The following is a 45779-nucleotide window of genomic DNA, read 5'->3' as shown; positions in this document are numbered from 1 at the left end:
GAAACGCAAACGGACCGAACCGAGTCCGGTGAATTCGGCGTGGAAGTCGTCGCCGGGGCGGGCGTCGATGGCGCGGGTGCAGGAGCCGGGCAGCACGATGTCACCGGCTTTGAGCCGCACACCGAAGGTCGCGACCTTGCGTGCCAGCCAGGCGACCGCGATCACCGGGTCACCGAGGACCGCGTCGCTGCGGCCTTCGGCGACGACCTCACCGTTGCGGGTGAGGACCGCGTCGATGGCGGTGATGTCGATATCGGCGGGGGCGACGCGTTGTTTGCCGAGGACGAATCCGGCCGAGGAGGCGTTGTCGGAGATGGTGTCGGCCAACCCGATCTTCCAGTCGGTGATCCGTGAGTCGATCAACTCGATCGCGGGTGCGTAGGCGACGGTCGCGGCCAGCACGTCGGCTTCGGTGCAGTCCTCGCCGGGCAGGTCCTTGCCGAGGACGAACCCGACCTCGACCTCGACGCGGGGCAGCAGGTACTGGGCGGTGTCGACGGGGACGTCTTCGAAGACTTCCATCTCGGCGAGCAGGTGTCCGTAGTCGGGTTCGTCGACGCCCATCATCTGCTGCATCGCCTTGGACGACAGCCCGACTTTGTGCCCGACGACCTGGGCGCCGTCGCGGAGCCTGCGCTGGATGTTGAGCAACTGGATCTCGTAGGCGTCGACCACGTCGATGCCGGGGTACCGGTCGACCAGCGGCGGTACGGCCACCCGATTCTGTTCGGCGCGGGCCAATTCGTCCGCGAGCTCGCTGCGCACGGTGGGGCTCAGCATGCTGCCTCCGTCCTAGACATCGTGATCATGCGCCTTATGCTCCTCGGCAGGGGAGCACCCGAACGGTCCGCTTCCCGCTGGCCGGAAAGAAATTCGATGGTCGTCCCGGATCCTGGGAAAGTCACGTCTACAACTGCGCGGTGTCGGCGCGGCGAGGCATGAACACGCAGGCCACGACCATGACCACCGTCATCGCGGCGATGGCGACGAACACGAGATGTATTGCCCCAGCCAGCTTTTCCGGAGCCGGGGACCCCGCGATCCGAGCGTTGACGATCGCGCCGAACACGGCCACACCCACAGCGCTCCCGAGCGAGCGGGCGAACAGTGCGGCCGAGGTGACCACACCCCGCTCCGACCAGGCTGCGCCGGTCTGTGCCGCGATGAGCGTGGGGGTGGCCACCAACCCCATCCCCGCACCGACGACGAAACAGGATGCCGCCACCTGCCACAGCGCCGAGTGTTCGTCGATGAGCAGGGTCGATGCGGCCCCGATCGTCGCGACACAAGCTCCCGACACCGCGCAGGCCCGGAAACCGAAGCGCAGGTACACCTTTCCCGCCTGCGCGGCCGACAGCGGCCAGCCCAGGGTGAGCGCACCGGTGACGAGCCCGGCTACCAGCGCGCCGGTCCCCAAGACCCCTTGGTTGAACATCGGCACATAGGTGGTGAACCCGAACAGCAGCGCACCACCGAGCATCGCCGCCACCGTGCTCGCCAGCACCACCGGCCGGGTGAAGATCCACAACGGCAGAATCGGCTGTGCCGCACGGGTTTCGACCACGACGAAGACTGCCAGCAGCAGTGCGGCTCCGGTGAACACGCCGATTCCGGTCGGCGAATCCCACGCCCAGGCACGACCACCTTCGAGCAGACCGAGGACCAGCGCACTCGCACCGGCGGTGAGCAGGAACGCCCCGGCATAGTCGATGCGGGACTGCCGCCGAGGCACCGTTTCGTGGAAGCCGCGCACCAGCATCCACGCAGCGAGCACGGCCAGCGGCAGGTTGATCAGGAAGATCCAGCGCCAGCCGAGATAGTCGGCGAAGACGCCGCCGAGCAGCGGACCGGTCACCGACGCCACCGCCCACACCCCGGCGAGATAACCCTGGATCGTGGCGCGTTCGGCCAGGGTGTAGAGATCGCTCGCGATCACCATGGTCGTCGGCTGGATCGCGCCCGCACCGAGCCCCTGCACCGCGCGGAACACGATCAGCGCGAGCATGCTGCTCGCCAGCCCGCACAGCAGCGAACCGAGCGCGAAGACCGCGATTCCGAACAGCATCACCGGTTTCCGGCCGAACGTATCGGCCAGCGCGCCGTAGACCGGAACCGTGACAGCTTGGGCGAGTAGGTAACTGGAGAACAACCAGGGGAACAGCGCGAAATCGCCGAGACTGTCGGTGATGGCGAGCACCGCGGTGGCCAGGATCGTCGAATCGAGCGCGACGAGCCCGGTCGCGAGCATCAGCGAGACGAGCACCGGCCCACGCTCGGACCCGAACCCGACCGATTCCCGCGCGGTATCAACAGCCACAGCGCACCTCCCGGATCAGAAGCGGATGCGGACAGTGCCGGTGCGCGGGCGCGCCTGACAAGCGAGGATGTAGCCGGCGGCGATGTCGTCGTCGTCCAGCACGCCGGTCCTGCCCATCTCGACCTCGCCGTCGAGCACCGTGCAGGCGCACGAACCGCATTCACCTTCCCGGCACGAGTACGGGACATCGAGCCCGCGCGCCAGCATCACGTCGACGAGCGTCCGTTCGCGGGGCCAACGCAGCGCGTGGACGGTGCCGTCGAGCTCCACGTCCACGTCGGCGGCCGTGTCGTCGTCGGCGACGGGTACCGGCTCGGCGAACGGGTCGCCCGACAGCGAGACGAACACCTCGCTGGTCACCCGCTCTCGCGGACGATCGGCCAGCGCCTCGGTCACCACGGCCATGAACGGGGCAGGGCCGCACAGGTACGAGTGGTAATCGGCATACGGCGCGGCGAAATCGGCCAGCGAACCGGCATCCGGCAGACCGCGTTCGGACTGCAGCCAATGGGTCACCGTGAGCCGCTCCGGGTATCGCCGCACGAGTTCGGCAAGCGCCCGATCGAAGATCACCGACTCCCGATCACGATTGGCGTAGAACAACACCACCTTGCCCCGCCCACCGACCAGCGCCGAGACCAGGATCGACAACACCGGCGTGATCCCACTGCCCCCGGCCCACAGCAGCAGATCCTCGTCGAGGGACGCCGGCGTGAAGGTGCCAGTCGGCGGCAACACGTCGATGCTGTCGCCTGGGGAAACGTTGTCGCACAACCAGTTCGAGCCATACCCACCCTCGGTACGCTTGACCGTCACCTTGAGCGGTTCCCCCGTGAACGGCGAACTCGCCAGCGAATAACACCGCGCCACCGGCCGCTCCCCGGGTATCCGCAGCGTGAGGAACTGACCGGGCCGATACCCGAACCGCTCCTTCGCATCCTCGGGAACCTCGAACACGAACGAACGCGCCTCGGCAGTCTCCTCGACCACCGCCGCGACCCGCAGCGTCACCACCCGCGCACCAAGCGCCACGCCGACACTCGCCCTCGTCACCGATGTCCTCCTACGCTCGCGAACACGTCGCCACGACCGTCCCAGCCTTGCGGCGCCGTGGCAGCCCCGGCTCCCGGTGGTCGGGAGATCGCGTCGCCGTGCCCGCTCACCGGGAGATTCAGGGTGCGGCAGCGGCAGTGCCGCAGCGGTCACTTGTACCAGTCGTCGCCTTCAGCGCCTGCCCGCCGTTGGAGTTGATCGGTAAGTGAACCTGTACCGACCACACCAGCCCGGCTCCGCACTCGGCCTGCACACCGTTCGCACCTCAGTAGATCCCGCAAGTCGTTCGGCACCGGCTGCCCGAGTCGCCGTTCGATCTGATCGATCTCGGTGTCGGAAGCAGGTGGCGCGAGTTCGGCATCCGCAGAAAGTTTTTCGATCACGTCCTTCCACATTTGCCAGATCCTGGCACGCTGCGCTGCGCGGCGACGACGGCTCGGTACTGGTCGAGCAGGCGGAAGAAAGCATCCATCGCGGTCTCGCCCTCGCTCAGGTTATTCTCGATGGCCGCCGCCCAACCGAACGCGGTACCCCACCCGAACTCTTCGAACAGCCACATGCAGAAGGGTCCTCCCGGGCTGAGAGTGAACTCTTCTGGCACGGAATGCACTTCGAGCGCGACACCGTAGCCGCAAAGGAGCGTCATGAGCTCCTGCAATGACCCGCCGCGAACCCACATCAGCGGCCGCAATCGAACGTTCTCGTCGAGGAGTTCGTACACATCGCGGTAGTCGGCCAAAGGCCGGACCGACCGTTCCGGACCGTGAGAATGTGGGGAGCTCTCTTTCATCACGTGTCCACTTCAACACGGATCCACGTGGCTGCCAGAAGTTCGAAGGCGCTGTGGTCATTCCAGGTCATACACGACCACCGTGATACCTCGGCTGGACAGGTGACCACTGATGAGCGGTTCGATCCGGTCCCATGTACCGCCGGCCAGCCCGCACCCGATCCGCGGCATATGCACCGATGCACCTGACGAGGATGCGAAATCGGCCAGTTGGCTCAGGCACTGACCGACGGCGTCGTAGCGGATAGGTGGGTTGCCCGCGCTGGCGCGGATGCCGTGTTGTCCGATCATGTTGGCTACGTGGAGATGAGGCGCGACGGGGACGAATTGCACGGCACCCAATCCGAAGTCGTTGGCACCGCGTTGCTTGTACCAATCGCGGAACGACCGTTCGGGTTGCCGCCAGCGCGCAGACACTGCGACGACGAAGCCTTTGCCCCAGCGACCGAGATCGTTGCAGATGTGGGCGATGATTGCTGGTCCCGTGGTGCTGGGTGCGGTGGCATCTCCAGTTCGGTACTCGATCGCAGCCATGGTCATGATGTCGAACCTAGGCACCGGTACCGACATGAATCGGTCGATGCGAACTGTCCTGTATTCGGCATGAGGACGTCGAGACACCGTGTCGCCAAGGTATTCAGGCGACTGCCCACCGTGCGCGTTTCGGCAGAAGTGGACGCAAGGCCAGAATGGAGCTTGTGCTGGTCGATGAAATCGCTGTCAAGGTAGCGCAGAGCGTGCCCCGGTTGGGCTCGACCCGACTGGTCGCTGTAGACGGGCCCGGCGGCGCAGGGAAATCCACTCTGGCGGACCGCCTCGCCGTCGCGTGCTGTGCCGAGTTGCTCCACACCGACGACTTCGCATCCTGGGACAACCAACTCGACTGGTGGCCGAGGTTGGAAGCCCAGGTACTGGAACCGCTCGGCCAGGGCCGCCCCGCACGGTACCAGCGGTATGACTGGACTTCGCGCGCCTTTTCCGAATGGCACGAGCTGGCGAGCCCCGATGTGCTGATCCTGGAAGGGGTCTCGTCCGCGCGCGCATCGGTCCGTGACCGCCTGTCGCTGTCGATCTGGGTGGAAACCCCGCGCGATACGCGGCTCAGACGTGGGCTGGACCGCGACGGGGCAGAAGCGCTGCCGTTGTGGCAGCGCTGGATGGCCGCCGAGGATGCCCACTTCGCTGCCGACCGGACGCCAGACCACGCGGACGTGATAGTCGACGGCTGGCATCCACAGGAATGAACGCTCATCGGCACGGGCGATGTTCCTGGCCCCCAACGGATATGCGGGGTCAGCGGGGAATGCCTGAATATTCCCATGGAACCAGGCTTCGATTTCGATGATCGGATCGTAGCGACGCAACAGGATTCGTGCTCTCGCCTACCTCCGAATTCCTCGCTCAGTTCCACCACCCGAGCCGCTCGGTCGATCAAGGCTGCGCGTTGGCGGCATTGCAAGTGTCGGAGAGGTCGACCAGTCGCGCGGTAGGCAGGAAAACAGAACTCCGAATGGTCCATGAGCAAGTCGATGGATCTGCGCAGTTCAGCCAGGGAGACATGCAGTTGTCATTCGGTCATGAGCGCAATCATCTTCGGGCCCAGACAACGTCCTGAAGTCGGCATGAGCAGACGCTCGACATTCACGACCCGGCGGCAATAGCAGGTTACAGGCTCGGCAGCGGGTCGTCGGCGTCCGGATACCGACCGTTCTCCAATCTGAACACATACCTCCGCAGGTCGGTTTCGAGGTCGGTGGCCAGGTAGATGAGAAACTTCCGCACGCCCTCCGCCACCTCGCGGTCCTCGAGGAGAGCGCCAACCTTTGTGTAATCCGCGAGCAGCTCAAACAGATCTTCTGTCACCGTGCCGCGACCACTCCGCCACGCCCGAACAGCCGCAGGAGTCCATCGCAAGTCCCCGTCCCAGGCGTAGCCGTCGAACGGGTCGGCGGCTGCTGCCTCGAGCAGGCATTCGACTTCGACTGCGGACTTCGGTTGGCGGTAGACGAACTCGTTGTAGTACTCACCGCCGTAGAGCACATTGCTTGGGGCGTGAGTCCGTCCGGCCCAACATGTATCGGTCTGTCCGGTGTAGAAGGGACCTGGCACGTTCATCCAGTGCCGGTCCCTCCACTTATCCCCGAGGTAGACGAAATCGTTGAGATCTATCGGAACCGACGTCATCGGATCCCGGTGTCGCGGTTGGTCGCTCACCGCACCAGCATTGCCTATCGGCGCGGCACGCGGAGAGTGAGTGAGTCTTCGAAGCATCAGCCTTCGCAAGACGTGCGTTCTCCGTCGCCGACGCTGTGCGGTCGGTCGAAGCCCTGGGCCCGTCCGACTGATGCCGAGGCACGGAAGCAAAATGCGGAATGGCCGAACGAAGGCTGCGGGAACAGTCCCGCTGTTCATGGCCGCAATCCTCTTCCTCGCTGGCAGTCGTAGCAGACCAGTCCGAACACCTGCGCCAGCCCAGCGACGAACTCCGACACCTCCTGCGCGCGGCCTCGCTGGATATGGACACTGAGGATCGGGCCGTCTACATACCCGGTACCCGACACCGACCAGGGGCTGGCGGGGTGCTCAATGTCTGGCCAACGGCGGAGAAGGGCGGCGACGAATTCGGCAATCTTGGGGCTGGCTGGGTCGGGCTTGTGGGCTCGACTGTGTCGTTCGCTGATCTGGTCGAGTGTCTCTCGCAGATGCTGTGCATTGCCTGGTCTGGGGCCTTCCCAGACCAGGAGGTCGTAGCTCATGAACGCATACTTCCCGATCCCTCTGACAATCGCGTCCCGTGCCAGTCAACCCCGAGAACCGGGGAGTTGCCATTTCACAGGCACGTACGTTCGTAGCCACGCGACTAGAGCAACTGAGTGCAGTGCACAATCGGACACCGTGCCTCGAGCGGCCGGAGCAGCAAGGAGACCGAATCATGAAAGCGGAGCTGAGGGCGATCGAGACCCCAGACGCCGATCTTCGAACAGGGATTGTGAAGCACCGCGACGCTGTCGCGATTCGCTTCCTCGCGGGGCCGCAAGGGATGAGGGGTGAGGAGTCCTTCGACCTGTTGGTGTGCACTCCTCGATGGATCGCTGAGCAGGTGAACCTGACGGGCATGATCATCGGCCGCCACAAGATCATCGTCGATCGGATAGATCTCGACGCTGTGACCCAGTACCTGCGCGGGTACGTCGCAGGCCTTGATGAACCGACATGGCCCGAACTCGCCGCCAAACTCGCTCGAATCGGCATGTGGGAATTCGAAGACTATTCCGAAGATTGCTGACACCCAATGCGTCACGCGCTCATCGCAGAAGCGGATATTGCACTCGCGCCGGAGTAGCAGCCTGGCTGGTGAGCGAACTCGGGGCGGCTCGGAACCGGTAGTTCCGGCTCGTTGGCCATCGCGCCAGGCGGTCGAAATTTCGACAAAGCTCGTCAAGCGCGCGGTTTGGATGGCCGACCACCGCCCGCATCACGGCATTTCAGTGCGTTGTCGGAGCACGGTCCAGCGTCGCGGAGCGAACTCTCATTCTTTGCAAAACGAGCATGTGCAGCGTGGCCCTCCTGTACAGGACGAGCAGAATACGCCTTCAGAATTGCCGTATGCCTGGACTGCGGCTGCATCATGTTCCAGCAGGCAGGCCTCACACCAGATACAGATATCTATAGTGTCGGTAGTGACCCCGAGCAGTCGCGCCACCTCCTCGCGGGCCACCGCTTGTGCCTCCAGAACAGTGTGGCCCCGAGTTACGCTTCGCACCCCCTGGGGTCCATACACCTCCAGAACCCACATGCTCTCGGGACGCTCGGCGATCGCCGGGTAAACATTGACAGTCATGCCGGCGTTCCTCCCTGTGCGTTCAGCCGAGCCGGAACGCCTTTAACAGACTACCGGCGGATAGCCACACACACTGCCCCTTATCGGCATCCAGGATGTTCAGACGGGGCTCGGTGATTGCGATGTGGGCGCAGACCGACTACTGGACCGGCGAGTGACATGGTCTTCTCCTCTCGTGATCGGGCTTCGCGGAGTGTGCAACCATTGCGGCCAGATGAGCATGCCACGTGCTTCACGACGCTCGAGCGGCGCAAGAGACGCTCGAGAATGCCTCGGCCCAGTTCCGGCACCGACTCGGTCGGCGGGGCAGTCCGTAGGCGGCACGAGCGCAGGAGGTGACTGCGAATCGAAGGCTCCGGGTGTTGCCGATCAGCATGCCGAGGTTGTCAGTTCTCCTGCGCCGGAGCACTTCCGGCGGAGCTCTTCGGACTTCTTCGTGGATGCCGTGGGGAGCGGGTTCGGTGTTTTGGACCGAACATCGCGGCGGTAAGGTTCGGTGATCAATCCGGGGAGGACAACCGCGTGGCACAGCTTCAGCATCGGATCGACGAGATGACCGATGACTCGGGATTCCTCGGCCTTGTCGACCCCCACACGTACACGTCGTTCGTGGGTGAAAACTGGACCTTGGAAATGCTGTTCGAGCGCTTCGAATCCGAGATACGGCAGCAGACGATGCTGTTCTGGGGAACCGGCGGCGAGGAGCAGTGGCGGATCGACATTTCGAATTCTTCGGTGGATCCGCGGCTGCCGGTCATCAGGCAGATCACCGGCCCCATCACCGTGACGCGTGGTGAGCTGATCGTGGTCAATCTGGAGACGGTCACCATGGCTGCCCAGTACGCGGAATCCGCCGTGGACGACGACAAGGACATATACGGGTCCGGCATCGAACTCCCCAACGGTGACTACATCTGCACCGTCACCCAACTCACCGATCCCGAGGAGGATCGGACACACGAAGGTCCCGACTTCCATCTCCAATTGATTGCCGGACGAGCATCTCCATGGTCCGGTGTCGCTTGGTCCGAACTGTGACGAGGCTACTTCTGCTGACGTCGGGTCGTCCGGTTCCTCGTGCGTACCTCGTCAGCTAGTTGTCATCCTGTGTCGCTGTCTCATGTTGCACAGTTCCCTGGTGAAAGTAGAGGTTCCAGCTGCCGTCGCGAAGCAGCCAAATCGAGCTGCGAACAGCGGTGCGTTCCTGGCTACGTGTCCGGTAGGTCACGTGAATCACGGTCGGCGCCAGACGTGCGGCTGTGACGTGGTCGATCGTGGGCGCCGAGGAAATATCGTCGCTCATCATGTCGAGAATCGACTCTCGGTCCCACACCCTGCCGGATGCGCCGAACTCGCGAAAGTCCGCGTCCAGTAGCGCAGCGGAATCGGCTCTGGAGTTTCGAATCTGGCGGTCGGCCAACCGCAGCTCAGCTGAAACCACGTACTCGATCTCGGAATCGTCGTTTATTAGGGCCACGCGGACAGTTTGGGCGCCCGAGCACGGAGCGGCAACAGATTTCGTGTGCGGTCCCGACGTCAACCTGGGATGCGCCTCTTTCGAGTGCGTTCAAGCGCGTCGGCCTTCATACGGGTAGGGGATGGTTGCGTTCGGGATTGCGCGGAGTGGCTTCGCGGATGGTGGCTGCCAGCAGAGCCAACTCGTCGAACTCCGGCAGGAGGGTCCCTTGCGACCGCCACCGCCGCGCGCAAGCCCCGGTCTCGAGCTACACCCGCGACCAGATGTTCTTTGAGCAAGGCCATGCCCGCGCGGTCCTGACCGGCCGCATATCGCTTCCAGTCGGCGAAGAAGCTTTCGACGTCGCCTCGATCGGCAAGGGCGAAGCCGATGTCGCGGTATGCGCGCCAGGCGTATCCGTCGTCTATGCGGCCAGCGATCGCACGGGCGCCGGCCAGATCCGCGGCGGCGATCCCGTTCAACACCTGCTGCCGGCGAAACCCGCATGTTTCGGGCAGGAGCGGGGCAATCCTGTCGACCTCGTCCGAGGTCAGTGCGTCGACCGCGATCAATGCGCAAGTCGCGTCCGCGAAGTCGAAGAGACCGTGGCTGCGAGCGAGCATCTGTACCTCGATTCGGTAGTCCCGAGGCCAGCTCAGTACGCGAGTCACCGTCGGCGGCCCGTCTCCCGCACTCGGGAGGCGGCTGACGAGCTCCTCGAGGACACGGTCGCGGATGGGGACAACGGCAGCCGGTATCGAGTAGGGAGGGGTGCGCGCAGCTTCTCGCTCGACGTCGGTAATCGGGACCGTGAGACCGGCGACGAGGTTGTCTTTCAGGCTTGGGCGATTTCCTGACATGCCGACATCGTGCCCCGGGGGCGTCGACAGGTCACTTCCTCGTGTGTTGATTCTTCGTCATCACGTGCGGGCCGGGGCTTCTGGAGGCATTCGGTCACGAGTCGAGCGCGGCACACTCATCGCTTGACGGAGTGCTGGTTCAGCCGAGTGCTACCAGTACGCATTCGTCCAGGTCGGCAGCAAGTCGATACAATTCGGCATACCGGGCCAGCTGATCGAGAAGGTAGTCGCGGTCCCACGGTCCCTTATAGACACCGGCTGCTTCCATCGCTTCACCATCGAACAGATGTGCGGCAATCTCCAGGTTGTTCTCCACATAATCAGCTATGGTTCGCGCAGTAGTCGGGCGCACAAACCGAAGCTGATTTCCTTGCCCCGCAGTCGCACCCGAAGCTAGGGACTCCGCTCCGAAAACTGTGATCTCGGCCAACCCGGCTGGATTGCGCTCTTCCTGGTTCCGGCGGTTGGGTGAAAGCAACCAGTACGCCGCATCCCACGCTCGCGTGGAGAAAGTCCGGTCGAGAATGTCGGGCCGCCGGCTTACGATCTGACGAGCGATCGGGGCCAGCTCCACCCAGATCGGGTCATTCCGATACCGCGAATCGGCACCATCGGTGGTAGCTAAGCGGCTGAAGAACTGGATGGCGTTCTCGGCGGCCTCACGATCACGCATCGCGCGTTCGAGCAGCGGTTCGTAGGGAAGTGTCTGGTATCGAGCATCGAGAGCCATTCCTAGACCATAGGACTCAGCTCTAGCAGGCTCTATTCGTCATCGCAGCGCGCCACGGAAAAGTCCAGATCAACTCCTTGCCGCATACGAAGGGTCCGGGCCAGCATTGGGAGCGGCAATCGACGGTCGGTGGGCTCGGCCTACCGACCCAGGGATCGGCAGGTAGGACACCTCGATGCTGAACCGGGAAATGGTGATCGCGTTCTGGTCCGCGCTTCCGCGCGCTGAAGCGTCCGCGGGCGCTGGTTCCAGCCTCCCGCGCGTGGCGGACTCAACCACGGTGCGAGCGTTCAGGGGTGGGCTGCGGGATCTGCGGTGAAGAGGGTGCGGAGCGTATCCGCGGTGAATTCGTCCAGCGGATAGAACAATTCGATGGCCAATTCCGCGAGCGTCACATCCGACGGTGCGCCGAAGGTGACCATGGTGCTGAACATGCGTAGCTCGCCCAGCGGGGTGGCGATGCGTAGCGGCACCGCGAACGGTGTGGGCGCACTGGGATCGGGTTCGGTGTGCGACGGGACCGGGTACTGGGAGACTTCGTCGTACAGCGCGCGCAGGATCGGGTCGCCTGTCGCCCGTACCTGGCGGAGCAGTCGTTCGAGCAGGAGTTCCCTGACCTGACCGTGGTTGACCATGTGTGTGGCGGCATCGGGCGGGCCGGGGTGCAGGGCCAGGCGGTAGACGTTGGGTCGCTCCATCAGCTGGTCGTCGACCTCGTTCGAGAAGAGGCCCATCGCGCGGTTCGTGGCAACGACATTCCAGTACCGGTCAACCGCTACCGCCGGATAGGGTTCGTGCGCGGTCAGCATGGTGTCCAGCGCGGCCCGGGCAGCGGCGAGATGGGCGTCGTCCAGGCTGCTCTCTCGATACTCCGGAGCGAATCCGCCCGCGAGCAACACCGTATTGCGTTCGCGCAGCGGAACTTCCAGAACATCACAGAGTTTGAGCACCATGGCCCGGCTCGGCTTGGCCTTCCCGGTCTCGACGTAGGACAGATGCCGTGCCGAACTGTCGGCGGCCAGCGCCAGCTCCAACTGACTCAGCCGCCGTCGCTGCCGCCAATCCTTCAACAGTGTGCCGACGGGGGATTCCTGCACCGAACGCGTCACTCGGCCACGCTATCGGTCCGGCGCGACCGGGTGCCATGACCTCGGAGGTCATTGAGACGATGATCGGCCGCTGGCAACGTCGACGCCATGACCACGATGACCACCTTCGGACCCGGTCCCGGCCTGCGCACCACCTTGCGGGTAGACGGCTGGAGCACCGGCGTTTTCGGCACCTTTCTGTTGGCCACCGCCCCGTTGTTGCGCGAACCGCTCGGCTTGCCGAACTCCTGGTCGGTTCCCTTCGGCGTTGGCATGCTGGGCGGCGCTGCGGCACTGCTGCTCATGGCGCGCCACCCTCGGCTATCGTCTCGCGTGGCTGCCGTCATTGTCGCGGTCAACGCCCTGTCGGCGGTACTCATGGTCGAGTTCGCTGTGATCGATCTGATTCCGCTGACGAATTGGGGCCGGGTCTTCCTGCTCGCGGGCGCGGCGTTCGTCGCGAGTTTCGCCGCCCTCGAGTTCGCGGGCCTGCGTCGCCGGGGACCGGTGACGCCATGACCGACGAAACCGCCGTCCTCGCCCTGCTGCGCGCGCAGATGGACGCCTGGGCCGCAGGTGACGGCACCGCCTTCGCCGCCACATTCACCCCCGACGCCGATTTCGTCTCGGTTATCGGGGAACGCATCCAGGGCCGAACCGAACTCGCCACCGTCATGCAGGAGGGCTTCGACGGGTTCATGAGGGGCACCCGCATGGCCGAACCCGAAACCACCACGCTGCGCTTCCCCGCACCGAATATCGCGGTGCTGGTCACCGTGGGCGATCGCCCCATGCCTCCGGGCGCGACCGCGCCGCCCGATGCCCGGTCCGTCCAGACCCGGGTCGCGGTGCGCAACAAAGGAACTTGGCTGTTCACCACCTTCCAGAACACCCGGATCAGCCAGTTCCCACAGTGAGTCGGGAACATGACAGCGCGTTCGCGTTGTCTTCGTGACCCGCATGCCCAGGTCGGCCGACTATGAACGGACGCGCCCTACTCAGCCGCCGGCGGCTCGTCGAAATCCACGCCGTCGGCATGAACTTTGTCGGAGCCTGTCCGTAGCGTGCGTGGAATGAATTGGAGGCCGTGGCTGGAGCTTTGGAGTGAGGAATGGATTGCAAGTTGCGATCCCGGTGACCTGGATCCCGAGGTGGTGCAGCAGCGCTGGCTCGGCTATCCCGCGGCCACCCAGGCCGACGTCGCAGCCGTCGAGCAGCGTCTCGGCCTGAGGTTGCCACCCTCTTATCGCAGTTTCCTGCTGACCACCGATGGATGGCGCCATGCCGGGGAGTTCGTGTGGAAGATGCGTGACACGACAAACCTGGGGTGGCTGCGTGATCTCGAACCCAACTGGGAGTCCTGGGCCGACCTGATCACCGAAGCCCCAGGTGATGCGCCGGGTAACCCATTCAGTCGCGGGTTGTTGATCTCGTTGCACGCCGACGTCGGGGTTCTGTTCCTCGATCCGGCCGACCGCGACGAAGACGGGGAGTGGGCCGCATATAGCGTCTTTGCCTGGAGTGAATTTCCGCAGCGGTATCCATCGTTCACCGCACTCATGAAATCGCTGTACCAAAGCTTCCATCGCCTGCGTCAGCCTGCGGGCAGAACTCGTGACAACTGGGCTTCGGTAGCCGAAGAGGCTCGAGGTCAAGCCCTTTCCGGGGACCTCGACAAAGCCATGGTGTCCCTGGAAAAGGCCCAGAATTTCGGCCAGCCGCGCGCCACAGTCCTGAGAACCCAGCTCCAGATGTTCCTCACCACTTCCTCTCCATACGACTACTCCCGGATCCTTTCGCATCTGCTGCCTTCGACGCCGGCCCCGGACGGATTCTTCCGCAGTCCGCTGTTCACCGACGAGTTTCTGCCGTGCATGTTCCTCCAGCACGCGCATAAAGAACCCTGGTACGGCTCCGCCCTCGACATTGCCGAATATCTGGCAAAACGCGCACTCACCGGACACCGCCACGCCCTCGAACTCGCCCAGAAACACGCCGCTGACAAGCACTCACCTGTCTCCGCCCTCGATATCGCCCAGCTCCTGGAAAACGCACAAAACGACCCCGGGCTCGAGATCGGACCTGCTATCGACGAGCACAGGGCACGGGTACAGCAGCCCGGCTACCGGCTTACCTACGGCAATCAAGCCTTCGACGCCGCAGTGCGAAAGGCGCTCGCACAACACCACTCCGACCCAGCGGCACTGTGGGATGCGCTCGGGACCGCGATGACGCACTGGCAGCCCCGCACTCCGGATCACATCGCCCCGGTCGCCCTGCTCGCCGACCCTGCGCTGGCGTACAGCCTGACCCCGGAACGCGGTCGCGCGTTGCTGAGTCAAGCGCGTGGCGGCCGCTGATCCACGAGATAGGCGAATCAGTTCTTTCCGTGGTTGTAGATCAGTGTGGAGTACCCGCAGGGTGACCCGGCACGGACGCGATGGCGATCTCGTATTCGGTACTGTCGCGCGCTTCGATCGTCAGCGCGATCGCGCCGTTGACGTCTGTGGCGACAATCCGGCCGTCGATCATCTGGTCCAAGCCGTCGGCGAACTGCTGGATTCCGTCCCAATCGAAAACGGCGGCTCCGTTCTCGACCTCGGCCTGGAATTCGGTCCACGTGAGGCCGCCGGGGAAGCGTCCGATGCCGTCGAACTCCTCGACGTGCCACCGCCAATCGTTCGACTGGAACCGCGTGAGGATTTCACGCAGGAGCACCGGGGTTCCCCGCTCGGTCCACATGGGAATCGTCTCGACGAGCATCAAGCATCCTCACTGACATGGGCATACGTGTGCCGTCGACGGGCGAGTACTTCAGACCATATCCGAGATCGGTGGTAGTGGAATCCTGCGCGGGCCGCATGCTCGGGCAGCATGGTCACGCGTGTCGATCACGGCGCAGTGACTACTCCTGGTCTCGTCGCTGGCTCAATGCTGGATAAGACCGCCGACCGGAGTGGACGTGACGTGGCCGGTCGCCGGGAGGGTTTGTGCCAGAGCCAGGCCGGAGTCGACAAGGGATGATCGGCGGAGGTAGGCGACTTCGGAGATCGGGGTCCAGGTCGGTTCGACTGTGGCCCCGCTCGGTTCGGCTCGGAGGCGGCCGCCGGTGACGCGGACGAGATAGAAGATGCCGATGTTCTGGTGCTCTTCGCCCGAGTGGGCCTCATGCGCCGGGATCACCCTTGAATCGACTCCGAGTAATCGTTCGACCACGCCGGTGAGACCGGTCTCCTCCACAAGCTCGCGGGTCACGGTATCGAAGGGGTCCTCTCCCTGATCGACCCCACCTCCCGGAAGCGTCCAGGTGGTTTCGCCGCTTTCGGCGATGTGGCGAACGAGCAGCACCCGATCATGTTCGCGGCACACGCCGTATGCCGCGATTCTCGAAGTCACCCGGTGAATTCTATCTCCGCGCCCGCGTGGTGGCAGGACCGGTACTGGTGGTGAACCCTCGGTACCACGATCGCACGTGTGCAATGGTATTCGAAAAGTTCCGCTTGCCTGGCTGGTCAGCCGGTGCGAAGCAGGATCCTGTGGGTCTCATCGAGGTGTCGGTCGACAACGAATCCAGCGGTGGTTCCGGCTATGGGTGGTTCGCCTGTCCACGGCAGTGCGGACCACACGCCGTCGAATTCGACTACGTATTCACGGTTCGATGAAAAGACGTGAGTGATTTCGGCGGTCACTTCCGAACCCACAGGATGGCGGCGCTTCACAGCATGCCATTCTCGCTCACTCATGGTCCACCGGGCCGCTGTGCTCGGCCGGAAGGTGGCATCGAGCGGCCATAGCCGGACTTGTCGGTGCGTGTGCTGGAGGACCTCGAATTCTGTGACGGTGCCTACGGTCGGCCAGTGATCGACGGATTCCGGAAGGTTGAGGACATCGACGAATCCTGTTGGCGGCCAGCCTAAATCGACAAACAACCCGATGGCACCGGGGCGAGGGATCAGTGTGACGACCCCGGTCACACGGTCGCCGACCGGATATGTTCTGCGAGCCGCGTCGAGCCCCGGTTCGTTCGGGTCGGGTTCGGTCATCGCGCGACCACCCGGCGACGAGCTTCCCGAACCAGCGGGCTCACGCGGAACATCTCACCGGGATCAGAGGTTTCCAGGGCCGCCCAGTACTCGAGCCTTTCGGCGATGGCTGGTGCTTGTGTGGCCTCGTACACCGCAGCCAGAGTGTCGATCAACTGCTCGGTTCGTTCCGGCGCCGCTGTGGTGGCCATATGAGTCTCGGCCGAATCGAGGACCAGATCCAGCAGCCAGTAACTCAGTTCCCAGTCTGATTTGTGCGCGAGGAGCAGACGGGTGAAGTCATCGAGTCGCTCCGGATCGGACACCTCGACAGGCCAGTCCTGCATCCAGCTTTCGTGCGGGATGTTCGCCAGTCGCGCTACTCGGGTCGCCGAGTTCCCGCTTGGATAGATCATGCAGAGCAAGGTAACCAACTCAGCGAAATTTCGGCGATTCGGCAAGGTCCTGGCGATTTCTGGGGGAAATTCGTCGAGGGCGGGTCGCCGCAGGGATGGGCTCGGCCAGGGGCGCTCCCGGTAGGTGGGAAGTCTCGTCGCATCGCCCGCTCACCGGGAGAGCCCGGCGAGTCCGGGGCGTGGCGAACCTAGCGTCGGCCGGGTGGACACTCGATTTGGTAGGGGCGCCCGATGAATCGCATGCAGGACAGGGTCGCGCTGGTCACCGGTGCGGCGAGGGGTATGGGTCGTGCGCACTGCGTGCGGCTTGCCGAGGAAGGCGCCGATGTCATTGCCCTCGATATAGACGCCGCCGCAACGGAATTGGCTACGACCAAGCAGGCCGTCGAGGCGTTGGGGCGGCGGTGTGTCACCGCTACTGCCGATGTGCGTGAGGCGGACGTGCTCGATACGGCCGTTGCGGGTGGAGTGCGTGAGCTCGGCAGGCTCGACGTGATCGTCGCCAACGCGGGTATCTACACCGACCTCGCGCCGTCGTGGGAGCTCACCGATCAGGCCTGGCAGCGGACCATCGATATCAATCTGACCGGTGCTTGGCACACGGTGCGTGCCGGTGCACAGGCCCTGGCCGACGGTGGGTCGATCGTGATCGTCAGCTCCGTCAACGGCATCGTCGGCGGCGCCATGGCGGCGCACTATTCGGCGAGCAAGCACGCCGTGGTCGGGTTGGCGCGCACGCTGGCCAACGAGCTCGGGCCGCGCGGTATCCGGGTGAACACCGTGCACCCGGGGTCGGTGGCGACGCCGATGATTCTCAACGACGAGGTCTACGCGAAACTGCGCCCGGACCTGCCGAATCCGACGCGGCAGGACGCGGCCGAGGCGCTGGCCCGCCGCACCCTGCTGCCGGTTCCGTGGGTGGAACCGGTCGACGTCAGCAATGCCGTGCTCTTCCTCGCATCCGACGAGTCCCGTTACGTGACGGGAACCCAGCTCGTGGTGGATGCCGGACTGACTCAGAAGGTGTGACATGGGACGGGTTTCGGGCAAAGTAGCGGTCGTGACCGGCGCCGCGCGCGGTATCGGGCGTGCGCAGGCGATCCGGCTGGCCGAGGAGGGTGCCGACATCATCGCGGTCGACCTCTGCGGACCGGTCGACACCGTGGTGACGCCACCGGCGAGCCGTGACGATCTCGACGAGACCGTTCGTGCCGTCGAGGCGACGGGTGCGCGGATCGTCGCCACGGTCGTGGACGTGCGCGACGGGTCGGCGTTGCGGGCCGCCGTCGACGCCGGGGTCGGTGAGCTGGGCGGGCTCGACATCGTCTGCGCCACAGCCGGAATCAGTTCGAGCGCGTTCGCCCTCGAGCTGACCGAGCAGCAGTGGCAGACCATGATCGACGTCAACCTCACCGGTGTGTGGCAGACCTGCAAGGCGGCCACACCCCACCTCATCGCCGGTGACGGGGGAGCGATGATCCTGACCAGCTCCATCGCCGGCTTGCGTGGGCTGGTCGGCGTCTCCCACTATGTCGCGGCCAAACACGGTGTCGTCGGTTTGATGCGTTCGCTGGCGAAGGAACTAGCGCCGCACCATGTCCGGGTGAACACCGTGCACCCGACCAACGTGGACACGCCGATGATCCAGAACGACATGGTGCGCAAGGTCTTTCGGCCGGACCGCGAAAATCCGACCCGCGAGGAATTCGCCGAGGCCGCCACGTCGATGAACATGCTGCCCATCCCGTGGGTCGACCCCGTCGACATCGCCAACGCCACCCTGTTCCTGGCCTCCGACGAAGCCCGCTACATCACCGCCGTCACCCTGCCGGTGGACGCGGGCAGCACCCAACGCTAGGTCGGTGGCCTCCGGAACATCACCGGGCCAGGAGGGGTTCCGGAGCCTCGGCAAGGCCGGTGAGTGCGTTCGGGAGGGGGTCGTGGTGGACGACGCCGAGGCGCTGGGTGGCGCGGGTGAGTGCGACGTACAGCTCCGCCGCGCCACGCGGTCCCTCCGCGAGGATCCTTCCCGGTTCGACGACGAGCACGGAGTCGAACTCCAGGCCCTTGGTCTCCGACGCGGGCACCGTGCCCGGCATGCCGACCGGGCCGATCACCACACTCGTGCCCTCCCGATCCGCCTCGGTGCGCACGAATGCCTCGATAGCCGAAGGGAATTCGGAGGCGTCGACCTGTTGCGACCACGGCCGCACACCACACGCGCGCACCGAGTCGGGTGGCCGAACCTCCGGCGCGAACTCGGCGAGCACGGCGGCGGCGACCGTCATGATCTCGGCGGGCGTGCGGTAGTTCACCGTGAGTGAGCGGTACACCCAGCGGCCCGGAACATACGGGTCGAGCACCGTCGCCCACGCGGTGGCGCCGGCAGGTGACCGGCGCTGGGCAAGGTCGCCGACGATGGTGAACGACCGGCTCGGGCAGCGGCGCATCAGCACCCGCCAGTCCATCTCCGAGAGCTCCTGGGCCTCGTCGACCACCACGTGCCCGTAGGTCCAATCACGGTCGGCCGCAGCACGTTCGGCGAGTTCGCGGGTGTCGCGCTCGAGGAACCGGTCCGCGAGGTCCTCGCCGTAGAGCATGTCCTGGGCGAGCAGGTGATCCTCGTCGTCCATCAGGTCTTCGCGGCTGATCAGGGTGTCGAGCACGCCCTCGGCGTAGGCGGCTTCGGCCTTGCGGGCGCGTTCGGCGCTGTCGTCGGCGGGAGTATCGCGACCGAGCAGGTCGACCAGTTCGTCGAGCAGCGGCACATCCGAGACCGTCCACGCGGTACCGTCGGCCCGCCACAGCGACTCGTCCGCGTTCGCGGCGCGAAGGCGGTCCAGGGACGAATGCAGTTCGCCGAGAAGACCTTCCGGGGTGAGAACAGGCCAGCATTCGTCGAGCACAGCGACGAAATCGGCGTTCTCGGCGAGTTCGGCGGTCAGGTCCGCGCGCAGCTGCTCCCACGCCTCGCTGTCCTCGCGCGTCAACCAGCCCTTCCCGATGCGGGCGATCGCCCGTTCGGTGAGCACATAGGTGACGATCTCGGCGAACACCGCCCGCGCCTCGTTGTGCGGACGTCCGCTCGCCCGCGCCTCCTCGCGCGCCCACTCCGCGACGGCCGCGTCGACGCGCACCGTCGCATCGGCCAGCTCGATGTCCCGCGGCGCCGCGGGCAGTCGTTGCCGGTCCGCGATCGCGGCACCGAGCACATCGAGAATGCGCAGCGAGCCTTTGACGCGCGCCGCTTCCGGTGTGTCCTCCGCAGTGGCGTGCAGCCCGGGCATCAGATCGGCGGTGGTGGCGAAGACGACATTCGTCTCACCGAGCGCGGGCAGCACGTGCGCGATGTGGTTCAGGAACGCCGGATTCGGGCCGACCACCAGCACACCTTGGCGTTCCATCCGCTTGCGCTGGGTGTAGAGCAGATAGGCCACCCGATGCAATGCCACGACGGTCTTGCCGGTACCCGGACCGCCTTCGATCACGGTGACGCCCGGGTGCTCGAGGCGGATGATCTCGTCCTGCTCGGCCTGGATCGTCGCCACGATGTCGCGCATCCCGTCCCCACGCGGTGCGTTCACCGCCGCCAGCAGCGCCGCGTCGCCGCCCTCGCCCGCGTCGGGCCTGCCGAGGACCTCGTCGGTGAAGTCGAGCACCCGGCGATCGCGGGTGTGGAACTGCCGTCGCCTGCGCATGCCCTCCGGGTTGGCGGCGGTAGCCACATAGAACGCGCGGGCGGCGGGTGCGCGCCAGTCGAGCAGCAGTGGTTCGAAGTCGTCGCCGGCATCGAACAGGCCGATGCGGCCGATGTAGGACCGTTCGCCCGACACCGCGTCCAGCCTGCCGAAACACAGACCGTTGTCGGCGACGTTCAGGCGCTGGATCTCCTTGCCGAGCGCGCGCACCTCGTTGTCGCGCTCCATCGGGGAGTTACCGGTGCCGCGCAGTGCGGCGCTGTAGCGGCCCTTCACCTGTGCGCGCTCGGCGTCGAGCCGCGCGTACAGGCGCGCCACGTACTCGCGCTCCGACCGCAATTCCTCGTCGTGACCGTGTTCCGGCACAAGCCCTCACTTTCGGTGTTTCCGCAGGTGAAATGCTGCGGCCGACGATTATGCGCCACAAAGGGGGCCTTGTGGCAAGGCCCCCTTTACGGTATACAGTGAAGGTGGAAAGAGACGCTGTCAGCGCGTGAGGAACGCCAGCACCGTCGATTCGAATTCTTCCTTCCGCTCGATCATCGCCCAGTGCCCGCAGTTCGGGAACACGTGCAATTCGGCGCGCGGAATCGTGCGCATGGGGATCAGAGCCATGTCGAGCGGGCTCACCCGGTCGTCGCGGCCCCAGGTGACCAGCGTCGGCGCCTGCACCTTGTGCAGCATGGCCCAGGGCGGGGGCGCGTCCGAGGCTTCCATCGCCCGCACCATCGCCGTGAACGCCGCCTTGCTGTACATGCGCCGGGCGCTGTCCAGGGTCGCGGGATCGGTGGCCTGCGTCCAGCGCTCCTCGATGAGTTCCTCGGTCACCATCGCCGGATCGAACACCATCGAATGCAACCACTGCACGAGACGTTCCCGCGTGGGCTCCTCGGTGAACTCCTGCAGCAGCTTGATGCCCTCGCCGGGGCCGGGGCTGAACAGGTTGCGCCCGATCCCGCCGATGGTCACCAGCTTGCCCACCCGATCCGGTTGCGTGATGGCGTAATTCAACGCCACGCCACCGCCCATCGAGTTGCCGATGATATCGACTCGCTCCAGGCCGAGCCCGTCGACGAAGCGCGCCACCGCGTCCAGGGCGGTCACCATCGGGTGCCCGCCGAAGTCGTCGCTCACCCCGAAACCGGGGAACTCGAGAACCAGGCAGCGGAACCGCTCGGCGAAGGTGGCCAGATTGCCACGGAAGTTGCGCCACCCGGTCACCCCGGGACCGGAGCCGTGCAGCAACAGCAGGGGCGGGCCGTCACTGGCCTCGTGGTAACGCAGAACACCTGCGTCGGTGGGCAATTCGCGCAACGTGCCGTCATAGGTGATGCTCATCAGGCGTGGGTTCCCCCGTCGATACGGATCTCGGTGCCGGTGATGAACGCGCCGTCCTCGGACACCAGCATGGCGATCACACCCGCCACCGCGTCCGGATCGCCCATCCCGGCGCCACCGGACTCCAGCGAGGTCGGCAACACGGGGGACAGCTTGGCGAACAGCGACCAGTCGGCATCGGCGGGCACGTAACCACCGGTGGCATCGGTGATCCCGGACTTGATGCTGCCCGGCGCCACCGACACCGCACGCACACCCTTGCCGCCGTACTCGAGGGCGATGGCATGGGTGAAGGACTGGATGCCGCCCTTGCTCGCCGCGTACGCCGCCATGTACGGGTGCGCGAAGGCCGCCGAGGTGGAGCTGAAGTTCACGATGGTCGAGCGCGGATTGGCCAGCAGCGCGGGCAGTGCCTCACGGACCACCAGGAACGTGCCGGTGAGATTCACCCCGATGATCTGGTTCCACAACTCGAGGGAGGTCTGCTCGGTGTGCGAAGCGCGCAGGATGCCCGCCGCGTTCACCACCGAATCCAGACCGCCCAGGGTGGCGGTCGCCGACCGGACACCCTCGACCACCGATTCCTCGCTGCCGATGTCGAGGGTGAGGACGCTGAAACGCTCACCCGTGCCGCGGTCCTTCGCCTGCGTGGCGGTGGCCGCGAGGCCGTCGGCCGACACGTCGGCGCCGACCACCGTGGCGCCCTCGTCGAGCAGGCGCAACGCCGTCGCGCGGCCGATACCGGATCCGGCGCCGGTGACCAGCGTCCGATGACCGTCGAGTCTGTGCATGATGTTCTCCTGGTTCTGTCGCCTCAGCCGAGGCGGCCGGGGACCGGTTCGTTGCGGAGCTGATCGGTCGCCAATTCGCCTGCGGCGACAGCTCGGTCGATGGAATCGCGCAGCGCCGGGCAGGTCGGGATCCAGCTGCTCGGCTCGCCGAGGGCCGCCCGGCGGGCGAACTCCGGGCAGGCGGACTCGGCGTCGTCGAGCCACTGCACGCTGGTGTGACTCGGGCTGAACTTCTCGGCGAGCACCCGGTTTCCGCAGGTGGCGCACTGGATGGGTTGCATGATCTTTCCTCGGGTCAGCGCGCTGCCGCGGCGTGGTCGGCGGCGACGTACCCGAACACCATGGCCGGACCGATGGTCGCGCCCGCGCCCGCGTAGTCGTTGCCCATCACCGCGGCCGAGGTGTTGCCCGCCGCGTAGAGCCCGTCGATGACGGAACCGTCGGCGCGCAGCACCTGGGCGTTCTCGTTGTAGACCAGCCCGCCTTTCGTGCCGAGATCACCGATGCGAATCCGCAGCGCGTAGTACGGACCACGGTCGAGCGGGTCGAGGGTCGGCTGGGGCAGGGTCGGGTCGCCGTAGTAGTTGTCGTACGCGCTGTCACCGCGTCCGAAGTCGTCGTCGTGGCCGTCGCGGGCGAACCCGTTGAACCGCTCGACGGTCGCGCGCAAGCCGAGTGCGGGCACACCGATGGCCGTGGCCAGCTCGTCGACCGTCGCGCCGGTGCGCAGAAGACCGCTCTCGAGCCAGGACGCCGAGAACTTCTGGCCCGGCACGATGCCGCCGATCGGGTAGCGGCTCTTGGCTTTCGCGTCGAAGATCAGCCAGGCCGGGTCGTGCGATCCGGCCAGCTGGGCGTGCACGAAGGTGACATAGGGCGCGGCCTCGTTGGTGAAGCGGGCGCCCGAGCTGTCGACGATGATCGAGCACGGGATCGACCGCTCCGACACCAGCACCTGGTTGACACCCTCCGGGCGCTGGAACGACGGCATCCACCAGGCGTCGTCCATCAGGTCCACCGCGGCGCCGACCTTCTCGCCGGCCACGATGCCGTCGCCGGTGTTGTCTGCCGAGGCCGCGCTGAAATTGTCGCGGCCACCGTCGGGCAGATATTGCTTGCGCATGGCCTGGTTGTGCTCGAACCCGCCGGTGGCCAGCAGGACGCCGTCGCGGGCGCGGATGCGGATCTCGCGGCCGCCGCGCTCGGCGACCACACCGATCACCGCGCCGGTGTCGTCGGTGACCAGCGACCGCAGCGGGGTGTTCAGCCACAGCGGCACCCCCGCGTCCCGCAGGGCAAGGCGCAGCCGGGCGATCAGTGCGCGGCCGAGTGTGTCCATGTGCCTGCGCAACACGATGGCCTTGATCGCGCGCAACCCGGTGAGCAGCGCGGTCCAGCGCGCCTTCCAGGTGCGGGTCACCATATTGAGCTGGACGAAGTCCTTGGAGGTGATGAACAGACCCGGTGGGGTGGCGAGGGCCGCCGGGCGCAGCAGATCCTCGTCGGGGCCGAGCTGCTTGAGATCGACGGGCAGCGGTTCGATCGACCGGCCCGCCGGGCGGCCACCCGGCGCCTCGGGGTGGTAGTCGGAATAGCCTGTGCACCACTGGAATCGCAGGTGCGGGCTGGTCTCGAGGAACTCCAGCATGCGCGGGCCCTCGTCGATGAAACGGTCGAGATTGGCGGTCGGCACGCGGTCGCCGACCACCGCGTCGAGATAGGCGCGCACGTCGGCGCGATCGTCACGCAGACCCTCCCGCAGCAGGGTCGGATTGTTCGGTACCCAGATACCACCACCCGAGAGAGCCGTGCTCCCGCCGTAGTAGGCGGCCTTCTCGATGACGAGCGTGTCGAGGCCGCGGTCGGCCGCGGCGAGCGCGCCCGTGAGCCCACCCGCACCGCTGCCGACGACGAGGAAGCCGACCTCGTGATCCCACTGTTGCTGGTTCGCAGTCATTCTCGGGCTCCTCAGCTCACTACCATGTCGTCCTGCGACCAGAACGCCCGCATGCTGGTGATGCGCCCGTCCTCGTCGAAGGTCATCACATCGATCGGTTCGAGCGTGAAGGTCTGCTCGCCGAAGCGGGTGACCACCCGGAAGTTGAACGCGGCGCTGTTGCCCGCGACCCGGATGCTCAGCAGTTCCGTCGACGTGTCGAGGGACTCGATGGCGGCGTAGAACTCGGTGATCGCGGCGTGACCGACTCGCACCTCGCTGCCGACCGGGTCCTCCACGGTGGCGTCCTCGCGGTAGAGCGCGACGACGTCGGCGGCCGTCCCGGTGCCGACGGTCTCCACATACCGCCGCACCGTGTCTCGAATGTGGTCCGCTGATGTCATCGTGTCGCTCCTGGAGATGGGTGATGGAGTGGTCGATGAACGCAATCACGGCAGGTGGGTGGGTGGGCGGCTGATTCCCAGCCAGCGGGAGATCTAGGGCGCGACGCCCGTCGCGATGCTGCCGACGATCAGATCGGTGAGGGCTCCGATCGCGGCATCGAGGGAGCAGCGCCGCGCGTTCAGCTCCTCGGCGATCGTTTCGGCCGCACCGAGAATGCCGACGCAGCGCAGTCGAAGAGCGTCGGCCGCGAGGTCGCTGTGCGGGATCAGCGCGTCCGTCATCACCGTGAGATAGGCATCGAGCAGGTCCCGCTGGATCGTCTCCATGTCCCGATTCCCCTTGAGCGCGGCGGAGATCGCGCTGAATTCGGGCATGTCGGTGGCGCACGCGAAGTACGCGCCGCTCAGTACGCGCGCGATCCCGGTCGGGGTGGGGGCGGCGCTGGCCAGCGCGGTGGTGGTCGCGGTCCGATGGCGTTCGTCGAGCCGTCGATACAGCTCGAGCAGCAGTCCGGGACGGGTGCCGAAGTGGTCGTACACGATCGGCCGGCTCACCCCCGCGGCCTCGGCGAGGCTGAGCAGGGTCAGTGCGTCGGCGCCCTCGGCGCGCACGATCGCCAGCGCGGTCTCGATCAATTGTTCGTGCCTGGCGGGTCTGGACAGGCGCGTCGACGTGGTCGGCATCTTCCTCCCTTGCGTTGCCGCTCCAGTTTAGCTACAAAGTGTAAGTTACAAAATGTAGCTTTATGGGACGAAGGAGAAGACGTGACGCGACAGGCGACATCGGTACTGATCATGGGCGGCTCGGGGCAGGCGGGCGCAGGGGCAGCGGCGGTGCTGCGCCAGTGGTATCCGGACCTCGAGCTCACGATCGCGGGCCGTGACATCGAACGCGCGCGGCGGGTCGCCGAGAGCCTCGGTGGCGCGAACGCGGTCACCATCGACATCACTCGCGCCGACCTCGGTCTGCCCGCTGACGCCGCGTATTCCGCGGTGGTCGCGGCCCTGTGGGACGACCACCTGCACGGGCTCGGCTTCGCCGCGCGCCACGGCGTGCCGTATCTGAGCCTGTCCAGCGGTCTGCTCGACATCGCTCCCGAGGTCGTCGCGGGCGGTGGGCGGGCGAGTGCGGCGCCGATCCTGCTGGCCAGTCACTATCTCGCCGGGATCGTCGTGCTCGCCACCCTCGCCGTCGCGGCGGAGTTCGAGCGGGTCGAACGCATCGGAATCGCCGCGGCACTGGATGATTCCGATACCGGGGGACCGGCGGGCATCGCGGACATGGAGCGCTGGTCGGCAGTCACCACCGCGGGACTGATCCGCCGCGACGGCGTGTTCACCTGGGTGAGCGGTGACGACGCCCGAGCCGACGTACGGGTCGGTGACGGGGTGGTGCTCGCCGGGCAGAGCATTCCGATCCTGGACGTGCCGAGTCTCGCGCTGGCAACGGGCGCGCCGAATGTCCGGTTCGACCTGGCGGTCGGTGAGTCCGCGGGCCGACGGCGCGGCGGGGGAGCTTCCCTCGAGGTCGTCGTCGACGTCGCGGGAACCGACTTCTCGGGCGCCGCCGCGCGAGTGCGTCGCACACTCGCGCATCCGGCCGGGCAGCGTCCGCTGACCGCGCTCGGGATCGCACTCGGGGTCGAACGGTTGCTCGGGCTCCGCGGTGCGGCCGTGCCACCGGGTGTCCACCTGCCCGAGGCACTGATCGACCCCGCCTACGCCCTCGAACGGATGGCGCACAGTGGCGCCACCTTCGAGGAGACCGGGGCCTAACTGCCCAGCATGTCCAAGACGGCGAGGTGGCTGAACAGCATCGACGCACCGATCGGGTTGCCGCCGCCGGGGTACACCTCGCCGCTCACCGCGGCCATGGTGTTGCCGGCGGCATACAGGCCGGGGATCGGTTGCCCGTCGCGGTCGAGGACGCGCGCGGCGCTGTCGGTGCGCAGGCCGCCCTTGGTGCCGAGATCGGAGATGCCGAAGGCGGCCGCGTGGAACGGACCCTTGTCGATGCGAACCAGCGGTGGTTCGCCGTTGGAGAAGGCACGGTCGTAGGCCTCGTCGCCGCGGCCGAAGTCCGGGTCGACGCCGGTGGCGACCATACTGTTGAACCGTTCGACGGTGGCCTCGAGCTTGTCGGCGGGCACTCCGATCTTCGCGGCCAGTTCGGCCAGTGTGTCGGCGGTGTGCCACAGGCCCGCGGCGACGTATTTCTCGGTCTCGACCATGGACACGTTGGTGGCCTTGATCGGCGGCACCTCGCCTTCGGTGTCGTCGTAGATCATCCAGAACGGCAACGTCATCTCGCCCGCCTCGAGCCGCCGGATCACCTCGCGGCCGAGCCGGTCGTAGGGGGCGGATTCGTTGACGAACCGTTCGCCGTTCCGGTCGACGAAGATGCCGCCGGTGAACCACAGCGCGAACGCCGAACGCCCGTCGGGATGGGTCAGACCGGGCGACCACCAGGCCTGATCCATCAGGTCGGTGTCGGCGCCCGCGGCGATCCCCGCCTGGTGCGCCAGCCCCTGATTTCCCCAGGGCCCCATGGTGTCCCGGGCCTGGCCGGGCACACCGTACTGCTCGCGCAACTGCTGGTTCTGCTCGAAACCGCCCGCGGCGAGCACCACACCCCGGCGGGCGCGGATCGCGTGGCGCTGCCCGTCGCGTTCGACGATCGCACCGGTCACCGCCCCGTCCTCGATCACCAGCTCGACCAGCGGCGAGGACAGGTGCAACGTGACATTCGGATAACCCGACAGCGCCCGCAGGAACCGCCCGATCAGCGCCTGCCCGCCGATCAGCAGCTCGGGCAGGGGTGCCCCGAGCCGGTCGGTGTCGAGCGGACCGCGCAGGGATTCCCGCAGATCGCCCAGCTCGGCGGCGGGCAACGGGGTGGGCATGATGTGGCGCTGACCGTCGAGCCGCGCCTTGGGCGCCTTGCCGAAATAGTCGGGCCAGGGCAGCATCTGGAACGCGAAATGCTCGTCGGCTTCCAGGTATTCGATGAGGTCGCGACCGCGCCGCACATAGGTCCGCTGCAGGTCCTCGGGGGTGCGGTCACCGACGACGGCACGGTAGTAGGTGAGCGCGTCGTCGAGGGTGTCGTCGGTGCCCGCCCGCTCGAGGACGGGGTTGCAGGGGTACCAGACGCCGCCGCCACCGGAATACGCTGTCGTGCCGCCGAACTTGTCGGTCGCCTCGACCACCGCGGCGGTGAGCCCCTCGCGGGCCGCGGTGTACGCACCCGCGAGGCCACCGCCGGAGCCCGCGACCAGCACGTCCACCTCGTCGTTCCAGTCCACCACTGTTCCTCCTGATACCGCCTGAACTTGTCCCGACGGTAAGCCGGTGTCCGCCGGTGTGACGCGGGTCATCCCGATCACCGGGAGGCGACAACGATCCGGCGAACGTGCCGGTCAGCGGGAAGGCCACCTGCTCGGATGCCGACCGGATCCCTAGCGTCGCGGCGGAGAACCGGTCTCCATCGAAAGGCAGGCACAGTGAAGACCCCATCGTCACCAGGAAAGGGTCCGGCCGAGGTCGACGTGGTCGTCGTCGGCGCGGGCATCGCCGGGCTCTACGCCCTGCACAAGTTCCGCGAGCAAGGACTCACCGTGCGGGTGTTCGAGGTCGCCGACGGCGTCGGCGGCGTCTGGTACTGGAACCGCTATCCGGGTGCCCGCTGCGATGTCGAGAGCGTCGACTACTCGTACTCCTTCGACGAGGACCTGCAGCAGGAATGGAACTGGAGCGAGAAGTACGCCACCCAGCCCGAGATCCTGGCCTACCTCGAACACGTCGCCGACCGGTTCGACCTGCGCCGCGACATCGAATTCGGTACCCGCGTCACCGATATCGTGCTCGACGAGCCGACGCTGCGCTGGCAGGTCGGCACCGACACCGGGCGCGCGGTGTCGGCCCGGTTCGTGGTGCTGGCCACCGGCCCGCTGTCGAACGCCAACACCCCGGCCATCCCGGGCCTCGACACCTTCGCGGGTCGGGTACTGCACACTTCGCACTGGCCGCACGAGGGTGTCGATCTGGCCGGGCAGCGGGTGGGTGTGATCGGCACGGGTTCGTCCGGGATCCAGACGATTCCGTGCCTGGCCGAGGAGGTCGCGCGTCTGCACGTCTTCCAGCGCACGCCCAATTACAGTGTCCCGGCGGGTAATACGCCGCTCACCGAGGAACAGCGGCAGGCGCAGAAGGCGAACTACGCCGAACGCAGGCGGCTGTCGATGGCCAGTGGCGGCGGCTCGCCGCACCAGCCACACCCGAAGCTCGCGGTCGAGGCGACCGACGAGGAACGTCGCGAGGCGTATCAGCGCCGGTGGGAGCTGGGTGGGGTGCTGTTCTCCAAGACCTTCCCCGATCAGCTCCTCACCCGCGAGGCCAACGACACCGCGCGGCTGTTCTGGGAGGAGAAGGTGCGCGCGGTGATCGACGACCCGCGCGTGGCCGACATCCTGATCCCACGCGATCATCCGATCGGCACCAAACGGATCTGCACCGACACGAACTACTACCAGACCTTCAACCGCGATAATGTCGAGCTCGTCGACCTGCGCGCCACCCCGATCACCGCCATCGATGCCGACGGTGTGCACACCACCGAGACGCACTACCCGCTCGACACCCTCGTGCTCGCCACCGGATTCGACGCGATGACCGGGTCGGTCTCGCGGATGAACATCGTCGGCCGGGGCGGTGTCACCCTCAACGAGACCTGGGCGGAGGGACCGAAAACCTATCTCGGACTTGGTATCTCAGGTTTTCCGAACCTGTTCAACCTGACCGGCCCGGGCAGTCCCTCGGTGCTGGCGAACATGGTGCTGCACTCGGAACTGCACGTCGACTGGGTGGCCGAGGCGATCGGGTTCCTCGACGACCGCGGCGCGGTGGCGCTGGAAGCCCGGCCCGACGCGGTCGCGGCCTGGGTGCGGGAATGCGCCGACCGGGCAGCGGGAACGCTGATGCTAGAAGCGAATTCGTGGTATCTGGGCGCCAATATCGAGGGCAAGCCGAGGGTGTTCATGCCGTTCGTCGGCGGGTTCGGCGTCTACGGGCAGATCATCGCCGAGGTGGCGGCCGCGGGCTACAAGGGTTTCGACGTTCTCGGGGCGTGAAGCGCCGGTAACGGGGTGGTTCGTCTTCGGACGACCACCCCGTTTGCCGTGTCAGCCGGCGAACCCGCCGAAACCACCCCGGTAGTACAGCAACGGTCGCGCGCCCTCGGTGGCCCGCAGACCGCTGATCCGGGCCAGCACGACGGTGTGGTCGCCCGCGTCGTGCTCGAGTTCCACCGACGCCTCGATATGGGCGAGCGCACCGTGCAGCGCGGGCGCGCCGTTGCCCGCCGGGCTCCACTCGACACCGGCGAACTTGTCGCCGCCGCTCACCGCGAACCGCCCGCACACCGCGCGTTGATCCTCGGCCAGGATGTTGATGCACAGCGTCCCCGTGCGGCGCAGCAGCGGCCAGCTCGTCGAGCTCTTGGCCGGACAGAACGACACATACGGCGGGTCCAGCGACACCGACACCACCGACTGGCAGGTGAAACCGATCGGCCGGGTGCCGTCGTGCGCGGCGATCACCGCCACCCCGGTCGCGAAATGCCCGAGCACCGCGCGCAGCTCGGCCGGGCTGGGAACACCTGCGTCGACGACGACATTGTCTGCATTCATACCCCCAGAATCGGTGCCGGACGGCGCGGCTCTCAAGATGTCCTCCCGGTGAGCGGTTGCCGACACAGCCGAGGTGACCGGGCCGGTTGCTACCATGCACCGGTGCCGAACACCGACCCCGACCCCGGCGTGCCCAACCTGCCGCCGACCAGTTGGGCGGTCCTGGCGATGCTCTCGTTCGAAGAGGAGATCTCCGGCTACGACCTGAAGAAGTGGGCCGACTGGAGCCTGCGCTACTTCTACTGGACCCCGTCCTACAGCCAGATCTACGCGGAACTGAAGAAGCTCGAACAGCACGGTTTCGCCTCCTCCCGGCTCGACAGCGACAACGCCATGCGCGGGCGCAGGCTGTACCAGATCACCGACGCGGGCCGTGCCGCCGTCACCACCTGGTGGAACGAGGCGCCCGTCGATCCCTCGGTGCTCAAACACCATGTGCTGCTGCGCGTCATGTTCGGCCACCTCGGCTCACCCGAGCGGCTCAAGCAGATCCTGCGCGACCACATCGCCGACGTCGACCAGCTCGAGCAGCGCGCCGCCGTCGACGCCGAAGCCGCCAAATCCGAACCGGGCTGGGCCTATTCGCAGATCGTGCTGCAATGGGCACAGCGCCACTACGCCGCCGAACGCGAACTCGCCCAGCAACTGATCGACGAGATCGACCAGGCCGCGACGATCCTGGCAGGCGCCGAACACGACGACCGCGCCGAATACCCGCACCCCACGCCAGGACGGTGGCGTGAGATCGAGCAGCGTGTGCAGGCGGCGGGCGGGCACCCGGACGCGCCCGAGTAGGCATCGCCGGGTGGCCCGGGATCTGGTCTAGTCCAGGCCGAGGGCTTCGCGGATCATCGCCCAGATCTCGGTGCGGGCCGACTGGGTCGCGGCCAGGGACGGGATGGTCAGGAAGCCGTGGAACAGGCCGTCGTAGCGGCGGTGGCGCACCGGCACGCCGTCGGCTTCCAGGCGTGCGGCGTAGGCGTCGCCCGCCGAGCACGGCGGGTCGAGTTCGGCGGTCACCACGACGGCCGGCGCCACGCCCGCGAGGGTTGCCGCGCGGGTGGGGACCAGGCGCACGTCGTCGGTGCCGTGCGGGGCGTACTGCTGCCAGTACCAGCGCATCGCCCTCGTGGTGTTGTAGTGGCCGGTGCCGAAGCGGCGGTAGGACTCGGTGTCGAAGTCGTCGTCGATCACCGGGTAGAGCAGGATCTGGGCGGCCACCGGCGGGCCGTTCCCGTCACGCACCGCGAGCGCGACCGTGGCGGCGAGGTTGCCGCCCGCGCTGTCACCCGCCAGTGCGATGCGCGCCGGGTCGCCGCCGTAGGTGGCGATGTGTTCGGCTGCCCACCGGACCGCTGCGAGCATGTCGTCGTGGGCGGCGGGACCGGGATGTTCCGGGGCGAGGCGGTAGTCGACCGCGACGACCACCGCCCCGACACCCACTGCCATGGAGCGGCAGAACTCGTCGTGACTGTCGAGATCGCAGAAGACGAATCCGCCGCCGTGTGCGAACACGATCACCGGCCGGGGCGGCCCGTCGGCGTGGGGCCGGTACACACGCACCGTCAACGCACCGCCCGGTCCGTCGATGATCACGTCGCCGACCGACGGAAGATCGGGAAGTCGCTGTGGCGCACCGCGTCTCGCGAAGATCGCGGCCCGCGCGTCGGCGGCCGACATCGCGGCCACATCGGGAAATCCCGCGTCGAGGACGGCCAGCATCGCCGCCACCTCCGGATCCGGCACAGCACCGGGCCCCGTGGTCGGGTAGTCACGGATTGTCACTGATCCTCCTGTGAATGTGCCGACGCGGTCGGTCGGCGCGTCGTGCGCCTCACCGTAGGGCGGCAGCCCGGTGCGCCGGACCGGGTTCTCCCGCTGGGCGGAAACAACCCGCCGACCTGCCGCGACGGCTGCCTATCGTCGGCGGATGGACACCACGAACGTCTATGTCATCGACACCGTCGTCACGAGACCCGGCCGGGCCAAGGAGTTCGTCGACACCTATCTCAGCGGGTACGCGCCGGGTGCCCGGGCCCGCGGCATGACACTGGAACGGCTGGTCGTGAGCCCGCCCGTCTGGTTCCCGGACGAGTCCAACACGGTGACCGCCACCTGGGTCCTCGACGGTGCCGCCGGCTGGTGGGCGATGACCTGGCAGGGCCGCCTCGACGAATCGGTGCGGCGCTGGTGGGACGACGTCGACGATCTCGTCCTCGAACGCACCAGGACCACCGGCGCCGCACCCGCCGACATCGAAAGGCTCGGCAATGTTTGACGTCGTCCGGCTCGTTCACCTGACCCCTACGGCCGACGCCGACCGGGTACTCGCGGATCTGCGGGCCCGCGCGCTCGCGTCACCGGCCCACCGGGTCCTCGTCCAGCCGACCCTGCACGGCGTGCGCAACGGTGGGGACATCCTGGTGCACCTGCGCTTCGACGACGCGTCCGCCTGGGAAAGCGTTGCACCACAGTGGGACCCGGTGGTCGACGGGTTCGCTCACGTGGACGGCGCCGAGTACCGGGCAGGCATCGGCGGTGCCGCCGAACCGCCCACCGGATCGGTGTATCGCGTTTTGCTGCTGCGTGTCTCACCCGCCACCGCGCCGGAGACGCTCGACCGGTTCGAGGCCGATCTGCTGCGCATGCCCCGCTACATCTCCACCATCCGGTCCTGGCAGCTGAGCCGGACCACGCGCGCGACCGGATCCGCGTCGTGGACACACGTCTGGGAACAGGAATTCACCGACCTCGACGGGCTGGACGGCGCGTATCTCATGCACCCCGTCCACTGGGCCCACGTGGACCGCTGGTTCGACCCTGAGCATCCGGAAGTCGTTGTGCGCGATCGCATCTGCCACAGTTTCTGCGTCAATGAGCCGATGCGTGGGTGAGTACATCCACGCATCGGCAAGATTCGCGCGCCGCCCGACGCGGACGCACGACCGTCGTCTCCGCGAACCGGGCGGCGCTCCGGCTCCTCAGGCGTAGTCGCGTGCTCGCCGGTCCACCGGCACAAGGGGCCGGGGACCGACATTGAGCGGGCGCGCGTGCTGCTGCAGAGTCGGGCGCACGCGCACCTGTCCGTCGTCGACGTGACGCCAGATATTGAGTGCCGTCGTGCGCACCGGGGCACTGAGGCGGTGATCGAACTGCATCCGGTCCACCGGCCCGCACACCGAGACCGCCGCGACGGCGGCCTGCCCGAGGTCGCCGATCGGCGCGGCGATACAGCCGAATCCGGGCAGTGATTCCTCGCGTTCCACCGCGACGCCGTGCGCGCGCACCTTGGCCAGGTCCGCGTCGAGCTGGGCCTTCGTGCTGATCGAGTAGCGGGTGCGCGTGCCCGCCTGGGCGGTGAGGACCTCGGCGAGGCGGCGCTCGTCGGCGGAGGCGAGGATCGCCTTGCCGACCGCGGTACAGTGCGCGGGCCGTCGTCCGCCGACCCGGGTGGGCACCGCCGCGGCCAGGTCGCCGCCGATCTTGTCCAGGTACACCACATCCGCGCCGTCGAGCACCGCGAGATGCACGACGAGCCCGGTGGCGCGGTGCAATTCGTGCAGGAAGGGCATGGCGGCGCGATGCAGCCGATCCTGGTGCACCGCGAGCGAACCCAGTTCCATCAGCCGGATGCCGAGCTCGTAGTCACGGCCTTCGCGGCGTAGCCACCGCAACTGCACCAACCGCTCCAGCATGCGGTGCGCCGAGGACCTGGGTAGGCCGGTACGGCGCACGATCTGGGCGAGGGTGAGCCTGCCCGGCCCGTCGAAGGCGTCGAGCAGCAGGGACGCGCGATCGAGAATCGCGCTCGGGGTGGTGGCCTCGGCCTGGATGACCATGAGCTCTCCATTCGGATCAACGAGCTGATGCCTAGCGCATATTTCGATTAGGCATATGCCTATTTATACCACCTCCTGTGGTAGCTGTCACAGGAAAGCGGGGCATCGCATGGCGAAAACACAAAGCCCCCGTTCCGAGCGAGAGGCTCGGAACGGGGGCTGGTCGGCGCGTGTGCCGGGTTACATCGCCGCGAGCGGCTCGCTGCCGGACCAGTCGTGGCCCCAGTAGCTGTCGGCGGTGATCTCCTCGGCGGTGTAGTACTGCTCGTCGACCCGCATGCCTTCGGTGCCGAACTCGATGTCCCAGCCGCCGGGCGCCCGGACGTAGAACGACACCATCTTGTCGTTGGTGTGCCTGCCGAGAGTGGAGGACACCGAGAAGCCGTCCTTGCTCACCCGGTCGAGGGCCTGGCCGACCGCGTCGAGGCTGTCGACCTCGACCATGATGTGGATCAGGCCCGGCGCCCCGCCGTGCGGCGCGGGGCACAGTGCCAGGCTGTGATGGCGTTCGTTGACGCCGAGGAACCGGATCCGCACCGGCCCGTATTCCGGCGGCGCGGGGATGCGGAAGGCGCCGCGCGGCAGGAAGCCGAGCACCTCGGTGTAGAACTCGAACGCACCGCCGAGATCCATCGTCGGCAGCACCACGTGGCCCAGACCCTGTGCGCCCGTGACGAACTTCGCGCCGAACGGGGTGACCACGGGGCTGTGGTCGAGCAGCGCGCCGTGGAACACCTCGAGCGTGGCGCCCGTGGGGTCCTGGAAGGTGATGGCCTCCTCGACCCGTCGCGCGTCGGCCTCCTCGACCGACAGCGGCTTCACCGCGATACCGGCCGCCGTGACCGCCTCCTGCACCCGGACGAGGGCGGCGTGGTCGCGCACCTCCCAGCCGATGGTCACCACCGCGTCGGACTCGCCCGGCACGACCACGATTCGGGCCGCGCGCTCGTCCATCCGCAGGTACAGCGCGTCCTCGTCGGGGCCGCTGCCCTGCGCGAAACCGAGGACTTCGAAGGCGAACTTGCGCCAGCGGTCCATGTCGGCGGTCTGGATCTTCACATAGCCGAGGCTCTTGATATCTGTCATGTGCGTTGTCCTTCTTCGGTATTCGCTCAGATCATCGAGCGCAGGTTCGGGGCGGGGTCGATGCCGAGCGAACTCAGCGCCGAGGCGTGGTAGACCGTGCTCGGCACGTGGATGGCGTGGTTGAGGCCGGCGTGCGCGTCGCGCCAGAAGCGCTGCAGGGGCTTGTCCATGCGCAGCGCGTTGCCGCCGGACCGGGCGAAGATCTGGTCCACCGCCATCACCGCCCGCCACGCCGCACGCACCTGGGTGCGCCTGCCCGCCGCGCGATCGGCGAAGCCGACCTCCTTGCCTGCGTCGACCAGGTCCCACACGCGATCCACGTTGGCCAGCAGCTCCTGGCGCGCGGCATTGATATCGGCCGCCGCCTCGCCGATCGCGAACAGCACGTACGGGTCGTCCTTGACGGCGGTGCCCTGGGCGCCGACCCGTTCCCGCTGGTAATCCAGGTGCGCGGCGAGCGCGCCTTCGGCGATGCCGACCACGGCGGCGCTGATGCCGAGCGGGAACATCGTCGACCACGGCATCTTGTAGAGCGTGTCGGTGACGCCGTACTCGCGCTGCGCGGTCCCGTCGATCACGTGATCGCCGTTCATCACCCGGTAGGACGGCACGAAGGCGTCCTTCACGATGATGTCCTTGGACCCGGTGCCCTTGAGCCCCACCACATTCCACGAGTCCTCGACGATGGTGTAGTCGGCGCGCGGCAGGATCATGTGCAGCATCGTCGGCGGCATCGCCATCTTGCCCTCGGCGTCACCGAGCATGGCGCCGAGGAAGATCCAGTCACAGTGATCGGTGCCGGAGCTGAACTGCCAGCGGCCGTTGAAGATGTAGCCGCCCTCCACCGGGCGCGCGATGCCGGTCGGCGCGTAGGGCGAGGCCATCCAGGTGTCACTGTCGGAGCCCCACACCTCCTCCTGCACCTTCGGATCGGCGAAGGCCAGCTGCCACGGGTGCACGCCGACGATGCCGCAGATCCAGCCGGTGGCCGGGTCGAGCGAGGCGGCGGCCATCACCGTCTCGGCGAACTCGCGCGGATGGGCCTCGAACCCGCCGTACTTCTTGGGCTGCAGCAACCGGATCGGGCCGGCCGCCTTCAGCATCTTCGCGGTCGCGTCGGGCAGCTGACCGAGGCGTTCGGCCTCGGGGCTCTGCTCGCGCAGGCGGTCGGCGATCGCCATGATGTTGTCGAGCACGTTGGTCATGGGTGGTGCTTTCTCTCGGGTGGGGGTGCGGATCAGGCGGTGGTGTCGACGACCCGGCCGCGGGCGATGTTGTCGGCCACCTCGGCCTCCCAGCTGGTGACGGCCCGCTCGGTGTCGATCTCGAATTCGAAGCGCTTGGTCATGTCCTCGGTGACCTCGTCGACATCGACGTAGAACTGCTTGTACCAGCGGCGCAGCTGGTAGACCGGCCCGTCCTCCTCCGAGAGCAGCGGGTTGTCGATCGGCGCCTTGTTCTTCCAGATCTCGACGTCCTGCTCGAAGCCGACCTCCACACCGCGTGCGAACTGCGCGGCCATCGCCTCGGCGTCGGCATCGGACATGCCCTGCGGCTTCTTCACCATCGCGCCGTACTGCAGCACGAAGGAGTTCTCGCTGACGGGGTAGTGGCAGTTGATGAGGACCGTCTCGATCGTCATGCCGTTGGCCTCGCTCCACAGCCAATCGATCATGTAGGAGGGGCCGAAATACGAAGCGTCCGAACGCAACGTCGAGTTCGGATCGTCGTAACTGGTGCCGACCTCGATGTCGTGGCGCGGTGTCGAGCGCATGTACTGGGTGGCGACGTGGCCCTCGAAGACATTCTTGAAATAGCGCGGGAACGCGTAGTGCACGTAGAAGAAGTGCGCCATGTCGACGACGTTGTCGACGATCTCACGACAGTGTGAGCCTTCGATGAGCATCGAGTTCCACGTCCAATCGGTCCATTCCGGGCTGCCATAGCCCTCGATCTCGGGAATGGTCACCGCGTCGGTGGGCTTGCTGCCCTGCGGGTCGTGCCAGATGTAGAGCTGGCCGTTGCGTTCCAGCGTCGGCCAGGAGCGGGTCTTGGCCAGCGGGGGAACCCGGCGCGCGTACGGGATCGCCGTGCACTTGCCGTTGCCGCCCCAGCGCCAATCGTGGAAGGGGCAGGCGATCGAGTCGCCCTTGATGGTGCCGTGGGCGAGGTTGCCGCCCATGTGCCTGCAGAAGCCGTCGAGCACGTGCAGTGCGCCGTCGGTCTCGGACTGGAACACCACCAGGGTGGTGCCGAAAGCCTTGACCTCGTGGGGCACACCGTCGCGGAACGACGAGAGCAGGCCGAGGCAGTGCCAGCCGCGGGCGAAGCGGGTGGGTGCGGCAGCGGCCTCGATCTCCCGGAATTCGGGTGTGGCGGACTGGGTTCGGCCGTTCGGCGGGTTCTCCGGCATCGAAACCTCCATGTTCGGGCGGAGTGGGGATGAGCTGCGCCGATGGTGTGCCCGCGCGGGCCCGGCGGTGATGGGGTCGTCCCGGTCAGTGGACATGTTTTCCCGCCCGCGTCGCGATGTCCCGATCAGCGGGAGAGGAACCGGTCACAACACCGGCGGCCGCCTAGCGTGGCCGCCGAGCAGGACGAGAGGAGTGATCGTGAGCGTGCACGCAGGTAGGGCGGTGGCCGTCGATCTGGACACCGAGGACATCCGGTTGTTCGCGGCCCGGGCGTTGTCGCGGGATCCGGCCTACCGGCTCGCCGAACGGCCCGTGGTCCCGCCGACGTTCCTGCCCGCTGGTGGGCGCGTCACGGGTGGCCGGACCGAGACCGACCACCGGTTCTTCGGGCCGCCGCCGCGCGCCGGTGATCGGCTGACCGCCGTCCGCGCGATCGACCGGCACGATCCGGACGGCTCCGAATCTCTCGTCCAGTACTTCGACCGCACCGGCGGGCTCGTCGCCGAGTCGTGGGCGTCGGTCACCGAATCCGTTGTCGCCGAGGAGAGCACACCGCACTCGGCCGAACTGCTCGCCACCTACGCCACCGACTGGCTCGGCGCCGAGAACATCCGCCGGTTCCGCACCCGCGTGCTGCGCGCCCTGCCGCCCGGCGACACCGTGACCTGCTCCGGCCACATCACCCAGCACTACATCCAGGACGGTGAGCCGCGCGTCGATGTCACTCTCACCGGTGTCGACGGCTCGGGGGAGATCGTCGTCCGGGCGTGGGCGAGCTTCGCCCACGATCCTGCCGCCGCGTAGGGCCCACCGCCGAAAATCCGGTTTCGGACCGCACGGCCCGTTCCGTGGTGGTGAAGTGTTCATGAAGGACGACGAGGTTCGGAGGTAGGAACGTGGCACGACGGTTCGAGGACAAGGTGGTCTTCGTGACGGGCGCGGCGCGCGGACAGGGCAGGGCCGAGGCGGTGCGTTTCGCCGAGGAAGGCGCCGATGTGATCGCCGTCGACGCCTGCGCGGAATTCGGCAGCACCGGATACGCGGGGGCGACGGAAGACGACCTGGCCGAGACGGTGAAGCTCGTCGAGGCCGCCGGTGGCCGGATCGTCGCGAGCAAGGTCGACGTGCGCGATTTCGACGCGCTCTCGGCCGCGCTGGCCGCGGGGATCGAGCAGCTCGGCAGGCTCGACGTGGTGGTCGCCAACGCGGGCATCTGCTCGGCGGCGCTGTCGTGGGAGATCACGCCCGAACAGTGGCGCGAGACCATCGATGTGAACCTGACCGGTGTGTGGCATACCGCGAAAGCCGCTGTGCCACACCTGATCGCGCAGGGCAGCGGCGGCGCGATGGTGTTCACCAGTTCGGTGGCCGGTCTCAAGGGCATGCCGTTCGTCGGCCACTACGTCGCCAGCAAACACGCCATCACCGGCCTGGCCAAGACCATGGCCAACGAGCTCGGCGGGTACGGCATCCGGGTGAACACCGTGCACCCGGCGGGCGTGGCGACCGGGATGCAGATGGGCGAGATGGGCCCGCTGCTCGAGGCACACGCGAGCACCCTCGGCCCCATCTTCATGAACGCGCTGCCCAGCTACATCTGTCAGCCGGAGGAGATCGCGGCGGCGGTGGCGTGGCTGTGTTCGGACGAGGCGGGTCAGGTGACGGGCGCGCAGATCCCGGTCGACATGGGCAACCTCAACCGCTGAGCTTGGTATTTTTATACCGGCACGGCTAGTGTCGGTATGAAAATACCGAGTGGAGGCGTGATGGTGGAGTTGAAGACTCCCGAGGAGATCGAACGAATGCGGGTGACCGGCCGGTTCGTCGCGGACGTACTGGCCGGCGTGCGCGAACGAGCGCTGGTGGGGGTGAACCTGCTGGAGCTGGAAGCCTATGTGCGCGAACGGATCCGCGAGCGTGGTGCGGTGTCGTGCTACTGGGACTACTCGCCCTCTTTCGGGCGTGGACCGTTCCGCAATACGGTGTGCTTGGCTGTCAACGATGCTGTGCTGCACGGGCTTCCGCATGATTACGTGCTGCGCGACGGTGATCTGCTCACCGCCGACCTGGCCGTCACCATCGACGGCTGGAGCGCCGACTCGGCGATCTCGTTCACCGTCGGCACCGGCTCGGCCGACGATCTGCGGCTGGTCCGGGCCACCGAGGAGGCGCTGGCCGCCGGGATCGCGGCCGCGCGGCCCGGCAACCGGCTGGGCGACATCTCGGCCGCGATCGCCGACGTCGCACGCGGATACGGGTATCCGATCAACACCGAATACGGCGGGCACGGCATCGGGCGAACCATGCACGAAGATCCGCACGTGGCCAACAACGGCCGGGCCGGGCGCGGTTTCCTGCTGCGGCCGGGGCTCACCATCGCCATCGAGCCCTGGTTCGCGGCGGGCACCGACAAGGTCTATACCGACGCCGACGGGTGGACCATCCGCTCGGCCGATGGATCGCGCTGCGCCCACAGTGAGCACACGATCGCCGTCACCGCCGACGGGCCGAGCGTGCTGACCTCGCGAAACTGATCGGTATCCTCTGCCGAATCGGACTTATGGCACATAGCAATGATGCATCATCGGTGGTGTCGAGCTGGTCCCGGGGTAGTCGGATCAGCGCATCGGAGGGACATCCCATGAAATTCACGCAGTTGCTGGCCGCCGGTCTGTTCACCGTCGCCGCGACCGGTATCACCGCCGCCACCGCCCACGGCGCTCCCGTGGCGGGTCCGTCGCTCGCCGGTGTCGACGGCGCCGTCGCCTACTCCGCCGCTCTCGCCTCGGACGGGTCGGAGGCGACGGTCGAATTGACCTCGGGCACTTTCGAACTCACCCCGGACGCGGGCGTGGCCGTGCTCTCGCCGGACGGCGCGCGGGTCGGGTTCATCCCCACCACGGTGGCCATGGTCGCTGGTCCCGCCGTGCAGCTGATTCCCGAAATCGACGCTACCGCAACGTCACTCACCCTCACGCCCGTCAACGCACCCGCCCCGAACCCGGCGGCTCTGCAGCACATCGATCAGACCGGCAATATCGTCGCAGGCGTCGCCATCGGCTGCGTCGTCGGCGCGCTCATCGGCCTGATCTTCCTGCTGGTCAGCGCCATTCCGGGGTGCATTATCGGTGCGGTGATCGGCGGGGTGATCGGCGCGAATCAGTAAAACCGTGGCGGTGGGTCAGCGGCCCGCGGCTCACCGCCCACCGGCCGACGGGGAGGGCGGCTCAGAGGCTGTGATCGGTGAACGCGCCGTCGGCGAGGACCGGAACGACGGTGTCCGCATCGATCTGCGCCGCGATGTCGACATCGTCGCCGAACCCACCCGAACGAAGTTCTCGGCCCGACGCACACTCGTCCAGCTCCGTACCGATGTTCGTCACCGAGAGGAAAGCGTGTGCGGCGGAACGCGCTTCGGGCGAGGGGCGACCACGACCTCGGTCGATCAGCGCGGCCACGAGGGCTCCCGCGCCGAGCAAGTCCTCGACAGCGGGCCGAAGTGTCGCGTCGTCCGCCCAACGCTCACCAGCGGGAACGATCGCGATCGGCTGCTCGGGCGTGCCCCACCGCCGCTCGGCGATCCACCTGGCGACCGCATCGGCATTGCGAAGACAGGCCGCGACGACGGGTGCGTCCACGACAGCCGAGGCGATGGTGGAACCGTTGGGGGAGGGTAGGACGAGGCGATCGGTGAACGGTGCTCGGCGGAGCGCCGCCGGAGACAGTGACCACGGATGGGTGGCATCGACAGCCCGTCGTCCGACGGCGAGCTCGGCACCGTGCCGGGCGGCGAACTCCAGCGCGGAATCGTCACGCCAGCGGTAGGGGTAGACCGCTGTGCCCGCCGAGACGGCAACAGACACAGCGGTACTGAACGACAACACATCGACCACCACTACACATGCCGCACCCGCGCCGATCACTGCGGCACCCGTCGGCCCCCAGTCGAGGCGAATCCCGAACCCTTCCTGCCTGGCCCACCTCGGGCTCATGGTTCCGCTCCGATCTCCGCATCGAAACGGATAGTCCGGTCAGTGCTTTCGTCTGTTCAGTGAGAGGAAACCAGCCGGAACGTGGGCCGGGCAGACTTCTGCTCACCGGGAGCGGAAGACCTGACGTAGTGTCCGGCCGGAGGTCAAAGCTGGTGGTTCGGTGGGGTGAGGTCGAGGGTCGGGGGCGGGCGGAGACGGCGGACGGTGCCGTCGATGCTGGTGACGTAGAGGGACCAGGAGGGGCCGTCCGGGGCGAGACGAGCCGAGGTGGGGCCGATCGGCGGTGGGGACGGCAGTGGGGTGGGTGGGGTGGTCCAGCCGGTGGCGATGGTGCACCAGGCGCCGGTGGTGGTATCGACGCGGTAGACATTGCCCGAGAAGTCGCCGGTGACGTAGGCGGTGCCGTCGGCGGCCACGTCGAGGTCGTCGAGGACGGGGAGGAAGCCGTCGGTGATGGTGGCGACGACCTCGGGTTCGTCCGGTGCGTCCAGCGGGATGCGCAGGACCTGGGACAGGGCGATGTCATCGGTGTAGATGGAGCGGCCGTCGGGGGAGATGGCCAGGCCGTTCGGGCGGTGCACGGGGGACCAGGCGAGGGTGAACTCGCCGGTCGACGGGCGGTAGCGGCTGATGCCGACCGGCGGCCAGGGGACCGACAGCTGGGAGATCAGCAGGTCGCCGTCGGGCAGCAGGAGCAGGCCGTTGGGTTGGACCAGATCGGGGAGCAGGATGGTGACAGTGCCGGTCGGCAGGTCCAATGCGCGCAGGGTGCCGCCACCGTTCGGGGTGCTGCCGTCGCCGGTGACGAAATACAGTGTGTCGCCGGACAATCGCAGGCCCGCCGGATGATCGAGGCCGGACAGGACGAGGGTGACGGTGCCTGCCGCGTCGACGTGCAGGATTTCACCGCGCAAGAGGCCGCTGACGTAGAAGCCGCCCGCTCCGTCGTACTCCAGGTTTTCCAGAGCGCCCAGATCGGTGGCGAGCACGTCGGCCTGCCAGCCGTCGGCACAGGAGTGCGACTGTCCCTGGGCGACGGTCACCGGAATCGCACCGACTACTGCGACGGCCACGAAGGTTGTTGCTACGCAACGCTTGATGAATTGCTTACTGCTCCGCCCCTGCACGGTGGCAGCTTACTGTTCCGCAAGGTACGGCGCCGGTCGAACCTACGATGCGCGCGGTGACGATCGATGCCGGGTGGTCGATGTCGATTACGAATTCCAGGTCGGGGCCGGTCAGAAGCTGATGTGCCTGCCGATCTGTTGCCGACCGATCCGGCCGGCAGCCGAATCCTCCGGTTTCGCGATCAACCCGATGGCGGCCCACCGTTCGGCGAGCGGCTGGGAGCAGGTCGATCAGTCGGTGGTCGCGAGCCATGTGGCCAGCTGGTCCGATGCCGCGGCGTCGGCAGACAGGGCGGCGCGCTCCTCGGCGGTCAGGGAGAGGGCGTTCAACGCGGATTTCCAGTGCGCGAGGCGCTCGGAATCACCTGCGGCGACGGCGAGTTCGGCCAGTGCGGCGTACGCGCGGGCAATGTCGGTCGCGGCCGCGGTGGCGCCGAAACGCCGTAGACCGGTTTCCAGGGCTCGCGTGGCGGCGCGGTCGTCGTTCTTGAAATCGCGGAAGATTCGGGCATTGTCGAGAACTTTCGGCAGGCCGTGGAGATCGCGGGAACCGCCGTATTCGAGGGACTCCGGTTCGTCGCGCTGGATCACCAGCACCGTATTGCCGACCGGATCGACCAGGGTGAATCGCGACTGCCCGGGCCGGAAACGGGTGATCCGCGGGCAACCCTTCACGGGGATTTTGCCGTATTCGGCGCGCAGCGCGGCGGTGAACTTCGCGTGCCGGTCGGCGACGTCGTCGACCAGCAGCAGCGCCGCGACATGTTCGAGGGGAAGCTCGACCCCGCCCGGAGCAGGCGAGAAATGCAACGCGGTCCCATGACCCTCGACCACCCCGTACGCATACGGCCGTGTCTGCTCGTGGGTCACCGTCCACCCCAGCGTCCGATAGAACGCCAACGTGGCCCCGAGATCACCACTCCACAACATCGGCACTGCGGCATCGCTCATGAATCCGAGCCTACGAACCTTTCCGCCGCCCCGCCCGTACCAGTTTCCGCACCGCTAGGCTCGAAGAATGACGAACCGCCTGGGCGAGGTTGCGACCGCGAACTATGTTCTGCTCACCACTTTTCGTAAGGACGGCACGCCCGTCGGCACCCCGGTGTGGGCCGTGTCGCGCGAGGACAAGCTGTATGTCTGGACGGTGACCGACAGCTGGAAGGTCAAGCGCATCCGCCGCAACCCCGAGGTGACCGTGCAGCCGTGCGATGCGCGCGGTAAGACGCACGGTGCGGTGATGTCGGGTACCGCGCGCGTACTCGACGGGGCCGAAACCGAGCAGGTCCGCTCGTTGCTGCGGCGCAAGTACCGGCTCACCGGCCCGCTGGTGATCTTCTTCAGCAACCTGCGCCGGGGCAAGGACGGCACCATCGGTCTCGAGATCACGCCCGCCTGACCGAAACGGTACCCAGTACCGACGGTATCGGATACCGTGGGGGTTCAGACGAAAGGACTCCCATGGCCGAGAACCGCCGCCGCGCCGTCGTGATCGCGGGTGCCCGCACCCCGTTCGTCCGCGCGTTCACCGACCTGACCCGGCTCGACAGTATCGCCCTGGCCGGTGCGGCGGTGCGTGGTCTGCTCGCGCGCACCGGCATCGCGCCCGCCGAGATCCAGTCCATCGTGTGGGGCGGGGTGATCCTGCCAAGTCATGCGCCGAACATCGCGCGCGAAGTGGCCCTGGATCTGAACCTGGATTTCGGGTGCGAGGGATACACGGTCACCCGGGCGTGCGCGTCGGGCCTGCAGGCCGTCACCTCGGCGGCCGCGGCGATCGAACGCGGCGAATACGACATCATGATCGCGGGTGGCAGCGACTCCACCAGCAATGCCGAGATCAAACTGCCGCAGAAAGTGGTGCACGCGGTCGCACCCGTCGCGCTCGGGAAACCGTCGGCCAAGGACTACCTCGACGTCGTGCGTCAGCTCGCGCCGTTCACCGACATCCTGCCGCGTCAGCCCAAGATCTCCGAGCGGACCACCGGTGAGGTGATGGGCGAGTCCGCCGAGAAGATGGCAAGGATCAACGGTATCTCCCGCGCCGATCAGGACGCTTTCGCCGCCCGCTCCCACCAGCGCGCCGCCGCCGCTATCGCCTCGGGCCGATTCGATGACGAGGTCGTGCCGATCGAGACGCCGTCCGGCAAACGGATCGAGACCGACGGTCTGGTCCGGGCGAATACGAGCGTGGAGAAGCTGGCCGCGCTGAAGCCGGTCTTCGCCGAGAACGGCACTGTCACCGCAGGTAACGCGAGCCCGCTCACCGATGGTGCGTCGGCGGTGTTGTTGATGAGCGAGGAGAAGGCTCGGGCACTGGGGCTCACGCCACTGGCCGCCTTCCGTTCGTGGAGCTATGTGAGCGTCGACCCAGCGGACCAGGTCCTCATCGGACCGGCGATCTCGATGCCGCGCGCGCTCGACAAGGCAGGGATGTCCCTGGGCGATATCGACCTCGTCGATATCCATGAAGCCTTCGCAGCGCAGACCCTTTCGGTGCTTCGTATGTTGGAGAGTACGGAGTGGGCCAAAAACCGGCTCGACCGCGATGAAGCAGTGGGGTCCGTCGATATCGACACCTTGAACGTGCACGGCGGTTCCATCTCGCTCGGCCACCCGTTCGGCGCCACCGGTGCCCGAATGGTGACGACCATGGCCAATGAGCTGGCTCGGAGCGGAAAAGAGACCGCGCTGCTGGGCATTTGCGCGGCGGGTGGGATCGGGGCCTCGGCAGTGCTCGAGAGGGTGTGAGGCGGGGACCACTTAAGTCCGCCATGACAGCATTCCCAGCCCCGCACGACCCGACCTCGAGGAGGGTCCGCCGCGAAGCGGCGTAGCGGCCCGGCCGCGCGAACAGCGCTCGAAGCGCATGCGCCGCAGGCGCGAGTCTCGAG

General features: G+C 67.1%; 51 protein-coding genes. 20 read left to right on the top strand and 31 right to left on the bottom strand.

The genetic code is table 11. From position 1 onward, the window contains the following. The 5 genes from ACSVDM_RS28630 to ACSVDM_RS28610 form a co-directional block, all read right to left on the bottom strand. On the bottom strand, positions 1-780 hold a 780-nt coding region (locus tag ACSVDM_RS28630), incomplete at its 3' end, for a 2-keto-4-pentenoate hydratase (RefSeq protein ID WP_439268874.1). A gap of 127 nt (positions 781-907) precedes the next feature. Beyond that, positions 908-2317: an MDR family MFS transporter gene (locus ACSVDM_RS28625; protein WP_439268873.1), complete on the bottom strand. Its 1410-nt coding sequence runs from the start codon at positions 2315-2317 to the stop codon at positions 908-910. Between the two features lie 15 nt (positions 2318-2332). Beyond that, entirely contained in the window at positions 2333-3370 is a 1038-nt protein-coding gene (locus tag ACSVDM_RS28620) for a 2Fe-2S iron-sulfur cluster-binding protein (protein WP_439268872.1), read from the bottom strand. A 379-nt stretch (positions 3371-3749) separates the two neighbouring features. Beyond that, positions 3750-4109, bottom strand: a complete 360-nt coding sequence (locus tag ACSVDM_RS28615) for a hypothetical protein (protein ID WP_439268871.1) — start codon at positions 4107-4109, stop codon at positions 3750-3752. 108 nt (positions 4110-4217) lie between these two features. Beyond that, positions 4218-4700, bottom strand: coding sequence for a macro domain-containing protein (locus ACSVDM_RS28610; protein ID WP_439268870.1), 483 nt, complete (start codon positions 4698-4700; stop codon positions 4218-4220). Positions 4701-4849: 149 nt separating this feature from the next. Here ACSVDM_RS28610 and ACSVDM_RS28605 point away from each other — a divergent pair, with 149 nt between their 5' ends. After that, positions 4850-5404, top strand: coding sequence for a uridine kinase family protein (locus tag ACSVDM_RS28605; protein WP_439268869.1), 555 nt, complete (start codon positions 4850-4852; stop codon positions 5402-5404). A 421-nt stretch (positions 5405-5825) separates the two neighbouring features. On the opposite strand, the gene ACSVDM_RS28600 is transcribed toward ACSVDM_RS28605, so the two are convergent. After that, positions 5826-6344 (bottom strand): ferredoxin, encoded by a 519-nt coding sequence (locus ACSVDM_RS28600; RefSeq protein ID WP_439268868.1) that lies wholly within the window; start codon positions 6342-6344, stop codon positions 5826-5828. A gap of 224 nt (positions 6345-6568) precedes the next feature. Continuing rightward, positions 6569-6916: a hypothetical protein gene (locus ACSVDM_RS28595; RefSeq protein WP_439268867.1), complete on the bottom strand. Its 348-nt coding sequence runs from the start codon at positions 6914-6916 to the stop codon at positions 6569-6571. A gap of 176 nt (positions 6917-7092) precedes the next feature. Here ACSVDM_RS28595 and ACSVDM_RS28590 point away from each other — a divergent pair, with 176 nt between their 5' ends. Continuing rightward, positions 7093-7446, top strand: a complete 354-nt coding sequence (locus ACSVDM_RS28590) for an Imm8 family immunity protein (RefSeq protein ID WP_439268866.1) — start codon at positions 7093-7095, stop codon at positions 7444-7446. A gap of 1077 nt (positions 7447-8523) precedes the next feature. After that, positions 8524-9039: a hypothetical protein gene (locus tag ACSVDM_RS28585; protein WP_439268865.1), complete on the top strand. Its 516-nt coding sequence runs from the start codon at positions 8524-8526 to the stop codon at positions 9037-9039. Between the two features lie 55 nt (positions 9040-9094). Here the strand turns inward: ACSVDM_RS28585 and ACSVDM_RS28580 are convergent, their stop codons facing one another. After that, entirely contained in the window at positions 9095-9478 is a 384-nt protein-coding gene (locus tag ACSVDM_RS28580) for a DUF4440 domain-containing protein (protein WP_439268864.1), read from the bottom strand. 263 nt (positions 9479-9741) lie between these two features. Here ACSVDM_RS28580 and ACSVDM_RS28575 point away from each other — a divergent pair, with 263 nt between their 5' ends. Continuing rightward, positions 9742-10314 carry a hypothetical protein gene (locus ACSVDM_RS28575; protein ID WP_439268863.1) on the top strand — a complete coding sequence of 191 codons (573 nt, stop codon included), beginning with the start codon at positions 9742-9744 and terminating at the stop codon, positions 10312-10314. 142 nt (positions 10315-10456) lie between these two features. On the opposite strand, the gene ACSVDM_RS28570 is transcribed toward ACSVDM_RS28575, so the two are convergent. Further along, the gene (locus tag ACSVDM_RS28570; RefSeq protein ID WP_439268862.1) at positions 10457-11047 is read right to left on the bottom strand and encodes a DUF1877 family protein; all 591 of its coding nucleotides are present in this window, start codon (positions 11045-11047) and stop codon (positions 10457-10459) included. A 290-nt stretch (positions 11048-11337) separates the two neighbouring features. Next, positions 11338-12156, bottom strand: a complete 819-nt coding sequence (locus tag ACSVDM_RS28565; protein ID WP_439268861.1) for a helix-turn-helix domain-containing protein — start codon at positions 12154-12156, stop codon at positions 11338-11340. Positions 12157-12243: 87 nt separating this feature from the next. Between ACSVDM_RS28565 and ACSVDM_RS28560 the strand changes: the two genes are divergently transcribed. The 3 genes from ACSVDM_RS28560 (at position 12244) to ACSVDM_RS28550 (ending at position 14495) form a co-directional block, all read left to right on the top strand. After that, positions 12244-12654: a hypothetical protein gene (locus ACSVDM_RS28560; RefSeq protein ID WP_439268860.1), complete on the top strand. Its 411-nt coding sequence runs from the start codon at positions 12244-12246 to the stop codon at positions 12652-12654. Further along, positions 12651-13052 (top strand): SgcJ/EcaC family oxidoreductase, encoded by a 402-nt coding sequence (locus tag ACSVDM_RS28555; protein WP_439268859.1) that lies wholly within the window; start codon positions 12651-12653, stop codon positions 13050-13052. The genes ACSVDM_RS28560 and ACSVDM_RS28555 overlap by 4 nt, the downstream gene beginning before the upstream one ends. Positions 13053-13286: 234 nt before the next feature. Further along, positions 13287-14495, top strand: a complete 1209-nt coding sequence (locus ACSVDM_RS28550; protein ID WP_439268858.1) for an SMI1/KNR4 family protein — start codon at positions 13287-13289, stop codon at positions 14493-14495. A 40-nt stretch (positions 14496-14535) separates the two neighbouring features. On the opposite strand, the gene ACSVDM_RS28545 is transcribed toward ACSVDM_RS28550, so the two are convergent. The 4 genes from ACSVDM_RS28545 to ACSVDM_RS28530 form a co-directional block, all read right to left on the bottom strand. Next, positions 14536-14898, bottom strand: a complete 363-nt coding sequence (locus ACSVDM_RS28545) for a hypothetical protein (RefSeq protein ID WP_439268857.1) — start codon at positions 14896-14898, stop codon at positions 14536-14538. Positions 14899-15063: 165 nt separating this feature from the next. Further along, entirely contained in the window at positions 15064-15531 is a 468-nt protein-coding gene (locus tag ACSVDM_RS28540) for an NUDIX hydrolase (protein ID WP_439268856.1), read from the bottom strand. A 116-nt stretch (positions 15532-15647) separates the two neighbouring features. Then, positions 15648-16178 (bottom strand): hypothetical protein, encoded by a 531-nt coding sequence (locus ACSVDM_RS28535; protein WP_439268855.1) that lies wholly within the window; start codon positions 16176-16178, stop codon positions 15648-15650. Then, positions 16175-16573, bottom strand: coding sequence for a hypothetical protein (locus tag ACSVDM_RS28530; RefSeq protein ID WP_439268854.1), 399 nt, complete (start codon positions 16571-16573; stop codon positions 16175-16177). The genes ACSVDM_RS28535 and ACSVDM_RS28530 overlap by 4 nt, the downstream gene beginning before the upstream one ends. A 231-nt stretch (positions 16574-16804) precedes the next feature. Here ACSVDM_RS28530 and ACSVDM_RS28525 point away from each other — a divergent pair, with 231 nt between their 5' ends. Beyond that, positions 16805-17602 (top strand): mycofactocin-coupled SDR family oxidoreductase, encoded by a 798-nt coding sequence (locus tag ACSVDM_RS28525; RefSeq protein ID WP_439268853.1) that lies wholly within the window; start codon positions 16805-16807, stop codon positions 17600-17602. Between the two features lies 1 nt (position 17603). Next, positions 17604-18431 (top strand): mycofactocin-coupled SDR family oxidoreductase, encoded by an 828-nt coding sequence (locus ACSVDM_RS28520; RefSeq protein ID WP_357152939.1) that lies wholly within the window; start codon positions 17604-17606, stop codon positions 18429-18431. Between the two features lie 19 nt (positions 18432-18450). On the opposite strand, the gene helR is transcribed toward ACSVDM_RS28520, so the two are convergent. From helR to ACSVDM_RS28485, 7 genes are all read right to left on the bottom strand, one after another. Further along, positions 18451-20637 carry an RNA polymerase recycling motor ATPase HelR gene (gene helR / locus ACSVDM_RS28515; protein ID WP_439268852.1) on the bottom strand — a complete coding sequence of 729 codons (2187 nt, stop codon included), beginning with the start codon at positions 20635-20637 and terminating at the stop codon, positions 18451-18453. A 120-nt stretch (positions 20638-20757) separates the two neighbouring features. Then, on the bottom strand, positions 20758-21609 hold the full coding sequence (locus tag ACSVDM_RS28510; protein ID WP_439268851.1) for an alpha/beta fold hydrolase: 852 nt from the start codon (positions 21607-21609) through the stop codon (positions 20758-20760). Then, complete coding sequence (locus tag ACSVDM_RS28505) at positions 21609-22400, bottom strand: SDR family NAD(P)-dependent oxidoreductase (protein ID WP_439268850.1); 792 nt, start codon at positions 22398-22400, stop codon at positions 21609-21611. The genes ACSVDM_RS28510 and ACSVDM_RS28505 overlap by 1 nt, the downstream gene beginning before the upstream one ends. A gap of 23 nt (positions 22401-22423) precedes the next feature. Beyond that, complete coding sequence (locus tag ACSVDM_RS28500; RefSeq protein WP_439268849.1) at positions 22424-22681, bottom strand: hypothetical protein; 258 nt, start codon at positions 22679-22681, stop codon at positions 22424-22426. Between the two features lie 14 nt (positions 22682-22695). Further along, positions 22696-24357: an FAD-binding protein gene (locus ACSVDM_RS28495; RefSeq protein ID WP_439268848.1), complete on the bottom strand. Its 1662-nt coding sequence runs from the start codon at positions 24355-24357 to the stop codon at positions 22696-22698. Positions 24358-24368: 11 nt separating this feature from the next. After that, complete coding sequence (locus ACSVDM_RS28490; RefSeq protein WP_067492156.1) at positions 24369-24740, bottom strand: nuclear transport factor 2 family protein; 372 nt, start codon at positions 24738-24740, stop codon at positions 24369-24371. Between the two features lie 93 nt (positions 24741-24833). Then, a complete protein-coding gene (locus ACSVDM_RS28485) occupies positions 24834-25424 on the bottom strand; it encodes a TetR/AcrR family transcriptional regulator (protein ID WP_439268847.1) in 591 nt (196 codons plus the stop codon). 81 nt (positions 25425-25505) lie between these two features. Here ACSVDM_RS28485 and ACSVDM_RS28480 point away from each other — a divergent pair, with 81 nt between their 5' ends. Next, the gene (locus tag ACSVDM_RS28480) at positions 25506-26516 is read left to right on the top strand and encodes a saccharopine dehydrogenase (protein ID WP_439268846.1); all 1011 of its coding nucleotides are present in this window, start codon (positions 25506-25508) and stop codon (positions 26514-26516) included. On the opposite strand, the gene ACSVDM_RS28475 is transcribed toward ACSVDM_RS28480, so the two are convergent. After that, positions 26513-28048 carry an FAD-binding protein gene (locus tag ACSVDM_RS28475; protein WP_439268845.1) on the bottom strand — a complete coding sequence of 512 codons (1536 nt, stop codon included), beginning with the start codon at positions 28046-28048 and terminating at the stop codon, positions 26513-26515. The genes ACSVDM_RS28480 and ACSVDM_RS28475 overlap by 4 nt on opposite strands. A 195-nt stretch (positions 28049-28243) precedes the next feature. On the opposite strand from ACSVDM_RS28475, the gene ACSVDM_RS28470 reads away from it, so the two are divergent. Beyond that, a complete protein-coding gene (locus ACSVDM_RS28470) occupies positions 28244-29869 on the top strand; it encodes a flavin-containing monooxygenase (RefSeq protein WP_439268844.1) in 1626 nt (541 codons plus the stop codon). A gap of 51 nt (positions 29870-29920) precedes the next feature. On the opposite strand, the gene ACSVDM_RS28465 is transcribed toward ACSVDM_RS28470, so the two are convergent. Then, the gene (locus ACSVDM_RS28465) at positions 29921-30427 is read right to left on the bottom strand and encodes a flavin reductase family protein (protein WP_067492161.1); all 507 of its coding nucleotides are present in this window, start codon (positions 30425-30427) and stop codon (positions 29921-29923) included. A gap of 168 nt (positions 30428-30595) precedes the next feature. Between ACSVDM_RS28465 and ACSVDM_RS28460 the strand changes: the two genes are divergently transcribed. Further along, on the top strand, positions 30596-31222 hold the full coding sequence (locus tag ACSVDM_RS28460; RefSeq protein ID WP_243749795.1) for a PadR family transcriptional regulator: 627 nt from the start codon (positions 30596-30598) through the stop codon (positions 31220-31222). Positions 31223-31249: 27 nt separating this feature from the next. Here the strand turns inward: ACSVDM_RS28460 and ACSVDM_RS28455 are convergent, their stop codons facing one another. Then, positions 31250-32212, bottom strand: coding sequence for an alpha/beta hydrolase (locus ACSVDM_RS28455; protein WP_439268843.1), 963 nt, complete (start codon positions 32210-32212; stop codon positions 31250-31252). Between the two features lie 145 nt (positions 32213-32357). On the opposite strand from ACSVDM_RS28455, the gene ACSVDM_RS28450 reads away from it, so the two are divergent. Both ACSVDM_RS28450 and ACSVDM_RS28445 read left to right on the top strand, forming a co-directional pair. Continuing rightward, on the top strand, positions 32358-32705 hold the full coding sequence (locus ACSVDM_RS28450; RefSeq protein ID WP_067492163.1) for a hypothetical protein: 348 nt from the start codon (positions 32358-32360) through the stop codon (positions 32703-32705). Further along, the gene (locus ACSVDM_RS28445) at positions 32698-33321 is read left to right on the top strand and encodes a Dabb family protein (RefSeq protein ID WP_439268842.1); all 624 of its coding nucleotides are present in this window, start codon (positions 32698-32700) and stop codon (positions 33319-33321) included. The genes ACSVDM_RS28450 and ACSVDM_RS28445 overlap by 8 nt, the downstream gene beginning before the upstream one ends. 87 nt (positions 33322-33408) lie before the next feature. Here ACSVDM_RS28445 and ACSVDM_RS28440 read toward each other — a convergent pair whose 3' ends face one another. The 4 genes from ACSVDM_RS28440 to ACSVDM_RS28425 all read right to left on the bottom strand — a co-directional run bounded on the left by ACSVDM_RS28440 (position 33409) and on the right by ACSVDM_RS28425 (position 37765). Continuing rightward, positions 33409-34266: an IclR family transcriptional regulator gene (locus ACSVDM_RS28440; protein WP_067492165.1), complete on the bottom strand. Its 858-nt coding sequence runs from the start codon at positions 34264-34266 to the stop codon at positions 33409-33411. 180 nt (positions 34267-34446) lie between these two features. Then, positions 34447-35352, bottom strand: a complete 906-nt coding sequence (gene bphC, locus ACSVDM_RS28435) for a biphenyl-2,3-diol 1,2-dioxygenase (RefSeq protein ID WP_067635585.1) — start codon at positions 35350-35352, stop codon at positions 34447-34449. Positions 35353-35378: 26 nt separating this feature from the next. Next, positions 35379-36557 (bottom strand): acyl-CoA dehydrogenase family protein, encoded by a 1179-nt coding sequence (locus ACSVDM_RS28430; RefSeq protein ID WP_181696352.1) that lies wholly within the window; start codon positions 36555-36557, stop codon positions 35379-35381. A gap of 32 nt (positions 36558-36589) precedes the next feature. Continuing rightward, a complete protein-coding gene (locus ACSVDM_RS28425; RefSeq protein WP_166655704.1) occupies positions 36590-37765 on the bottom strand; it encodes a Rieske 2Fe-2S domain-containing protein in 1176 nt (391 codons plus the stop codon). A gap of 199 nt (positions 37766-37964) precedes the next feature. Here ACSVDM_RS28425 and ACSVDM_RS28420 point away from each other — a divergent pair, with 199 nt between their 5' ends. The 4 genes from ACSVDM_RS28420 to ACSVDM_RS28405 all read left to right on the top strand — a co-directional run bounded on the left by ACSVDM_RS28420 (position 37965) and on the right by ACSVDM_RS28405 (position 40932). After that, positions 37965-38570 (top strand): hypothetical protein, encoded by a 606-nt coding sequence (locus ACSVDM_RS28420; protein ID WP_439268841.1) that lies wholly within the window; start codon positions 37965-37967, stop codon positions 38568-38570. A 92-nt stretch (positions 38571-38662) separates the two neighbouring features. After that, positions 38663-39472 carry a mycofactocin-coupled SDR family oxidoreductase gene (locus ACSVDM_RS28415; RefSeq protein ID WP_067492170.1) on the top strand — a complete coding sequence of 270 codons (810 nt, stop codon included), beginning with the start codon at positions 38663-38665 and terminating at the stop codon, positions 39470-39472. 60 nt (positions 39473-39532) lie between these two features. Continuing rightward, entirely contained in the window at positions 39533-40300 is a 768-nt protein-coding gene (gene map / locus ACSVDM_RS28410) for a type I methionyl aminopeptidase (protein WP_439268840.1), read from the top strand. A 107-nt stretch (positions 40301-40407) separates the two neighbouring features. Then, on the top strand, positions 40408-40932 hold the full coding sequence (locus tag ACSVDM_RS28405) for a hypothetical protein (RefSeq protein WP_439268839.1): 525 nt from the start codon (positions 40408-40410) through the stop codon (positions 40930-40932). A 61-nt stretch (positions 40933-40993) separates the two neighbouring features. On the opposite strand, the gene ACSVDM_RS28400 is transcribed toward ACSVDM_RS28405, so the two are convergent. From ACSVDM_RS28400 to ACSVDM_RS28390, 3 genes are all read right to left on the bottom strand, one after another. Then, positions 40994-41758, bottom strand: coding sequence for a 2-phosphosulfolactate phosphatase (locus ACSVDM_RS28400; RefSeq protein ID WP_439268838.1), 765 nt, complete (start codon positions 41756-41758; stop codon positions 40994-40996). Positions 41759-41901: 143 nt separating this feature from the next. Then, positions 41902-42831 carry an SMP-30/gluconolactonase/LRE family protein gene (locus ACSVDM_RS28395; protein WP_439268837.1) on the bottom strand — a complete coding sequence of 310 codons (930 nt, stop codon included), beginning with the start codon at positions 42829-42831 and terminating at the stop codon, positions 41902-41904. Between the two features lie 285 nt (positions 42832-43116). Next, positions 43117-43836 (bottom strand): glyoxalase, encoded by a 720-nt coding sequence (locus ACSVDM_RS28390; RefSeq protein ID WP_439268836.1) that lies wholly within the window; start codon positions 43834-43836, stop codon positions 43117-43119. Positions 43837-43903: 67 nt separating this feature from the next. Between ACSVDM_RS28390 and ACSVDM_RS28385 the strand changes: the two genes are divergently transcribed. Then, a complete protein-coding gene (locus ACSVDM_RS28385) occupies positions 43904-44284 on the top strand; it encodes a PPOX class F420-dependent oxidoreductase (RefSeq protein WP_439268835.1) in 381 nt (126 codons plus the stop codon). A 62-nt stretch (positions 44285-44346) separates the two neighbouring features. Continuing rightward, a complete protein-coding gene (locus ACSVDM_RS28380; RefSeq protein ID WP_181696345.1) occupies positions 44347-45636 on the top strand; it encodes an acetyl-CoA C-acyltransferase in 1290 nt (429 codons plus the stop codon). The last annotated feature ends 143 nt before the right edge of the window (positions 45637-45779 follow it).

The sequence above is a fragment of the Nocardia sp. JW2 genome (assembly GCF_051843015.1).
GTDB lineage: Bacteria > Actinomycetota > Actinomycetes > Mycobacteriales > Mycobacteriaceae > Nocardia > Nocardia coubleae.
Note: the sequence above shows the minus strand (reverse complement) of the source record. Positions and strands in the feature narration are given on the sequence as shown.

Bases quoted from the DNA above. Each gene is read 5' to 3' on its own strand.
- ACSVDM_RS28610 (WP_439268870.1), bottom strand. From the start codon at position 4,700: ATGACCATGGCTGCGATCGAGTACCGAACTGGAGATGCCACCGCACCC.
- ACSVDM_RS28605 (WP_439268869.1), top strand. From the start codon at position 4,850: ATGGAGCTTGTGCTGGTCGATGAAATCGCTGTCAAGGTAGCGCAGAGC.
- ACSVDM_RS28600 (WP_439268868.1), bottom strand. From the start codon at position 6,344: ATGACGTCGGTTCCGATAGATCTCAACGATTTCGTCTACCTCGGGGAT.
- ACSVDM_RS28595 (WP_439268867.1), bottom strand. From the start codon at position 6,916: ATGAGCTACGACCTCCTGGTCTGGGAAGGCCCCAGACCAGGCAATGCA.
- ACSVDM_RS28590 (WP_439268866.1), top strand. From the start codon at position 7,093: ATGAAAGCGGAGCTGAGGGCGATCGAGACCCCAGACGCCGATCTTCGA.
- ACSVDM_RS28575 (WP_439268863.1), top strand. From the start codon at position 9,742: ATGTTCTTTGAGCAAGGCCATGCCCGCGCGGTCCTGACCGGCCGCATA.
- ACSVDM_RS28570 (WP_439268862.1), bottom strand. From the start codon at position 11,047: ATGGCTCTCGATGCTCGATACCAGACACTTCCCTACGAACCGCTGCTC.
- ACSVDM_RS28560 (WP_439268860.1), top strand. From the start codon at position 12,244: ATGACCACGATGACCACCTTCGGACCCGGTCCCGGCCTGCGCACCACC.
- ACSVDM_RS28555 (WP_439268859.1), top strand. From the start codon at position 12,651: ATGACCGACGAAACCGCCGTCCTCGCCCTGCTGCGCGCGCAGATGGAC.
- ACSVDM_RS28545 (WP_439268857.1), bottom strand. From the start codon at position 14,898: ATGCTCGTCGAGACGATTCCCATGTGGACCGAGCGGGGAACCCCGGTG.
- ACSVDM_RS28535 (WP_439268855.1), bottom strand. From the start codon at position 16,178: ATGACCGAACCCGACCCGAACGAACCGGGGCTCGACGCGGCTCGCAGA.
- ACSVDM_RS28530 (WP_439268854.1), bottom strand. From the start codon at position 16,573: ATGATCTATCCAAGCGGGAACTCGGCGACCCGAGTAGCGCGACTGGCG.
- ACSVDM_RS28525 (WP_439268853.1), top strand. From the start codon at position 16,805: ATGAATCGCATGCAGGACAGGGTCGCGCTGGTCACCGGTGCGGCGAGG.
- ACSVDM_RS28520 (WP_357152939.1), top strand. From the start codon at position 17,604: ATGGGACGGGTTTCGGGCAAAGTAGCGGTCGTGACCGGCGCCGCGCGC.
- ACSVDM_RS28510 (WP_439268851.1), bottom strand. From the start codon at position 21,609: ATGAGCATCACCTATGACGGCACGTTGCGCGAATTGCCCACCGACGCA.
- ACSVDM_RS28505 (WP_439268850.1), bottom strand. From the start codon at position 22,400: ATGCACAGACTCGACGGTCATCGGACGCTGGTCACCGGCGCCGGATCC.
- ACSVDM_RS28500 (WP_439268849.1), bottom strand. From the start codon at position 22,681: ATGCAACCCATCCAGTGCGCCACCTGCGGAAACCGGGTGCTCGCCGAG.
- ACSVDM_RS28495 (WP_439268848.1), bottom strand. From the start codon at position 24,357: ATGACTGCGAACCAGCAACAGTGGGATCACGAGGTCGGCTTCCTCGTC.
- ACSVDM_RS28490 (WP_067492156.1), bottom strand. From the start codon at position 24,740: ATGACATCAGCGGACCACATTCGAGACACGGTGCGGCGGTATGTGGAG.
- ACSVDM_RS28485 (WP_439268847.1), bottom strand. From the start codon at position 25,424: ATGCCGACCACGTCGACGCGCCTGTCCAGACCCGCCAGGCACGAACAA.
- ACSVDM_RS28465 (WP_067492161.1), bottom strand. From the start codon at position 30,427: ATGAATGCAGACAATGTCGTCGTCGACGCAGGTGTTCCCAGCCCGGCC.
- ACSVDM_RS28460 (WP_243749795.1), top strand. From the start codon at position 30,596: ATGCTCTCGTTCGAAGAGGAGATCTCCGGCTACGACCTGAAGAAGTGG.
- ACSVDM_RS28450 (WP_067492163.1), top strand. From the start codon at position 32,358: ATGGACACCACGAACGTCTATGTCATCGACACCGTCGTCACGAGACCC.
- ACSVDM_RS28445 (WP_439268842.1), top strand. From the start codon at position 32,698: ATGTTTGACGTCGTCCGGCTCGTTCACCTGACCCCTACGGCCGACGCC.
- ACSVDM_RS28440 (WP_067492165.1), bottom strand. From the start codon at position 34,266: ATGGTCATCCAGGCCGAGGCCACCACCCCGAGCGCGATTCTCGATCGC.
- bphC (WP_067635585.1), bottom strand. From the start codon at position 35,352: ATGACAGATATCAAGAGCCTCGGCTATGTGAAGATCCAGACCGCCGAC.
- ACSVDM_RS28430 (WP_181696352.1), bottom strand. From the start codon at position 36,557: ATGACCAACGTGCTCGACAACATCATGGCGATCGCCGACCGCCTGCGC.
- ACSVDM_RS28425 (WP_166655704.1), bottom strand. From the start codon at position 37,765: ATGCCGGAGAACCCGCCGAACGGCCGAACCCAGTCCGCCACACCCGAA.
- map (WP_439268840.1), top strand. From the start codon at position 39,533: ATGGTGGAGTTGAAGACTCCCGAGGAGATCGAACGAATGCGGGTGACC.
- ACSVDM_RS28405 (WP_439268839.1), top strand. From the start codon at position 40,408: ATGAAATTCACGCAGTTGCTGGCCGCCGGTCTGTTCACCGTCGCCGCG.
- ACSVDM_RS28400 (WP_439268838.1), bottom strand. From the start codon at position 41,758: ATGAGCCCGAGGTGGGCCAGGCAGGAAGGGTTCGGGATTCGCCTCGAC.
- ACSVDM_RS28390 (WP_439268836.1), bottom strand. From the start codon at position 43,836: ATGAGCGATGCCGCAGTGCCGATGTTGTGGAGTGGTGATCTCGGGGCC.
- ACSVDM_RS28385 (WP_439268835.1), top strand. From the start codon at position 43,904: ATGACGAACCGCCTGGGCGAGGTTGCGACCGCGAACTATGTTCTGCTC.
- ACSVDM_RS28380 (WP_181696345.1), top strand. From the start codon at position 44,347: ATGGCCGAGAACCGCCGCCGCGCCGTCGTGATCGCGGGTGCCCGCACC.